Source organism: Nonomuraea sp. NPDC049758, assembly GCF_040674635.1.
Taxonomy (GTDB): domain Bacteria; phylum Actinomycetota; class Actinomycetes; order Streptosporangiales; family Streptosporangiaceae; genus Nonomuraea.
On record NZ_JBFAMZ010000002.1, the window covers coordinates 1 to 54,408 of the forward strand.

Here is a 54,408-nt window from a genome sequence, read left to right on the forward strand (position 1 = left end):
AGATCAGGAACTTCGAGGGGCTCCTGGATGCGCGCGAAAGAGACGCGACGGGGACCAGCGGGTACGGCGGAGGCGTTGCGCGAGGCTGCCAACAGATGTCCTTCCGAGGGCTCGCGGCGGACTGACTACACGCACGCCAGACAACCTCGCAACGTGAGCAAGCATCACGGGTCGTCAAAGGGCAGCGCAAAGGGGCAGTGTAGCCGAACGGCACACGCCTGTCCACTTCGCTCTCGCTGCATGCTCCACGTTGGTCGCAGCATCGCCCGTTCAGCCGCAAACGTCAAGCCCGCGAGCCCGACTTTTAGCCGCCTAGAGGCCCGGACGCTGGGTTTTCTCCCCAGTGTGATCGGGCGCCTACCGCCAGGCCCAAGACGATACCCGCGATCGTGGGCGGTTAACGCTCCGTCACCCCGGGGGTCGAACCCATGCCGACCGCCGGTGTAGCTGTGACTGGAGTACCCCTATCAAGGGCTTCACCAAACCTGATTTTTGGTAACAATTGAAGGTAGCGGCACGCCCGGCGGCTCAGGCCGTTCCCAGCAGCGTGGACAGCCCCTCGACCAGCCATCGCCCGCCTTGCCTGACCATGACGAACCGGGCTCGGTTCTGGGTCACCTGTTGCTGAGGCCTGTCCTGGTTCGGCACTACTTTTACCGTAACCATGTTCACGAACAACAGGACCTCGACCCTGTCGGGCGTGGCGCGCTCGACGCCGGCGTCCACCACGGCCGCGGTGCGCACGGTCTTCTCGGCCTTCGCCTTGGACACCAGCGACGTGGTGAGCTCCTTGTAATGCCTGGTCAGCTCGCCCGTGGTGTACGCCCCGGCCCTGGCCAGGTCGGCCTCCACCGAGCGGTAGTCGTAGGAGAACATGTCGGGGGCGACCTGGCGGGCCGTCGCCATCGCCTCGGCCCCGGCCCCTTCGGCCCCCCGCAGGTCACGCAGGTCGAACCACATCCTGGGCACCAGCACGCCCGCGACGATCACCAGCACGCCGAGCAGCACCACAGTGACGGTTCTCACACCACCTGCACCACCTTCGACACCAGCCACACGCCGCCGGCCTTGGTCACGTCCATCGTCCAGCGGTAGAAGCGCTCCTGGGGCGGGCTCTTGGAGCCGTCCCAGCGGATCTCGGCGTCGGCCACCACCAGCACCTTCGCGGTGCCGCCGGACATCGACACCAGGCCGGTCGCGCGCAGGACGCCGTGCTGGACCACCTTGTTGGCGACCGTGGTGCTCTTGAGCTTGCCCGCGATGGCCTGGTAGCCGGTTCTGGCCCCGCCCGTGCAGGTGTCGAGGATGCGCTGCACGTCGGCGTCGACGGTCCTGTAGTCGAGCGAGACCAGGTTCTTGGCGTGGGTGCCGGCCGCGAGCAGCGCGGCCTGCCGGTCGTCGGCCAGGGCCTGCGCGTCACGCGCCTGGAGGGAGATCCACACGCCGGCGGCGACGAGCGCCGCCAGCGTCACGCTGAGGGCGGCCACGAGGATGCGTGCCGGGCGCGCGGGAAGTGCTCCCACCTGTGCTCACCCCTTCCGGCCGGTCGCCGGATCATAACCCGCGAGCCAGTCCTGAAGCCCTGGAATCGACGGAGGCGGTTGGGGAGCGGGGGCGTTGCGGGCGCCGCGCACGCCGGTCGCGCTGCCGCGCGGCTCCCTGCAGAATGCCTCCGGGTCGGGCGGCCGGGTGCTGACGTCGTGGGGCTGCCGCCTGCGTACGCCCTCGTAGCCGCGGGTGCACGGCCTGGGGACGTTGAGGTCGAGGTCGAGGCCGAAGTGCAGGCCGTCCCGGTCGACCACGGAGAAGGCGCCCGCGACGGCGGCCGGGTAGCCGATCAGGAGCTGCCGGAGGGCGGTGACCCGGGCGGAGACCGTCCGGCCGCCGATCACCAGATGGGTCAGCAGCGGGCGCAGGTGAGGCGCGACGCCGTCGGTCAGGCGTTCGAGCTGCTCGGTCGCGCGCGGGGTGCGGCCGATCACGTGGGCGAGGTCGCCGCGACCGTCGCGGAGCGAATCGGTCAAGCTCGCCAGATTCCCGGCGAATGCCTTCAGATGGCTCCCAGAGGCCCGCTGAGCGTCGAGCACGGTCTCCCCGTCGTGAAGCACCGCGACCGTCTCGGGAAGGACGCTCTCGGCCTGTCCGAGCAGCTTCTCGCCCGCGTCGGCCAGCCGTCGCAGGGCCGGCCCGTTGCCGCCGAGCCCCTCGTCCAGCTCGGTCACGACCGTCTCCAGGTCGCGCGGGTCGATCGAGGCCAGCAGGCGGTCGGTGTCGCCGAGCAGCTTGGACGTGGGCACCGGCAGCCGCGTGTGCGCGCGGTCGATCACGTCCCCCTCCCGCAGGTACGGCCCCGCGCCCCCGGCGGGCCGCAGGTCCAGGTACTGCTCCCCCACCCCCGACCGGTTGGCCACCACCGCCAGCAGGCCGCGGGCCGGGACCGGGTCGCCGGACCCGAGCCTGACCACGGCCCGCGCGCCGTCGCCCGCCACCGCCAGCGACTCCACCCGCCCGATCGGCACCCCTCGGTAGGTCACCTCCGAGCCGTCGAACAGCCCGCCCGCGTCGGCCAGCTCGACCGTGACCCGGTAGGCGGGGTCGAACAGGTCGGCGCCCACCCGGGCGTACCTGACCAGCGTGTACGCCACCGCCACCACCCCGATCAGCGCGAACGCCAGCAGCCTGACGGTCATCGCGCACCGCCGAGCAGGTTGCGCAGCGTGGCGCCGGGCGAGGCGTCGACGGTCAGGTCGGTGTTGGCGTAGTCGCCGCGCAGCATGGACGAGGCCGACCCCGGGAACGGGAATGTGATCGCGGTCGCCAGCCCCGACGCGACGCTGTCGCGCGCCCGGTCGAGGTTGAGCAGGAGCTCGCGCAGGCGGCGGAGGTCGGCGAGGGCGTCGGCCTGGGAACGCTGGACGACGCGGGTGGCGGTGCGGCCGAGCCGGTCGAGGGCGGCGAGCATGGCGGTCAGGCCCGCGCGCTGGCCCTTGAGCAGGGTGACGGCCGGGCCGATCTCGGTGGCGGTGGCCCTGATCGTGGCGCGCTGGGCGGCCAGGGTGCCGGTGAGGCCGTCGAGGGCGTCGATCAGCCGGACGATCTGCTTCTTGGAGCCGTCGAGCCCTGCGGCGAACGCGCCGAGCCTGCGCAGCAGGTCCTTCAGCCGGGCCGAGCGGCCGTCGAGCACGTCGGCCAGCTCGCGGTTGACGGTCGCGATCTGGTCGAGGCCACCGCCGTCGACCAGCAGCGAGGCGGCCGACAACACCTCCTCGACCTCGGCCGTCGTGCTCGTCCGGGCCACCGGGATCGAGCCGCTCAGCCGCCCGCGCCCGGCGGGCAGCAGCTTGACGAACTTCTCCCCCAGCAGGCTCGTCTGCGAGATCGCCGCCGAGGTGCGGTCGGGCAGGGCGACGTCGCCACGCACCTGGCAGACCACGTCGGCCCGCCAGTCGTCGCCCAGCTCCACGCCGGTGACCTCGCCCACGGTGACGTCGTCGACCTTGCACGGCGAGCGCGGCACCAGATCGAGCGCATCGGTGAACCGGATGGTCACCGCGTACGGCCGCGCGCCCAGGTCGGCGCCGCCGGGCAGCGGCAGCGAGGCCACCCCCTCGAAGCCGCAGCCGGCCAGGGTCGCGAGCAGCAGCGCCAGGACGAGCGGGCCTCTCATCGCACGGGTCCTTCTGGCAGGGGGTCGGGCGGCCGGATCGAGGCGGGCAGCGGGACCAGGTTCTGGATGATCGTGTCGAACCAGCGGCCGTTGCCGGTGGCGTCGGCGAGCTGCCGGGTGAACGGCCCGAGCAGGGCCAGCGACCGGTCGAGGCTCTCCTCCTGGCGGCGCAGCACGGCGACGAACGAGCGCAGCCGTTCGAGCGCGGGTCGCAACGTGGTCCTGTTGTCGGCGACCAGCCCGTCGATCTGCCCGGCCAGCACCACCGTGTTGACCAGCAGCCCGTGGACGACGGCCCGCCGCGCGGAGACCTCGCGCAGCAGCAGGTCGCCGTCGGTGACCAGGCCGTGCAGGTCGGCGTTGCGGCGGGCCAGCAGGCCGGTGACGGTACGGGCGTGGCTGACCAGGTCGTGGAGGCGGGCGTCGCGGGCGGCGACGGTACGCGAGAGCCTGCCGAGCCCCCGGAGGGAGGCCCGGATCTCCGTCGAGGAGCCTTCCATGGTCTGCGACAACACGGTCATGGCCGCGGCCAGGGCCCGCTCGTCGACGCGTCCCGCGGCCGCGCCCAGGTCGGCGACGGCGGGCGCGACCTCGTAGGGGACGCTGGTGCGCGACAGCGGGATCTGCCCCTGGAGCCGGCCGCCGCCTTCGGGGACGAGCATGACGAAGTGGGCGCCGAGCAGGGTCTTGATCCGGATGTCCGCCCTGGTCAGCGAGCCGAGCCGGACGTCGTCGGCCACCCGCAGATCGACGCGGACGTGGTCGCCTTCGAGATCGACGCCGGCGACCTCCCCGACCTTGACCCCGGCGATCATCACGTCGTCGTGCTCGCGCAGGCCCGCCGAGTCGGCGAACGCGGCCGAGTACGTGCTGCCGCGCGGCAGGCCGCCGACCGCCAGGGCCGCCACGACCAGCGCGAGGGCCACGACGATGCCGCCGACGCCCAGCGGCACGGGATCGCGTCTCCTGAAGGGGGTCAGTGGCATCGCGGGCTCCCGTTGACGATCTTCGGAGTGCGCACGCCGCCGCTCCTGACCGTGAGCGAGCAGAGGTAGAAGTTGAACCAGGACCCGTAGGAGGAGGCCCGGACGAGCCGGCCGAGGCGGTCGGGGGCGCGGGCGAGGGTGTCCTCGACCAGGGCGCTCCTGGCGTTGAGCGCCTTGAGCAGCCCGTCCGCGTGCCGGACGCTCGCCCGCAGGTCGGGCCGGGCCCTGCGGACGAGGTCGCCGGTGACGTCAGTGAGACGGTCGAGGGTGGCCAGCGAGTCGCCGATGGCCTCGCGGTCGCCGGCCAGGCCGCCGATCAGGGCGCGCAGGTCGATCAGCAGGCGGTCGTAGTCGTGCTCCCGGCCGGCGATCTCGCCGAGCACCGTGCCGAGGTTGGTGATCACGCGGCCGATCACGGCGTCGCGGTCGGCGAGCGTGCCGGTGAGGGAGGCGATGTGGCCGAGCAGGGCCTCGACCGTGCCGCCCTCGCCCTGGAGCACCTGGACGATCTGCCAGCTCAGCTTGTTGACGTCCTGGGGGCGGATGGCGTTGAGCAGCGGCCTGAAGCCGTTGAACAGGGCCGTCACGTCGAGGGCCGGGCGGGTGCCGGCCACGCGGGCGCCCGGCGGCAGCAGGCCGGGGCCGCCGGCGCCGGTGGACAGCGTCAGGTAGCGGTCGCCGACGAGGTTGCGCCAGCGGACGGCGGCCACGACCGAGCGGGGCAGCGCGGTGGTGCGCCGTACCGAGAAGGCGACCTCGGCCTGGACGCCCGCCAGCGTGACGCTCTCGACCCGGCCGACCCGCACGCCGGCGATGCGCACCTCGTCGCCCTCGCGCAGCCCCGAGGCGTCGGTGAACAGGGCGTGGTAGACGACCGCGGCGGTGAAGCGGGCGCCCGAGATCGTGATCGCGAGGGTGGCCACGCACAGGGTGGTGACGAGGGCGAAGACGGCCAGCTTGAGCGCCGGCCAGAGCGTGCTCACCGCAGCATCAGCCTCGCCAGGTCGGCCGTGCCGTCGTCGAAGCGCACCCCCGGGAAGGGCACGGGCGCGTGGTCGGGCAGGCCGTAGCAGGCCGGGCCCCTGCGGTCGGCGTAACGCGGGGTGTCCTTGCCCGGTTCGTACGGGTGCGCCGGCCGGACGATCTCCAGCACCGCCTTCGCGCTGCCGTGGCCGAAGGCGTTGTCCAGCAGCGGCCGGAGGCGGTCCAGGCCGCGCAGCACGCACGGGATGACGGGCGCGTGGTGGGCGGCCACGTCGAGGGCCGGGCGGACGACGTGCGGCAGGCCGACGATGCCCGGTTCGTCCGTGGTCAGCAGACGGTCGGCGGCGGTGGCGGCCCGGGTGACGGCCGCGCTGGCCGGGCCGATGGGGGCGGCGGTGAGGGTGCGGCTGATCGCGGCGCTGTTGGCGAGGGTGCGCAGCAGGTCGGGGGCGGCCTGGCCGTACCGGGCGGTGACGTCGGCGAGCTTGGCGATGTCCCGTTTCAGCGCCGGCAGGTGGGGCTGGAGGCGGCGCAGGTAGGCGTCGGTTCTGTCCAGGGTCGTGCCGAGCCGGGCGCCGCGGCCGTCCAGGGCGGTGGCCAGGGCGTTCAGGACGGCGTTCAGGCGTTCGGGGTGGACGGCGCGCAGGTGGGCCAGCAGGCGGTCGAGGATCGCGGTGATCTCGACGGCGGCGGCCGATGACCTGATCACGTCGCCGTCGCGCAGCGGGCCGCGCGGCGAGCTGGGCGGGATCAGGGCGACGTACTTCTCGCCGAACAGGGTCTTGGCGCGCAGCTCGGCGGTGGAGGCGCGGTCGACGTCTTGGTCGAGGGCCAGGATGAGGCGGGCGCCGTGGTCGGCGGGCGCCAGGTCGGCCACCTCGCCGACCACGACCCCGTTGACCTTGACGTCGGCCCGGCGATCGAGCTGCAGCCCGGCGGCCGGCAGCAGCAGCGTGACGTGCCGGGCGGTGGAGAACGCCTTCGTGTAGACGGCCAGCGTCAGGGCCGTGAAGGCGGCGATGATGGCCAGGAGCGCGGCGCCGTGTCTCATCCGGCCAGCCTCACCGTCGTGGTCGTGCCCCAGATGGCCAGGCCGAGCAGGAGGTTGGCGACGTTGACCGTCACCAGCACCGCGCGCACGGCCCGCCCGACCGCCACCCCGACCCCGGCCGGACCGCCGGTGGCGTGGAAGCCGTGGTAGCAGTGGATGAGGATCACCAGGACGGCGAAGACCATCGCCTTGCCGAAGGACCACAACACGTCGTAGGGCGACAGGAACAGCTCGAAGTAGTGGTCGTAGGTGCCCGTGGACTGGTCGTGCAGCACGGTCACGATCAGGCGGGTGGCGACGTAGGAGGCGAGCAGGCCGAGCACGTACAGGGGCATGACGGCGGCGAAGCCGGCGATCAGCCGCGTGGTGACCAGGAACGGCACCGGCGGGACCGCCATGACCTCCAGCGCGTCGACCTCCTCGCCGACCCGCATCGCGCCGAGCTGGGCGGTGAATCCGCAGCCCACGGTGGCCGACAGGCCGATGGCGGACACCAACGGGGCGATCTCGCGGGTGTTGACGTAGCTGGACAGGAAGCCGGTGAAGGCCGAGCCCCCGATGCGGTCGAGGCCGGTGTAGCCCTGCAGGCCGACCTCGGTGCCGGTGAAGAAGGTCATGAAGGCGACGATCGTCATCGTGCCGCCGATCACCGCCAGGCCGCCGCTGCCCAGCCCGACCTCGGCCAGCAGCCTGAGCACCTCGCGCCGGTAGCGCGCGCCGACCGGGAGGGCCCTGATCGCCCTGGCGTAGAACTCGCCCTGCCGGTCGAGCGCCCTCATGACCGCACCAGCTCGTTGTAGACCGCGCTGATCAGGAAGTTCTCGGCGAACAGCAGCAAGGCGGCGAACACCACGGCCTGGTTGACCGCCTCCCCCACGCCCTTGGGCCCGCCCGCCGCGCCCAGCCCCTTGTACGCGGCGACGAGCCCCGTCGTGACCCCGAAGACCAGCGCCTTGCCCTCCGACACCCACAGGTCGGAGACCTCGGCCAGGGCGTTGAACGACTGCAGGTACGCGCCGGGCGAGCCACCCTGGACGACCACGTTGAACAGGTAGCCGGCGACCAGCCCGACCGTGACGACCAGGCCGTTGAGCAGCGGCGCGACCAGCGCGCACGCGGCGACCCTGGGCACGACGAGCCGGTGGAGCGGGTCCACCGCGAGCACCTCCATGGCGTCGATCTCGTCCCTGATCCGGCGGGCGCCGAGGTCGGCGCAGATCGCGCTGCCGGCCGCGCCCGCGATCATCAGCGCGGTCACCACCGGGCCCGCCTCGCGGACGATGCCGAGCACGGCGGTGGCCCCGGTGAAGGACTGGGCGCCGAACTGGCGGATCAGGTTGCCGGTCTGCATGGCGAGCACGGCCCCGAAGGGGATGGCGACCAGGGCGGTGGGCAGGGCGCTCACGCTGACGATGAACCACGCCTGCCGGACGAGCTCGCGCACCTGGAACGGCCGTCGCGCGGCGGCCCTGGCGGTGTCGAGCGACATGGCGACGAACCGCCCGACCTCCGCCGTCACCATGTGCGGCCGATCGAACGCGTGCAGTCACTGTCATAGGCCGCGAGGAGGTGCTTCTCGGTCGGATTCATGATCTAGGCGACGCCGTCGGCGTGGGCGTCGATCAGCCGGGGGTACTCCTCCAGCCAGTTGCGGCCGCGTTCGTCCACGAACGAGCCCTGCGGCGGGATCACGCCGTGGGCCGCCAGCCACCGGCCGGGCGGCTGCTGCGAACGGCGCAGCACGTTGCCGCTCGGCATGAGCTGCGGCGGGATCGGCGGCAGCCCGCCGGGGTCGTGGCCCATCCGGGCCTCGGCCTCCAGCTCGGAGACGTCCTTCTCCTCCGACATGCCGATCGGGCCGTGCCTGCGGGCGTTGAGGAACTGCCGCACCACCGGCTCGTCGCTGGACAGCAGCATCTCGCGCGGCCCGAACATGACCAGCTCGCGGCGGAACAGCAGCCCGATGTTGTCGGGGACCGTGCGGGCGGTGTTGATGTCGTGGGTGACGATCAGGAACGTGGCCTCGATGTCGGCGTTGATGTCGACGATCGTCTGGTTGAGGAAGGCGGTGCGGACCGGGTCGAGGCCGGAGTCGGGCTCGTCGAACAGGATGATCTCGGGGTCGAGCACCAGCGCCCTGGCCAGGCCGGCGCGTTTGCGCATGCCGCCGGAGATCTCGCCGGGCAGCTTGCCCTCGGCGCCGACCAGCCCGACCAGGTCGATCTTGTCCATCACGATCCGGCGGATCTCGGCCTCGGTCTTCCTGGTGTGCTCGCGCAGCGGGAAGGCGATGTTGTCGTAGAGGTTGAGCGAACCGAACAGGGCGCCGTCCTGGAACAACACGCCGAACAGCCGGCGCAGCTCGTAGAGCTTGCGTTCGGGGCAGCTCGCCAGGTCGTGGCCGTCGATCCAGATGTGGCCGCGGTCGGGACGCAGCAGGCCGACCAGCGTCTTGAGGAAGACGGACTTGCCGGTGCCCGACGGGCCGAGCAGCACCGAGATCTCACCCGCGGGCAGCGTGAGCGAGACATCCTCCCAGATGACCTGCCGACCGAACGACTTGGTCAACCCCTCGACCACGACCTCGACGCCCACTGGCCACCTTCCCGATCACAGGGAGCACACAGGGGATAACGTGCCGCACACTTTACTTCCAGGACGGACTCACGGTGGCGGCGTTCCGAGGAATTGGAGCCGGTTCCAACAACTTGTTACCTGCGCGTTATGAGACGTCGGGTCCAGTAAGGGCGCGCAGGCTCGGGCGCAGCAGCCCGGCGATGCGCTCCGGCGGGGCGTCGCGCAGCTCGGGCAGTTCGAGCAGCTGGTGGCCGACGGTCACGCCGAGCAGGATCGTGGTCATCAGGGCCGCGCGCAGGCGGGCGTCCTCGCCGGGGATCGACGCGGCGAGCCTGTCGACCTGCCGGGCGAGCGCCTCGCGGGCCGCCGTGCCCGCCTCGGGGTGGGTGAGCATCGAGCGCATCATCGCCAGCGAGCCCTGGGGCAGTTCGCCCATCTTCACGTCGAGGGTGCCGAGCAGGTGCTCGACCAGTTCCTCGGGGGTGGCGGCGGCCTCGGGGGCGGGCGTGGCGCGCACGGCGGCCCTGAAGAGCTCCTGCTTGTTGCCGAAGTACTGCATGACCAGGGCCGGGTCGACCTCGGCGGACTTCGCGACCGCCCTGATGGTGGCGCGCTCGTAGCCGACTTCGGCGAACAGCGCCCTGGCCGCGTCGAGGATCCTTCCCTCTGTTCTGCGCCGTCGTTCGGCACGGGGAAGCACTCGCTCGCTCACGGTCCGACTCTACCCGTGTTGACCGTTCGCCCGGATTCGCTCTACGCTCGTTGAGTCAACGGGTGTTGAGCGAGATGTGAGGGGTTGTGGCCATGACCGTCGAGGAGATCGTCGGCGCCTTCCACGGCGCGATGCTGCGCAAGTCGGCCGACGAACTGGCCGACCTGTACGCGGAGGACGGCAGGCACGAGTTCCCGTTCGGCGGGCTGCCGCCGTACGAGGGGCGGGAGGCGGTGCGGGCGGGGTACCGGGCGTCCTGGGGCGTCTCCCCCGCCGTGCCGCAGGAGGTGGAGCGGGTCGCGTTGCACCGTACGGACGATCCCGAGGTGGTGGTCGTCGAGCAGAACGCGCACGTCAAGGTGGGTGAGCGGGCGATCACCGTCCCGGGGCTGCTGGTGCTGCGGATCAGGGATGGCCGGATCGTCCACTGCAAGGACTTCATGGACGCGAGCGCCATCGCCAAGGTCCGCGAGGCCGCCCACGAAACCGGGATCGCTTCCGGCTGAGGTCGAGAACCGTGATGCCGCCGCCGGTTGGCCGGGCGACGAGACGCGGAGGAGAATGTCCCGTTACATGCGAAAAGAGGCGGTCACACCCGGCACCAGGGTGTGTCCGCCTCTTCCGAAGAGCTGTGTGAAGCGGGAAGTTACTTCACGGTCACGGTGGCGCCGGCGCCCTCGAGGGCAGCCTTGGCCTTCTCCGCCTGCTCCTTGTTGACCTTGCCGTCGAAGACCGGCTTGGGAGCGCCGTCCACCAGGTCCTTGGCCTCCTTGAGGCCCAGGGACGTGAGGGCGCGGATCTCCTTGATGACCTGGATCTTCTTGTCGCCGGCGGCCTCGAGGATGACGTCGAACTCGTCCTGCTCCTCAACGGCGGCGGCCTCGCCACCGCCACCGGCGGCGGGGGCGGCGGCGACCGCGACGGGGGCGGCGGCCTTGACGTCGAAGACCTCTTCGAAGTTCTTCACGAACTCGGACAGCTCGAGGAGGGTCATCTCCTTGAACGCGTCGAGCAGCTCGTCGTTGCTGAGCTTCGCCATGATGCTTTTCCTTACGTTTAGGACTTGCAGAAAACTAGGAACGGGACCGCGGAAGTTGCGGCAACCCCCGTGTTACTCGCCCGCTTCTTCGCGCTTGGCACGAAGGGCGTCGGCCAGCTGAGCCATCTGCGTGGGCAGCGCGGCGAAAACCGCGGCGGCAGCGCTCTGCTTCGCCTTGAGAGCACCGGCGAGCTTAGCGAGGAGGACCTCGCGGGACTCGAGGTCGGCGAGCTTGGTGATCTCGGTGGCGTCGAGCGTCTTACCGTCGAGCACACCACCCTTGATCACCAGAAGGGGATTGGCCTTGGCGAAGTCACGCAGACCCTTGGCCGCCTCGACAACGTCGCCGTTGACGAAGGCGATCGCGGTCGGGCCCGTGAGCAGGTCGTCGGGGAACGACAGACCGGCTTCGTTGGCCGCGATCTTGGTCAGGGTGTTCTTCGCCACGGCGAACTTCGCATTCTCACCAAGAGCAACGCGCAGCTGCTTGAGCTGAGCGACGGTGAGACCGCGGTACTCGGTCAGAACGGCGGCGCTGCTGCCTTCGAACTCGCTCTTGAGCTCGGCAACGGCTGTCGCCTTATCCGCCCTCGCCATGGGCCTCCTTCCAGGTGTGCCGCCGGCGAAGGCCCCTGGAAATGAGAACAGCCCCGGGCGCAGGGGCGCACGGGGCTCACATATGGAACTACACCATATGGGAAACTCGCATCACACCTGCGCGGGCCGTCCACAGAACGTGGATCCTTCGGTCGCCAGGACTGATGCACCTGACGACGACCGGCGGTCTTCGGCAACGACCAGAGTACGTGCTGGTCGCCGAGTTTCCAAATCGATTCTCAGTTGACGGTCGTCTTGGGCAGCTCACCGACCTGGTCCGCGGGCGGGGCCTCGACCTTCACGGGCTCGTTGAAGCCCTTGAACAGCAGGGTGGCGTCCAGTGTCGCGCCCTCCTTGGAGCCGTTCAGGGTGAGCTTGCGGGGCAGGCCGTCGCCGGCCACCCAGATGTCGAACTTGACGTCCTTGAGCTCGGCGAGGTTCGTCCTGGCCTGCTGCTGCTTGTCGGCGGGCAGCTGGCCGACGGCGGCGTCCACGGGGAACGTGCCGCTGTAGTGGGTGGTGTCCGCGCCGTTGACGCTCTCGGTGCCGACCTGCTTCACGTCCTTGGACACGGTGACCAGCTTGGTCACGTTGGCGAGGTCGAACTGCTGGATCTGGCTGAGGTACTGGTTGACCTGGTTCTGGTCGCCCACTTCGTTGAGCGCGACCTTGATCCACGGCTTGGTGGCGCCGACGAGCTGCTTGAGCGCCTCGACCTTCACATAGACGGTGTCACCCTGCAGGACGGCGCGCACGCCGCCCGGCAGGTTCCGGCCGCCCATGTCGACGGTGTCGAGGGTCAGGTCGACGGCGAGCTGGGGCTTGCTCTGGTAGAGCATGCGTCCCTGCACCTTGCCGTTGCCTTCTTGGGGGTGCGTCACGTTCGCGACGGCGTCCACCGTGTAGCTGGTGACCTCTGCGGTCTTCTGCGCGGCCTGCGCGAGCACCTCTGAGGCGGCCAGGTTGACCTGGATGGGCTGCACGTTCGTACCGCACCCGGCGACCGAGGCCGCGATGAGAGCAGCTCCGGCCACGGCGGTGGCGAGACTTATCCTGCGCTTCAGCATGTTTTGACCCTACGGTTGGCTTGTCCCATCGTGGCGACTTCCCCGCATAAATCGGGGAAAACCCAGGGTTCTCCCCCACAGGCTGTGCACGATTTCTGCACACGTCCGCTCACCTGGAGAGATCATCCACGCCGAAAAACCTGAACGAAACGGCTCCGACCCGGCGCCCGGCGGCACCCGGGCGAACCGGGACCCCGGTGCTCGACAGCACCCGGACAAGGCGAAAGGCCCCCGCCTGAGACAGGCGGGGGCCTTTCGAAGAACGTGCGGCCGTTACGCGTCGAGCTCGGCGGTCAGGCCACGGGTGAGGTTGGGGTCGACGGGGACGCCGGGGCCCATGGTGGTGGAGAAGGTGACCTTCTTCAGGTAACGCCCCTTGGCCGCCGACGGCTTGAGACGCAGCACCTCGTCAAGGGCGGCGGCGTAGTTCTCGATGAGCTGACGCTCGGGGAACGACGTCTTGCCGATGATGAAGTGCAGGTTGGCCTGCCGGTCGGTGCGGAACTCGATCTTGCCGCCCTTGATCTCCGTCACGGCCTTGGCGACGTCGGGCGTCACGGTGCCGGTCTTGGGGTTGGGCATGAGACCGCGCGGGCCGAGCACGCGGCCCAGACGGCCGACCTTGCCCATGAGGTCGGGGGTGGCGACCACGGCGTCGAACTCGTTGAGCCGGTTGCCCTTGGCGATCTCGTCGATCAGCTCGTCGGCGCCGACGATGTCGGCGCCCGCCTCGCGGGCTGCCTCGGCACGGTCACCGGTCGCGAAGACCAGGACCCGGGCGGTCTTACCGGTGCCGTGCGGGAGGTTGACCGTGCCGCGCACGATCTGGTCGGCCTTGCGAGGGTCGACACCCAGCCGCAGCGCCACTTCCACGGTGGCGTCGAACTTGGTGGTCGACGTCTCCTTGGCCAGCTTCGCGGCGTCGGCGGGCGTGTAGAGCTTGTCGCGGTCGACCTTGGCCGCCGCGTCCTTGTGCGCCTTGCTGCGCTTCATGTCTGTCTCCTTGTGGTACGCGGGCCGGGACCCGGCCCTCCCACGGATCTGGGAAAGGTCTTAGTCGGCGATCGTGATGCCCATCGACCGGGCGGTGCCGGCGATGATCTTCTCTGCAGCCTCGACGTCGTTGGCGTTGAGGTCGGGCATCTTGGTCTCGGCGATGCTGCGCAGCTGCTCGCGCGTCAGCCGGCCGACCTTGTCCTTGTGGGGGACGGCGCTGCCCTTGTCGAGACCCAGGGCCTTCTTGATCAGCTCAGGCGCCGGGGGCGTCTTCGTGATGAAGGTGAAGCTGCGGTCTTCGAAAATGGTGATCTCAACGGGGATGATGTTGCCCCGCTGGGACTCCGTGGCAGCGTTGTACTGCTTGACGAAGTCCATGATGTTGACGCCGTGGGGACCGAGGGCGGTACCGACCGGCGGAGCGGGCGTGGCCTGGCCAGCGGGGAGCTGGACCTTGACGAGCGCCGCGATCTTCTTCTTCGGAGGCATGAGTCCTTCTCCGGGTCCTGATCGTGATGCCGTCCGGACGCGGATGCGCCCGGACATGTCGGAAGGCCACCCTTCGCGAAAGGCGGCCGACCGAACGTCTAAGTGTAGGTGATCGTCTTAGATCTTCGAGACCTGGTTGAACGAGAGCTCGACCGGGGTCTCACGACCGAAGATCGAGACGAGCACCTTGAGCTTCTGCGACTCGGGGCTGATCTCGCTGACCGAGGCGGGCAGGGTGGCGAAGGGGCCGTCCATGACCGTGACGGACTCGCCGATCTCGAACTCGACCGTGGGGCCGCTGGCCGCCTTGGTGGTGGCCTTCTTGGCCTCCTCGGTCGGCTCGGGCGCCAGCAGCTTGGCGACCTCGTCGAGGCTGAGCGGGCTCGGCTTGTTGGACAGGCCGACGAAACCGGTCACGCCGGGCGTGTTGCGCACGGCGGCCCAGGACTCGTCGGTCAGCTCCATGCGCACCAGGACGTAGCCGGGCAGCACGCGCTCCTTGACCGGGACCTTCTTGCCGCTCTTGAACTCCTGGACGGTGTGCGTGGGCACCTCGACCTGGTAGATGTAGTCCTCCATGTTGAGCGACACGTTGCGGCTCTCGATGTTGGACTTCACGCGGTTCTCGTAGCCGGCGTAGGAGTGGATCACGTACCACTCGCCGGGGAGCCCGCGCAGGGAGCTCTTGAACTCCTCGACCGGGTCGACGTCGGGCAGGATCTCGGCCTCCGCGTCGGCGGGGGCCTCCTCCGACTCTTCGACCTCGTCGGTCTCGTCGGCCTCCTGGAGAGCCGCCTCGACGCCTTCGTCGCGAGCCTCACCCAGCTCGTCGCCCCATTCGTCGGTGGCCTCTCCCAGCTCGTCGTCGCCCCGCTCGTCGCGGGGTTCCTCGGCCGGAACAGAAGACTCGGACACGTGACCTTTCCTCATTTCCTCGAATCGAATGGTGTCGCCGTCAGCCGACACCACACGGTGTCGAGCTAGGCGGGATCACTCCCCGCCGAAGACGCGGAGGACGGCCCAGCCCAGAGCGGCGTCGAGCCCATAAACGATCGCCACCATGATCAGAACGAATACCAGAACGACCGTGGTGTAGGTGATGAGATCCTTGCGTGTCGGCCAGATGACCTTGCGGAGCTCGTTGACGACCTGCCGGTAGAAAAGGGCAGGTGAAGTGCGTGTCTTCTTCTCGCCACTGGGCTTGCCTGCGGTCTCGCCGCGCGTGTCGATCGCCACAGTCCTCACCTGAATCTGTCGTATCCAACGCAGTTTTGCGGCGCGCTTACACGCCATTATTGCGCGGACCGCACTCGCAGGGCACGAGGGACTCGAACCCCCAACCGCCGGTTTTGGAGACCGGTGCGCTACCAATTGCGCCAGTGCCCTATGTCGTCAACCACACTACCCTGATTGACTCACTGCCTGGACCGAACCGCTCGCCGACATGCGGCGGAAGGACCAGGCGAAAGCATACGGGGGATTGCCCGGTACGTCGAACCCAAACCTGATCGCCCAGGTCACGCCCGCGTGGGAGCATGGGAGGCATGTCCACGCGACCCCGTATCTCCGCAAGAATCTCCGCGATTTCCGAGTCCGCCACGCTCGCGGTGGACGCCAAGGCGAAGGCGATGAAGGCCGCCGGCCGCCCGGTCATCGGCTTCGGCGCCGGCGAGCCCGACTTCCCGACGCCCGGCTACATCGTCGAGGCAGCGGTCGAGGCGGCCCGCGACCCGCGCAACCACAAGTACACGCCGGCGGGCGGCCTTCCCGAGCTGAAGCAGGCCATCGCCGACAAGACGCGGCGCGACTCCGGCTACTCCGTCGAGCCGTCCCAGGTGCTCGTCACCAACGGCGGCAAGCAGGCCGTCTACGAGGCGTTCGCCACGCTGCTCGACCCGGGCGACGAGGTCATCGTGGTCGCCCCCTACTGGACGACCTACCCCGAGGCGATCAAGCTGGCCGGGGGCGTGCAGGTCGACGTGGTGACCGACGAGTCCACGGGCTACCTGGCCAGCGTCGAGCAGCTCGAAGCGGCCCGTACCGAGCGCACGAAGGTGCTGCTGTTCGTCTCGCCGTCCAACCCGACGGGCGCGGTCTACTCGCGCGAGGAGACGGTGGCGATCGGCCGGTGGGCGGCCGAGCACGGGCTGTGGGTGGTCACCGACGAGATCTACGAGCACCTGGTCTACGGCGGCGCCGAGTTCACCAGCATCGCCACGGCCGTGCCCGAGCTGGGCGACCGGGTCGTGATCCTCAACGGCGTGGCCAAGACGTACGCGATGACCGGCTGGCGGGTGGGCTGGCTGATCGGCCCGGCCGACGTGGTCAAGGCCGCCGCCAACCTGCAGTCGCACGCCACCTCCAACGTGGCCAACGTGTCGCAGAGGGCCGCGCTGGCCGCGGTCTCCGGCGACCTGTCGGCCGTGGCGGAGATGCGGTCGGCCTTCGACCGGCGGCGCCAGACCATGGTGCGGATGCTCAACGAGATCCCGGGCGTGTTCTGCCCGGAGCCGAAGGGGGCGTTCTACGCGTACCCGTCGGTCAAGGAGCTGCTGGGCAAGGAGCTGCGCGGCCGGCGGCCCGGGTCGTCGGCGGAGCTGGCCGAGCTGATCCTGGAGGAGGCCGAGGTGGCGGTCGTGCCGGGCGAGGCGTTCGGCACCCCCGGCTACTTCCGGCTGTCCTACGCCCTCGGTGACGACGATCTGGTCGAGGGCGTCAGCCGGATGGCCAAGCTGCTGTCCGAGGCTCACTGAGCGGCTCACGGGGCGCCCTGCCGGCTTCCGGGGCCGCGGCGGGGCGCCTACGCCGGCTCACGAAGCGGCTCACGAAGCGGCCCAGGCAGCGTCTCGGGAAGCGGTTCAGGAGGCGGCGGGTCTGACGGCGGCGGCGGTCTGGCGGAGCTGGGCGGTCATGCCGGGCGTGGCGGCGAGGTAGACGGCCGTGCCGGGGCTCTCCAGCCACATGAAGTTGCGCAGGCCGTCGCGGCTCGTCCAGCGCAGCGCGGGTTTGCCGCGGTAGGCGGTCAGGGTCGAGCGGGCCACCAGCGTGGCGAACTGCTCGGCCGTCCGCACGCCGCACACCACGCCCACCCGCAGTTGCTCGTCCTCGTCGTCGCGCCACGTCACGCCCCTGACCGTGAGCCGCCTGGCGAGCGCGCCCAGGCGGCCGAAGGTGCCGGCGCGGGCCAGGGGCGGGGGCGCGCCGGGGATCTCCAGCCTGGTCGATCCGCAGGCCAGCGTGACGGGTTTCCCGGTCGCCGGCTCGCTCGCCGACGGCGGCGGCGGGGTGGTGCTGGGCGGTCGCGGCGTGTCGCCGCCGCACCCGCCCGTGCCCGTGGCCAGCGCGAACGTGATGAACACCGCTGCCGGGCGCCGCATCGTCCCCCCATGACTCGTGGGATCAACCAGGGAAAAGGCTCCTAGTCTCCTACAGGAGCACGGGCCGAGGCGGCAATAGGCAGCAGCTCGGCGCCGAGTGAGTCGCTCACCCGGATCCAGACGCCCGTGCCGGGGCGTTCCAGCCAGGCGATCACCCTGCCGCCGCGCGGATGCGCGCCGACGACCGCGGGCCGGCCCCTGATCGTGGTCTCGCGGGGGTCCAGCACGCCGGCGTGCGCGCGGTAGGTGTCCCAGTCGGCGGCCACCGTGCCGTGCTCGACCTGGGCCTCCACGTAGCGCTTGGCGGTGCCGTACCTGGCCCGGACGCCGTCGGGGGCGATCGGGCCGCCGCCGCTGCGGCGCAGGCCGCGGGGCAGGTAGGTGAGCCAGAGGTCGTCGGAGACGACCGCGAGCGGCGGCTCGGCCCGCGCCGCCGCCGCGCCAGGGGCGGACGGCGCCTTCAGGGGCGGCGGGGGCACGTACGACGAACCCGCAGAAGGCGGGTGCGGACGGCCGAAACCCGAATGGAACAGGGCGTAGATGGCCAGAGCGGTCACCGCGAACGCCAGTCCGGCGAGCAGCGCGCGCCGGCCCTGCCCCGCGACGCCCGCACCCTCATGGATCACGGACGGTTGATCCCCCGATCCGGCCGATCTCTACCGTGCCGATGCCGGTCCCGCAGCCTTGGGCGACATGCGAATCCGCGCCTGGGGCCAGTGGCAAAATATGGAAATGCACCGGCCCCTGCACACGCTGCCCAAAGCCCATCTCCACCTGCACTTCACCGGCTCCATGCGGCACTCGACGCTGATCGAGCTGGCCAGGGAGCAGGGGCTGCACCTGCCCGACGCGCTGGAGCAGGACTGGCCGCCGCGGCTGCGGGCCACCGACGAGCGCGGCTGGTTCAGGTTCCAGCGGCTGTACGACATCGCCAGGTCCGTGCTGAGCCGTCCCGAGCACGTCTACCGGCTGCTGCGCGAGACGGCCGAGGACGAGGCGGCGGCCGGTTCCCGGTGGCTGGAGATCCAGGTGGACCCGTCCGGGTTCGCCGCGCGGTTCGGCGGGCTCACGGCCACGCTGGAGCTGATGCTCGACGCGGCGCGGCAGGCCGCCGAGCACGCCGGGGTGCACATGCCGGTGATCGTGGCGGCCAACAGGACCAGGCATCCGCTCGACGCGAACACCCTGGCCAGGCTCGCCACCCAGTACGCCGACCGGGGCGTGGTGGGCTTCGGCCTGTCCAACGACGAGCGGCGCGGCGCGGCGCGCGACTTCGAGCGGGCCTTCCGCATCGCCAAGCGCGGCGGGCTGCTGGCCGTGCCGCACGGCGGCGAGCTGCTCGGACCGCGCAGCGTGAGCCAGTGCATCGACGACCTGGGCGCCGACCGGGTCGGGCACGGCGTGCGGGCGGCCGAGGACCCGTGGCTGATGCAGCGGCTGGCCGACCGGCAGATCTGCTGCGAGGTGTGCCCGACGTCCAACGTGGGGCTGGGGGTGGCCGAGCGGGCGGCGGACGTGCCGCTGCGGCGGCTGTTCGACGCCGGGGTGCCGATCGCGCTGGGCGCCGACGACCCGCTGCTGTTCGGCACCCGGCTGCTGCGCCAGTACGAGCTGGCCAGGGAGGTCTACGAGTTCTCCGACGCCGAGATCGCCGAGCTGGCCCGGCAGTCGATCCGGTCCTCGACCGCGCCGGAGGCTGTGCGCAAGGAGCTGCTCAAGGGCGTGGACGACTGGCTGACCGGCTCACCGGAGTGACCCGGCGATCCGCACCGCCCGTTCCCTGGTGCCGGCGCCCTCCAGGCGGTAGGTGAGCGCGTCCCGCTGCCAGACGAGGGTGGGGGCGGCCTGGCGCAGGGGGATCTCGGTGCCGTCCTGGCGGCGGATGTAGCCGAGCGGATGCGCGCCGGGGATCCACCAGGCCGTGGTCCCGGCCATCTCGACGTAGTCGGGCCAGGGCGGGCCGAGCTTCTTGAAGAAGAACGGGTCCACGCCGCCCTGGAACTGGTCGAGCCGGACGCCGTCCGGCCAGAACATCGACACCAGCCGGCCCTGGTCGGCGACGGTGGCGCGGGCGGGGGGCCCGAGCTCGGCCGGGGTCCTGACCTGGAACCTCACCAGGCCCGGCAGGTCGTCCGGGGCCACCGGGTGCTCGCCGGGGAGGTTGGCGGTGGTCCGTACCGGGGTGGGCGGTGTGTCGCCGAGCTGCAGCTCGATGCCGGCCAGGCGGAGGACCCGGGCCACGGCGGCGCGGCCCTGGGGGGTGGCGGCCGTGACGGCTACGACGGCCAGCACGACGGCCACCACGATCCGCCACCGAGCCCGCCGTGTCCGTCGTGTCCGCCGCCTGCGCTTCTGAGGCTGGAGCTCCAGGCGGGCCCGGACGGCGGCGGCGACGTCGTCCGGCGGCGGGGACGGGGCGTCGAGGAGGGGGCCGAGCGCGGTCAGTTCGGCTTCCAGGTCGTCGAAGGGGTCATGCGAGTTCACCGCCCACCTCCTCCCTCAGCCGGGCCAGCCCCCGATGGGTGCTGGACTTGACGGTACCGACCGGCCAGCCGAGCACCTGGGCCGTCTCCGCCTCCGACAGTTGCAGGAAGTACCGGCACACGACCGCCTGGCGTTCCCGCTCGGGCAGGCCGCGCACGGCAGCCAGCAGCCGGGCCCGCCGGTCGGTGGCGACGGCCGCGCCCGCCGGGTCGTCGGGGGCCACCGGACCGGCGGGGTCGGCGGCGGTGAGCCGTACGGCGAGGTCGGAGCGGCGCCCGCGGGCCCGGGTCAGGTTGTGCGTCTCGTTGGCCACGATCCGCAGCAACCAGGGCCGGAAGGGCGCGTCCCGCCGGAACTTGGGCAGATGGCGGAAAGCCTTGACGAACGCCTCCTGCACGACGTCCTCGGCCTCGTCGCCCGCGCCGAGCATGGCGGCGGTGCGATGGGCGAGCGCGCTGTACCTGGCGACCAGGACCTCGTAGGCCCCCAGGTCACCGTCGAGCGAGCGGGCGATCGCCTCGTCGTCGTCCATGGCGTGTCAGATTCCATCGCATCCCCCCACGCGCGGGGAAGGGTGTTTCACGCATCAGGTCATCCTCAGGGGCATTAGACTCGTGCAATCCGTCTGCCCCTCAAAGGAACGGGACTATGTCTTCTGGGTATGACCGTGTAGTGCAGCCGGCGGCCGGTGACGAGGCCCTGGAGAACCACCTGGGTGGGGACGAGGCCAAGAACTATCGGCAGTACGAGTTCGACATGGTCGCCCCGCACGTCGGCCGTTCGATGCTGGAGATCGGCTCCGGGCTGGGCCACTTCGCCGAGCAGTTCCTGCCGCGGCTCGACCGCCTGGTCGTCAGCGACTTCGACCCCTACTGCGTCGAGCAGCTGGAGAAGCGCTTCGAGGGCCGCGACGACATCGACGTCCTGCAGTTCGGCCTGCCGACCGAGATCCCGCTGAAGGACAAGGTCGACACCGTCGTCATGATGAACGTGCTGGAGCACATCGAGGACGACGCCGAGGCGCTGCGCTCGCTGGCCCGCGTCACGCTGCCCGGTGGCCGGATCATCATCTGGGTGCCCGGCTACATGCAGCTCTACGGAGACTTCGACCGCAAGGTCGGCCACGTCCAGCGCTACACGCCGAAGACCCTGCGCGCCACGGTGGCCAAGGCGGGGCTCGACATCGACGTGCTCAAGCCGATCAACTTCCTGGGCGGCATCGCCTGGTGGGCGGCGGTCCGGCGGGGCGGCGTGGGCTACCCCGACCCGCGGCTGGTCAAGATCTACGACCGCACGGTGGTCCCGGCCACGCGGCTGATCGAGCGGTTCATCACCCCGCCGTTCGGCCAGACGGTGTTCTGCGTGGCCCGCGTCCCGCAGAAGTAGCCCGCAGAAGCAGAGCCCGGCCGCCACCCGGTGGGTTGGTGGCGGCCGGACGTTTTCTACTTGATCGAGCCGGCGGTCAGTCCGCCGACGACCTTCCGCTCGATCAGCGCGAACAGGATGATCACCGGGATGGTGGCGATCACCGAGCCCGCGAAGAGGTTCTGCCAGTCCACCTGGTACTGGCCGATGAACGAGTTCAGCGCGACCGTGAGCGGCTGGTTGGCCGGGGTCGTGGTCAGGGTCAGGGCGACCACGAACTCGTTCCACGCCGCGATGAACGTGAAGATCAGCGCGGTGATCACGCCCGGCATGGCCAGCGGCAGCGTGATCCGGAACAACGCGCCGAAGCGGCCGTTGCCGTCGATGAAGGCGGCCTCCTCCAGCTCACGCGGGATCGAGGCGAAGTAGGCGTTCAGGATCCACACCGCGAAGGCCAGGTTGAAGCCGCCGTTGACCAGGATCAGCGACCAGATCGAGTCCACCAGGCCGAACTGGTAGAACTCGCGGTAGATGCCGACGAGCATGGCCGTGGGCTGGAACATCTGGGTGATCAGCACCAGGATCAGGAACGCCGTGCGCCCCCGGAACTTGTGCCGGGCCGAGTAGTACGCGGCCGGCAGCGCCACGAGCAGCACCAGGATCGTCGAGCCGCCGGCGACCTTGAGCGTCACCCACAGGTTCCCGGCCAGGCCGCTGGTCCAGAAGTTGGCGAGGTTCGACCACACCCACTCGTCGGGCCAGAACGTCACCTCGCGCAGCGAGTCCTGCGACCGCAGCGAGGTCAGCAGCATGACGAGGTACGGGAACAGGAAGACGAACGCGACGATGTAGGCCGCGGCCGCCACGATCACGGTCTTGAGCCTCGGCATGCGGCGCTGCGCCCGTCCGCGGTGGCCGGGCTGGTGGCGGGTGCCGGCCTTGGACATGGTCTGCACGGCCATCACGCCACCTCCTTGTTCCAGCGCGACACCTTCAGGAAGATCGCGGTCAGCACGATCACCATGCCGAAGTTCACGACGGACATCGCGGCCGACTCACCGATGTTCGAGCCCTTGAGGATGAACATGAGGATGGTCGAGGTGGCCGTCGAGTAGCCCGGCTGGCCGTGGGTCATCGCCCAGATGATCGGGAAGCTGTTGAAGACGTTCATCACGTTGATCAGCGCGGCGACGGTGAGCGCGGGGCGCAGCAGCGGCAGCGTGATCGACCAGTACGTCCTGAGCTTGGTGGCGCCGTCCATCTTGGCCGCCTCGTAGACGTCGGCGGGGATGGTCGCGAGCCCGGCCAGCAGCGCGTACGTCGTGAACGGCACCGAGACGAAGACCGCCACGAACACCAGCCACGGCATCGCGCTGGAGGCGTCGCCGAGCTGGTCGGCGGAGGCGCCGCCCATCGCGTCGATGAACCCGAGCTTCACCCTGATCTGGTTGATCACGCCGACCTCGGGGTCGAGCATCCACTTGAAGATGATCGCCGTCATCAGCACCGAGGCCGCCCAGGGCGCGATGAGCGCCCAGCGGGCGATCTTGCGGCCGGGGAAGCGCTGGTTGAACAGCTGGGCGAGGGCGAGCGAGATCAGCACGGTGAGCGCGACGACCGCGACCACCCAGATCACGCTGCGGATCATGATGTCGGCGAAGTCCTTCTCGCCGAACAGCTTCGTGTAGTTGTCCGGGAAGTTGTTTCCCTGGACCACTCCGAACCGGCTGATCTTGAGGAACGACGACCGGATCATCTCGATCACGGGCCAGAGCACGACCAGCGCGATCAGCACCACGGCCGGCCCGATCCAGGCCAGGGGTTCGAAGGCGCGCAAGCTTCTCATGAGGAACCTTCCATGACGGTGGAGCCGGCGCGGGGACGCGACCCGCGCGCCGGCTCCACAGACACCCGCTGGATCAGCTGGCTTCGGCGGTCTTCTGCAGCTCGCCGAGGACCTTGGCCGGGTCGTCCTTGACGGCGCCGCCGATGGTCTGCTTGATCGCCGGGTTCACCTCGGCCCACTTCGGGTCCTGGAACGGGTAGAAGCTGGCGTTGGGCAGCGCGTCGAGGAACGGCTTGAGCTTCTCGTCACCCGACAGCTTCTGGATGCCGCCGTTGGTGACGGGCAGCAGCTTGTAGGTGTCGGAGATCTTCTGCGCGGCGTTGCCGGTGTAGAAGAAGTCGAAGAACTTCTTGATCTCGGCGGCGTGGCCGTTCTTGTTGAACGCCATGATCCAGTCCATGACGCCGAGGGTGGTGTCGAGCGGGCCGGACTTGCCGGGGATCGCCGTGACGCCGTAGTTCTTCAGGCCGGCCGCGTCGAAGATCGGGATGGACATGGGCCCGCCGTTGACCATGCCGACCTTGCCCGCGCCGAAGTCCTCCCAGACCGTCTTGCGGTCCTTGGTGCCCGGGTTCGGGCTGGTGAGACCGGCGTCGACCAGGCCCTTCATGTAGGTGAAGGTCTCGACGTTCTGCGGGGAGTTGATGGCCCACTTGCCGGAGGCGTCCTTGTAGCCGCCGCCGTTGCCCAGCATCCACAGGAACGACTCGCCCTGGGCCTCCTCCTGGCCCAGCGGGAGGCCGAACGGCTGGCTCACGCCGGCCTTCTTCAGCTTCTCGGCGGCGGCCTTGAGCTCGTCCCAGGTCTTGGGCGGCTCGGCGATGCCGGCCTTGGTGAACAGGTCCTTGTTGTAGAACAGCGCGCGGGCGGAGGAGACGAACGGGATGCCGTAGCCGGTGCCGTCCACCTTGCCGAAGTCGGCGAACTTCTGCAGCATGTCGCCGGAGACGTTCGGGGACAGGACCTCGTCGACCTTGTAGAGCAGGCCGTCCTTGACGAAACCGGAGTAGTCGCCGGTCTGCAGGATGTCGGGCACCTGGCCGTTCTGGACCATGGTGGCGACCTGCTTGTCGATGTCGTTCCAGTTGATGACCTGGACATCGACCTTGATGTTGGGGTTGGCCGCCTGGAACTCGTCCACGACGCCCTTCCAGAACGTCTCGCCCGAGTTCGGCTTGCCGGGGCCGTCGCCGTAGTCGGCGGCGACCATCTTGAGGGTGACCTGGCCGCCGCCCGAGGCCTGGGTGTCGTTCCCGCCGCCACCCGAACCGCCGTCGGAGCCGCAGCTGGACAGGACCAGCATCGTGGCAAGGCCGAGAGCGGCGCCGCCCACAAGCTTCATGTTCACTGGTGATACCGCCTTCTCGTCGGACGGGTCGCTGGTCCGTACCAGCCACCTGACCCCGTCCAAAGGGATGAGGGGTGCGAGAGCCACAGCTCAACGCGTTTGCGCCAGAGTAAGCCTGTGTTCAGCAGCCGGTCTATACCGGCTGGTATCGGTTTGAAAACACTCAGGGCAGAAAAAGCTCACAACCGGTCTAGACCGGGCGTCACAGGATCTTTCTCCGCACGTTCTCGCCGCCGTCCGGCGTGCCGATCCACGGGCCCTCGATGGACGGGTCGAGGATGCCCTCCTCCAGGAACTCGTAGCGGCCGTCGAGCACGTACCGGGCCAGGCGCGCGTCCTGCTCGTCGCTGTTGTCCCAGAGCTCGTCGAACAGCGTGCGGACGCGGCGCCGGGCCTGGCGGCAGAAGGTGTCGGCCAGCTCGTACGGCCTGCGCCCGAGGTCGTCGGCGTCCTCCTCGGCCTTCACGCAGACGGCCGTCATGGCGAACAGCTCGGCCCCGATGTCGACGATCCGGCCGAGGAAGGACTGCTTGTGCTCCAGCCTCCCCTGCCACCGGGACATGCCGTAGAAGGTGGACCGGGCCAGCTTCCTGCTGGTCCGCTCCACGAACCGCAGATGCTGGGCCAGCGGGCCGAAGGCGGTGTAGCCCGTGGGCAGGCTGCCCGAGCCGGCCACCAGGGTCGGCAGCCACCCGGCGTAGAAGCGGCTCGCCCGGCCGAGCGCGCGGGCACGTTCCTGGGGGGACGCCTCGGGGTTGATCAGCTCGCCGGCCGCGGTCAGGTGCGCGTCCACGGCCTCGCGGGTGATCATCAGGTGCATGATCTCGGAGGAGCCCTCGAAGATGCGGTTGATGCGGGCGTCGCGCAGCATCTGCTCGGCGGGCACGCCGCGCTCGCCGCGGGCGGCCAGCGACTCGGCGGTCTCGTAGCCGCGGCCGCCCCTGATCTGGACCAGTTCGTCCAGCGCCCGGTACGACAGCTCGGTGGCGTACAGCTTGGCGAGGGCGGCCTCGATCCTGATGTCGTTGCGCCGGTCGTCGGCCAGGCGGGCGGTGAGCTCGCTGACGGCCTCCAGCGCGTACGCCGTGGCCGCGATGAAGGCGATCTTGGTCGCCACGGCCTCGTGCCGGCCGACCTTGCGCCCCCACTGCTCGCGGGCGTTGCCCCACTCACGGGCGATCTTCACGGCCCACTTGACGCTGCCCGCACAGGTCGCCGGGAGGGACAGGCGGCCGGTGTTGAGGGTGGTGAGCGCGATCCGCAGCCCTTGGCCCTCCTTGCCGATCAGGTTCTTGGCAGGCACCCTGACCTGGGAGAACTCGGTGACGCCGTTCTCGATGCCGCGCAGGCCCATGAAGCTGTTGCGACGCCTGACCGTGATGCCAGGACTGTTCCCCTCGACCACGAACGCGCTGATCTTCCCGCCCGTCCTGGCCATGACCACCAGCAGGTCGGCGACGACGCCGTTCGTCGTCCAGAGCTTGACGCCGTTCAGCACGTAGTCGTCGCCGTCGCGCACGGCGGTCGTGGACAGGCGGGCGGGGTCGGAGCCCACGTCCGGCTCGGTGAGCAGGAAGGCGGAGATCTCGCCGGCCGCGCACCGGGGCAGGAACTCCCGCTTCTGCTCCTCGGTGCCGAACTGCTTGAGCGGCTGCGGCACGCCGATCGACTGGTGCGCCGACAGCAGCGTGGCCAGGGCGGGGCAGTAGGAGCCGACCAGCGTGAGGGTGCGGCAGTAGTACAGGTAGGGCAGGCCGAGGCCGCCGTACTCGGTGCCGATCGTGATGCCGAACGCCCCGAGGGCGGCCAGGCCCTTGACCACCTCGTCGGGCACCTGCGCGGTGCGCTCGATGAGGGCCGGGTCGACCTGGGTCTCCAGGAAGCGCCGCACCGCCCGGACGAACTCCTCGCCCCGCTCGGCGGCCTCGGCCGGCAGCCCGGGCGCCGGATGCACCAGGTCCAGCCGGAGATCGCCGAGGAACAGCTGCTTGGCGAAGCTGGGGAGCGTCCATTCGCGCTCCCTGGCCTGCTCGCCGACCTGCCTGCTCTCCGCGTACGTGGTCTGCTCAGTCATGGCACCCTCCCGACGGTGCGCCGTCATGTGCTGGGAGTACTGCCCGCCTGAGGGCTTTAAGCACGCCCAGCGCGACGACGGCCGGCGCCCCGAGGCTCCGGTACCACGACGCGGTGCCGGAGCGGCTGCCGTCCGCCACGGAGACCTGACTTTCGTCGGGGGTGGCACTAGACCGTCGGCAGATTCGGCGGTGGGGGCGTTCTCCGTACGTTTGCCTGCATGAGCTTGAAGATCGCCCTCGCCGGGCTGGCCGCGGCCCTGACCCTCACCCCCGCCGCGGCCCCGGCCCTCGCCTCGGCCCCCGCCGAGCCGACCCCCGCCGCCGTGGACTCCTACCTGCGCGAGGCGCTGGAGGCCACCGGCGTGCCGGGGCTGTCCGTCGTGGTGACCCGCGGCGACAAGGTCGTGCACGCCGCCGGCTACGGCGAGGACTCCGATGGGCGTCCGGTCACCGCGGCCACGCCGATGCGGGTGGCCTCGGTGAGCAAGTCGTTCACCGCGATGGCCGTGATGACCCTGGTGGAGCAAGGGAAGATCGCGCTGGACGAGCCGGTGGCCGGGCAGCTGCCCGGGTTCCGGATGGCCGACCCGCGCCACACCAGGATCACCGTGCGCCAGTTGCTGAACCAGACCTCCGGGCTGTCCGACAGCTCGCTGGACATCGGCGACCTGGAGTCCGCAAGCTCGCTGGCCGACTACACCGCCCGCCTGGCCGAGGGCCGCCTGGCCGCCGACCCGGGCAGCCGGTACGCCTACTGCAACGTCAACTACGACCTGGCCGCCCGCCTTGTCGAGACCGCGAGCGGCCACCCGTTCGACGCCTACATGAAGGACCGCGTCTTCGGCCCGCTCGGCATGACCGGCAGCGCCGTGAGCGCCCAGGCCGTCCGGCCGGCGGACGGTTTCGTCTCGGTCTACGGCATGTGGCTGCCCCGGCCGGAGGCGTCCGGGTTCCTCGACGGCAGCGGCTCGGGCGCGGTCATCACGACCGCCGCGGACATGGGCAAGTGGCTGATCGCCCAGAACGACGCCGGCCGCCCACTGGTCAAGAAGCAGAGCCTGGAGACCATGCACAAGCCCGGCCTCCACGGCTACGGCATGGGCTGGAGCCTGGAGGAGGAGTCCGGCCTGCTCGTGCACTCCGGCAACCTGTTCACCTACAACGCCGTCGAGGCCGTCTCGCCGAAGACCGGCTACGGCTTCGCCGTCATGACCAACGGCGCCTCGCTCTACGACCCGACCTACGACATCATGCGGGGCCTGGCCGCGATGAGCGAGGGCCGCGCGCCGGCGGCCCTGGGCGGCGACCGGCAGCTCTACGACCTGGTGCTGGGGCTGCTCGCCGTCGTGGCGGCCGGCCTCGGGGTCATGGGCGTGCTGCGGGCGCGGCGGTGGGCGTCCAGGCGGTCGGGGCGGCCGTGGTGGCAGATCGCCCTGCGGCTGGTGCCGGTGCTGCTGCCGGTCCTGCTGTTCGCGTTCTATCCGAACTGGGTCTCCGTGCTGCTCAACGGGCGGTACGTGACCTGGGAGCAGCTCACCTACTTCCCGGCGTCGTTGTCGGTCACCCTGCTCGCCGCGGCTCTCGCCGGGCTCTCGACCGCCGTGGTCCGAATTTGTGTACTGTGTAAGCTTATCAAGTAAGCAAATTCGAGGAGAACCCGATGATCGCGGTCGCCGTCACCGTCCCGCTCGTGTGGCTCGCCTGGCTCGTCCTCACCGACTGGGTGCCCATGTTCCCGCTCAACGACCTCAACGGCGCGAACGTCAGAGGCCGGGCCCTGGCCGCCGCGATCAACTACCCGTTCCCGCTGCTCATCGCGGCCGGCATCGGGCTGCACCGCACGTGGTCGCTCATCGCCGCGACCGTCCTGTGCGTCCTGGTCGTGGCCGGGCACGTGCGGAGCTGGTGGCTGCCCTACTTCGGCCCGGCCACGGCCGAGCAGCGCGAGCTCTACCGGCGCGAGTACAGCCGCACCTGGAAGGTCCTGCCCACCGCGGGCCACGACGTGGTCATCGACGTCCAGCACATGGTGGTGGGCCTGCTGTCCCTGCTCATGCTGGCGACCACGATCGTCGTTACGCTGACCGCATGACTCAGGCACCCAGGCGGGCGGGTCGTCCGGCCGTGCTCACCGTCGAGCGCATCGTGGCCGCGGCCGTCGGCATCCTCGACGCCGAGGGCCCCGACGCGCTGACCATGCGCCGCCTGGGCGCCGACCTCGGAGTGGCCGCCATGTCGCTCTACCGCCACGTCCCCAACCGGGACGCGCTCGTGTCCCTGGTCGTCGACCGGCTGTTCGCCGCGGCCATGGCCGGTTACACGCCGGTCCCCGACTGGCCGCGGGCGCTGACCGGGTTCGCCGTGGCCTACCGCCGCTTCCTGCTCGCCCACCCGCGCGCCGTCCCGCTGCTGGCCACCCACCCGGTGGACGTACGGCTCGGCACCGAACTGATCTCCGGCCTGCTGGCCCGCTTCGAGGCGGCGGGCGTGCCGTCCGGCGACACCGTCAACGCGGTGCAGTCAGTGGCCGTCTACGTGCTCGGCCACGTCCTGGCCCAGGTCGGCTCGACCGCCGAGACCCACGACCCGGACGCGCTGCGCTTCTACGACCAGTGGTTCGACGCGGGCCTGCGGGCCATGGTGTCGGGCTTCGAGCAGCAGCTCGCGGCGACCGATTAATTCGGTTGCCCGGCGTCACGGACAGACCGTAGCTTGTCGGTCATGCGCCTTTACCTGTGACAGCAGCCACCTCAGTCCATCGTCCGACAGACGCGGCCACGCTGTGCTCGTCGACGCCCGGCCCTCAACCGAGCCGCGTCCTGAGTTCGCGTAAAGGAGCTTCGCATGCGAGTTCGCTCAGCCAAGAAGAAGACCGCCACGCCCGTGCCGCCCCGGCAACTGCCCAAGATGCCGCAGCGCCCGGTCGTGCCGCCCCGGCGGATCATCCCGTCCAAGGGCCGCTAGACAACTACCGGGATGGTAGTTAGCGAGCGCCGCCTCCCCTCTTACGCCCGGGAGGCGGCGCTCACCCTTTTCCGGTCCGGTTCCGCTAGAGCCGCTCGATGATGGTGACGTTGGCCTGGCCGCCGCCCTCGCACATCGTCTGCAGGCCGTAACGGCCGCCCGTGCGCTCCAGCTCGTGCAGCAGCTTGGTCATCAGGATCGCTCCCGTGCCGCCCAGCGGGTGGCCGAGCGCGATGGCGCCGCCGTTGGGGTTGACCTTGGCGGGGTCGGCGTCCAGCTCCTTGATCCAGGCCAGCGGCACCGGGGCGAACGCCTCGTTGATCTCCACGACGTCGATCTCGTCGATCGACATGCCCGCCTTGCGCAGCGCCCGCTGCGTGGCCGGGATCGGCGCGGTCAGCATGTAGACCGGGTCGTCGCCCATGAGTGCGAGCTGGTGGATGCGGGCCCGCGGGGTCAGGTTGTGCTCGCGCACGGCCTGCTCGGAGGCGATCAGCACGGCGCCGGAGCCGTCGGAGATCTGCGAGGAGGTGGCGGCGGTGATCTGGCCGCCCTCCTTGAGGGTCTTGAGCCCGGCCATCTTCTCCAGCGTCGTGTCGGGCCGCGGGCCCTCGTCGTCCTCGACGCCGTTGACGGGGGCGATCTGGTCCTTGAAGTAGCCGTTCGCGACGGCCTTGGCGGCCCGCTGGTGGGACTCGTAGGCGAACTGCTCCAGCACGTCGCGCTGGAGTCCCCACTTCTCGCACATCAGCTCGGCGCCGCGGAACTGCGAGATCTCCTGCTTGCCGTAGCGCTCGACCCACTTGTCGCCGAACGGGAAGGGCATGCCCTTCTCCAGCGCGGCGGTGATCGACGCGCCCATCGGGACGATGCTCATCGACTCCACGCCCGCGGCCACCACCAGGTCCTGGGTGCCCGACAGGACGCCCTGGGCGGCGAAGTGGATCGACTGCTGGGACGACCCGCACTGCCGGTCGATCGTGACGCCGGCCGTCGTCTCGGGCAGACCCGCCGACAACCAGGCGTTCCGCGCGATGTCCATGCTCTGGGGGCCGAACTGCATGACGCACCCCATGATGACGTCCTCGACCGCCGCCGGATCGACGCCGGTGCGGTCGATGAGCGCCTTCAGCGTGTGGGCGGCCAGGTCGGTGGGATGGACGGTGGAAAGCCCGCCCTTCTTCTTGCCGACCGGAGTACGGACCGCTCCGACGATGTACGCCTCTGCCACAGTGCCTCCTGGAAACCGAGCATTATTCGGTTATTGAGGAGAGACTACAACAGAACGACGTTCTGTGGCTCGTCACTCCGGGGCCAGAAGGTCCTCCGCGGCGTCGACCCTGAACCGCCACCGGTCCACCACCAGGCCGTTCAGCGATTCTGCCAGCTCCAGCGCCAGGCTTCCGAGCTTGACGGGCTCCTCGCCGCGCAGCTCGATCGCGGTCAGCTCGGTGGCGAACGGCAGCAGCTCCCGAACCGCCGGCGGCTGCCCCTTCTGCGGCACGAGCGCGGCCCGGATGTCGCCCGATGTGTACGTGAACTCGTCCTCCCCCCGCTCCAGCAGCGGCGCCAGGTCGTCGGCGGACGGGCGTACGGGCAGGATGACGGCGGGACCGCCCTCCACGCCGTCGGCCGGATCGCTCACCTCGCCCCGGCACACCGCGAGCCCCTTGAGCCGGAAGGCCAGCCCCTCGGCCAGGTAACGGTCGAAGAAGTCGAACGGCAGCGGCCCCTCGGCGGTGACCCGGCAGGCCCACGCCTTCTCCAGCACCCCGCCGGTCAGCTCGGCGTCGGCCTCGACCGGCGCGCACACCCGCACGTCGGCCGCCACGATGTCGTCGCCCTCGCGCCGGGCGTCCGGGTCGGCCAGTTGGACGATCCGCAACAACTCGGCGGGGTCCGGTCTGGCGGGCAGGGCCGCCGTCGGGCCAGTACGCAGTTTCCGCTTCGCCAGCCAGCCCATGCCCGCCTCCGCCAATCAGCTTCGATAGGAGCTCGTCATCGTCGCGTAGACGATGATGTTGTCGTTGTAGTGACCGATGGTGCGATCGTAGGCACCACCGCAGGTGATGAGGTGGAGCTGGGCGTTGTCCCGGCTCCCGTAGACGCGCTCGGTCGGGAACGTCTTCTTGCTCGCCTGCTCCACGCCGCCGACCGTGAACACGGCGGTCGTCTTGTCCTGACGCCTGACCTCGATGGTGTCGCCGTGCTTGAGCTCACCGAGGCGGCTGAACACGGCGCTGCGCGTCCGGGTGTCCTTGTGGCCGAGCAGCACCGCCGGGCCCTCCTGGCCCGGCGTGGACATGTTCCGGTACCACCCGACCAGGTTGGGATTGTCGGACGGCGGCACCTCGATCGTCCCGTCCTTGGCCAGCCCCACCGACTTGATCGGCGCATTGATGCCGAGCCGCTTGATCACGATCCGGATCGGCGTCGAGGGCAGCATCGGCGGCGCCGGCGTGATCTCCGGCAGCGGCGGCGGCTGGTCCGGCGGGGCCTGGAACAACGCCTGCTGCGGCTGCCCGGCCGCCTGCGTCTGCACGGCCACGGGCAGGGCGTCCCTGTCCATGCCGTACTCCTCGGGCGACTGCAGCACCATCAGCATGCCCGCCACGACCGTGACGACCCCGGCGATGGCCGCGCCGATCAGCACGGTCCTGAGCGCGGTGCTCCCCCGGTCCCGCGGTGGCGGGCCGCCGTACGGATACTGCCCGGCCACGCCGCTCAGCCCCTGCCCGCGGTACGCCGGCGCAGCACCAGCCCACCGGCCGCCGCGGCCGCGATCAGAACGGTGCCGGTCAGCACGAACAACCGCCCGTCAGGCCCCGCCATACCCCCGGCCCCGGTGTCGGCCCCCGCCTTGGGCGTCTTGGACTTGTCGGGCGGGGTGACGGTCACGGTCGCGGTGCTGGTCTTGGTCGGCTTGGGGGTGGGGGTCGGCGTGGGAGTGGGGGTCGGCGTGGGCGTCGGGGTCGTCCCCGAGCCTGCGGCTACCTGGAAGGTGTGGTTCTTGAGGCCCGTCGTGGGAGCCACGCACTTGATCGCGCTGCCGGTGGTCGCCGTGGCCGAGGTGCCGAGGATCAGGTCGCCGGGGGTGAGCGTCACCGTGCCGGTCGTGGTGGGCTTCACCTTGAGGGTGACGCTGGGCAGCGTGGTGATGTCCTGCCCGACGACGACGTTGGTCAGCGCGCCCTCGGCCGCCGCGGGCTGGGTGACCCCCGCACCGGACGCCTTCACGTTGAGGAAGTACTTGCCGCCGCTCGCGGGGAAGCCGGTGGGGGCCTTCAGCGTGTCAAGGCTGCTGGCATCGATGGTGCTGGTCCACGAGATGCTGACTTCCTCGTTCGCCTTGGCGTTGGTGGGCAGGGTGCCGGGGGTGATCTTGATGTCCACGTCGGCCGGATAGGCCGGATCGTTGATCGTCGTGTCCACCAGGTCACACTTGTACTGGACCACATCGGTCCCGGTGCCGCCACCGCCGGTCTGAACCGGGATCGAGACGGTGGTGGGGGCGGACGACGCGGAGGCGCAGGTCGTCGTGTCCTGGCCGATCTTGATGCTCAGCAACGGCGTCGTCCCGGTCGCCGTCGTGGCCGGCGCGAGGATGAGGTTGCCCCCCGTCGTCGCGGTCACGCTGACCGACGCCGACATCTTGGGAGGCGTGTAGGTCTGGCCCATCGCGACCGCCGTGGTCGTGCCTGTCCCGGCGCCCTTGAGCTGGGCGGGAGTCCCTCCGGTCACCGCGAGGTCGCCGCCGCCGGTGGTGACGGTCTCACCGGCGGTCAGGGCCTTCGTCACCGGGATCGCCGGGAACGTCCAGTCGATCGTCGTCGACTTGGCCGGTTCCACCGACGCCGGGGGCGTGATCGTCACGATCACGGGACCAGCCTGCAGGGCGCCACCCGTGCAGTTGTAGGTGATCTTCAGGGGGTCCGCCATCGCCGCTTCGGCGGGGGAGGACAGGCCGACCAGTGAGCCGACGGAGACGGCGAGTGTGCCCATCAATCCCAAGGCGGAGGTCTTGTGGGCGAGGCGGCGCCACGCCTGGGACGTAAGCACGGGTCCATCTCCGTTTCAGCGCAGTGTCAACAGTCGTGCCAGAATTCCAGCCGATGGTCACGGTTCGGTTGAGATCCTACGAACTGTCCCTGTCAACTTCCCGTAAAACCCAAAATCCGCCCCAAAAACCCCATCAGCCCTTCTTCTTCGACAACGTCGCGTACACCACGATGTTGTCCGTGTAGCTGTGCGCCTCCTTGTTGAAGACGCCGCCACACGTGATCAGCCGGAGCTGCGAGTCCTTGGTGTTCCCGTACACCCGGGACGTCGGGAACGCCGACTTGCTGACCTGCTCGATCCCGCTCACCGTGAACCGGGTGACCTTCCCGTCCGACCGGTACACGTAGATCTGGTCGCCCTTGGCCAGCTCGCGCAGGCGGTCGAAGACGGCGGGGCCCTTGCGGGTGCTGACGTGGCCGTTGATGATCGCGGGCCCGAGCTCGCCAGGCACCGGCGAGAAGCGGTACCAGCCGGTCTGGTTCGGCCGCGTCAGCGGCGGAGTGCCCAGGTTGCCCTTGATGTCCACGGTGACACCGCCGATGGGGGCGTTCACCTTGATCTTGGGGATCTTGATCCGGCTGGGCTTCGCCTTGGCCTTGGCGGCCTTCGTCCTGGCCTTGGGGATCGGCGGCACGGTCGGGGCCGCGGCCAGCGGCGGCGGCGCGTCCGGCCGGGCCGGGGTCAGCGTCGCGCCCTTGCCACCCGGTCCCACGGTCGCGGGCAGCACGAACGCGCCCGCGTTCTCGATCTGCACGGCGGTCGGCCGGTCGGCGGCGGCCAGCGTGCCGGAGCCGTCGTCCACCTTGGGCGCCACGGAGAGCAGGCCCACCATGATCGCGCCGACGCCGGCCAGCGAACCGGCGATCAGCAGCCCGGGCATCGCCCGCTGCATCGGAGTCTTCTGCTCGGCCATCACTTCGTTCCTCCCGCGTGCGCGGCCCTGCGGCGGCGCAGGGCGAGCCCGCCGCCCGCGCTGCCCATGAGCAACATCGCCCCACTGGCCATCAGCCCGTACGGCCGGTCCGGCTCGTCGGGCGCCTCACCGGTGTCCACCCCGCCCTTGGGCACCTTGGCCACCTGCGCCCTGACGTACGTGGTCGCCGTCGGGCCGGTCGCGGTGGGCGTGGCCGTGCTCGTGCTCGTCCCCGTGACCGCCGGCACCACGACCACGTGCCCGAGCCCGTTGGTCGGGGTGGGCTGGGAGTGGCGGTGCGTGGGGGTGCTCGTGGCGGTGGACGTGCCGGTGCCGGTCGGGGTGAGCGTCGGCGTGGGGCTCGTGGTGGGGGTCTTCGACGGGTCCGGGGTGGGGGTCTCGCTGTTCGTCGGTCCCGACTTCTCCCGTACGGTCACCGTCACCGAGACCGGCCCGCCGACGAGCTTGCACTTCGCGCCGTGGTAGCCCGTCGGGATCTTGGCGGTGTTGGTGGACACCTTGAACGCGTCGAGCCAGGCAGGCTTGGTGGAGGCGTTCACGATCCTGATGGTGTGCTTGCCGTACTTCAGCTCCGGCGACTTCCAGATCGTGAAGCCGCCGTCGAGGTCGTCGTTGACCGGCAGGTCGTCGTCGGAGCGCGAGGGGTCCTCCGTGGCCACCTTGCTGCCGTCGATGTAGATGTCCACCGGGCCGGCGTCCTTGTCGTGCGGCCCGATGTACTCCACGCCGGTGCCGGTGAAGCTCAGCTCGGCCCAGGCGCCGAGGTCGTTGGTCTCGTGCAGGTCGTTGTGCACGTGGTTCTCGGAGCCAGGACGGTCGTCGATCGAGGTCCAGCCGGGGCCGTAGTTGACCTTCATGTCGGTCGGGTTGTCGCTCTCGTTGCCGTCGTTGGCGACGACCGTGCCGTCCGGCGGGGTGAAGTCGAGCTCGATGTCCTTCGGCGTGACTTTGATGTTCCCGACCTTGTCGATCAGGCCGGGGTCGTTCAGGGACTCGGGCAGCGACAGTTCGCCGTCGGGGCGCAGCTTGCCCTTCTGCTCGACCGAGCCCTTCGGCTGCAGGATGCCCTGCCAGCTGCTGGTCAGCTCGACGTTGCCGGTGGCGTGCACGTTGGCGCCCGGAGCAAAGTAGCCGGGCGACTGGAGCCGTCCGTGGTCGGCGTAGTCGAGCTTCCAGGTGAAGTTCAGCGGGTCGCCGACCACCAGGTCGGTGGCGAAGGTGAGATGGGTGTTCAGGCGTACCGGTGCGTGCCGCACGATGCTGTCGGCCCCGGAGGGAACGCATTCGTACTGCACGTCCAGGTCGGCCGGTGCGGCCGAGGCCGGGACGCCGGGCAACGCGACGACCCCGACGGCCGCCACCGATGCGATCGACGCGGCGAGCAACGACTTGCGCCACCGACTCACGGGACACTCCGATCATCACAAATAGACCGAGGGTAGATCTTAGAGTCGAAAACACCCGCAACGCAGGCGGTTTCCCCCAAGTTCCAGCACTTGTGATGAAGCCGTGTCCCCTGCCGTGTCCCCTGCCGTGTCCCCCGCCGCCTCCCCCGCCGCCTCCCCCGCCGCGAAAGCGGGTATACCTCCGGGTAACAGAATCGTATTCTGTCGTGCACGACACCTGCTTGGAGGCGAATCGATGCAGCGAGACCTCTTCGACGAGGAGCACCTGCTCTTCAGGGAAACCGTGCGCGAGTTCATGGCCCGCGAGGTCGTGCCGCACCACGGCCAGTGGGAGAAGGACGGCATCGTGCCCCGCGAGGTCTGGAAGAAGGCCGGCGAGATCGGCATGTTCGGCTTCGGCGTCCCCGAGGAGTACGGCGGATCCGGCATCACCGACTTCCGCTACAACGCGGTGATCGTCGAGGAGATCATCAGGACCGGCGCCTCCGGCCTGGGCTTCTCGCTGCACAACGACGTCATGGCCCCGTACGTCGTCGAGCTCACCGACGACGAGCAGAAGCAGCGCTGGCTGCCCGGCTTCGCCTCCGGCGAGCTCATCACCGCGATCGCGATGACCGAGCCGGGCGCCGGCAGCGACCTGCAGGGCATCAGGACCACCGCCGTCCGCGAGGGCGACCACTACGTGGTCAACGGCCAGAAGACGTTCATCACGAACGGCGTCAACGCCGACCTCGTGGTCGTGGTCGCCAAGACCGACCCCGAGGCGGGGGCCAGGGGAACGACGCTGATCGTGGTCGAGCGCGGCATGGACGGCTTCAACCGCGGCCGGAACCTGGACAAGGTCGGCATGAAGGCCCAGGACACCGCCGAGCTGTTCTTCGAGAACGTGCGCGTGCCTGTCGCCAACCGCCTCGGCCCGAACGAGGGCGAGGGCTTCTTCCACCTGATGAACAACCTGCCCCAGGAACGCCTGTCGATCGCCGTGGCGGCGGTCGCCGCGGCGGAGACGGTGCTGGAGCAGACGATCGAGTACTGCAAGACCCGCCAGGCGTTCGGCCGCAACATCGGTTCGTTCCAGAACACCCGCTTCGTCCTGGCCGAGCTGGCGACCGAGACGGAGATCGCCCGCCACTACGTGGACAAGTGCATCCTGGCGCTCAACGCCCGGCAGCTCACCGTCGTGGACGCCGCCAAGGCCAAATGGTGGACGACCGAGCTGCAGAACAAGGTCATCGACCGCTGCCTCCAGCTCCACGGCGGCTACGGCTACATGATGGAGTACCCAGTCGCCAAGGCGTGGCTGGACAGCCGCGTCCAGACCATCTACGGCGGCACCACCGAGATCATGAAGGAGATCATCGGCCGGTCCTTCGGATTCTGACGGCGGGCGCGCGCCCGGCCGGGCCGCGCCGCATACTGTCAGCATGGACGGCGGCCTGATCCTCCTCGTTTTCCTGGCGTTACTGTTCGCCTGGGGGCTCAACCGCGTGCGCAGGGCCTTCCGGCTCGGCCCCGTCGGCTACGCGGGCGTGATGATCGTGTTCATCATCGCCATGCTGCTCGTCTGGGGCCAGACGATGCGCTGAGGCCGGGAAGGCTCACCCCGGCATCCCCTGCACGAACCGGGTCAGCAGCCGGGCGAACTCGGCCCGCTCGGCCGCCGACCAGCCGGCGGTGGCCGACGCGAAGGCCGCCTGCCGGGCCTGCCGGGCCTGCGTGAGCGCGGCGGCGCCCGCGTCGGTCAGCACCAGCCACGCCCGCCGCCCGTCGGCCTGGTCGGCTTCCCGCCGTACCAGCCCCGCCGTCACGGCGGCCGTCACGATCCGGCTCGCCCGCGGCTGGTCGACGTTGAGCGCCTCGGCGACCGCCGACACGGTGAGCCGCCCGCCGGCGGCCTCGATCACGTCGAGCACCTCGAACTCGGGGCCCGCCGCGCCGTGCTGCCGGGCCAGCGCCCGCCTGCTCTGCCTGCGCCTGATCGCGACCATCGCCCGCTCGATCGCGGCAATTTCCTTGTCTTCATACATATAGTTGCTATCGTACATGCATGGACAGACCTATCGGATATTGGGTGAAGCACCTCGACAACCTGCTGGAGAACGCGATGGGCCAGGCCCTGGCCACCCACGGCGCCTCGCGCAGGGAGTGGCAGCTTCTGCACGCCACCGCCCAAGGCGAGAACGCCGCCGTGCTGGCGCCGTTCGAGGGAGTGGAGGAGGCCGTACAGAGCCTGACGTCGAGGGGATGGCTGGCGGACGGGCGGCTGACCGGCGAGGGCCGGGCCGTGCACACGGCCGTCTCCGAGCGGGTCACCCGCTTCCGGCAGCAGGTCACGCAGGGCGTGAGCCCGCAGGAGTACCGGACCGCCGTCGAGGTGCTGCGCCGCATGGCGGCCAACGCAGAACGTTAGGAGGCCGCCCGGTCGGCCTCCAGCACGACCCGGGCCACCAGCTCCGGATCGTCGCTCATCGGCACGTGCCCGCAGCCCTTGAGCAGCCTGACCCGCTGCCCCGACCAGCGCGCCGCGCGCACGGCCTGGCGGCGCGGCAGCAACCGGTCGCGCTCGCCCCAGGCGATCGTGATGGGCGACTTCGGCGGGGCGGGCGGCATCAGTCCGCCGAACGACTCCAGCGTCTCGTCGAAGCCCGCCGCCCCCGCCAGCGCCTGCGTGGCCGCGACCAGCCCGGCGGGGTCGAGCCGGCTCGGACGGACCACCAGCACCCCGCTGGACGCCGCCCGCATGAACGGGTTGCCGGCCGCCCTGACCGCCTGCTCCGGCGACATCGCACGCGCCGAGTTCCGCAGGGCCTTCAGCGTCGTCTGGCAGTAGAGCAGCTCGGAGCGCGACCAGAAGCCGGCCGGCGACAACGCGGTCGCCGCGCGCACGACGCCGCGCGAGGCCAGTTCGAGCGCGATGTAGCCGCCGAGCGAGTTGCCCACCACGTGCGGCTCCTGGATGCCGAGCAGCGCGCAGAACGACTCGACCGCGTCCGCCAGCGACTCCGCGGTGTACGGGATGCCCGCGGGCAGCCGCGGCGACACCCCGAAACCGGGCAGGTCGATCGCGATCACCGTGTGGTCGGCGGCCAGCCGGTCCATCACCGGCAACCATGCCTGCCAGTGGTGCCCGATGCCGTGGACGAGGATCAGCGGCTCGCCGCTGCCCCGGCGTTCGAAGGCCAGCTCCATGCGGCCCAGTGAACCACTCACCTGCTCCGGGTGGGAATCTCGAACCAGACCGCTTTGCCTTCCCTGGTGGGACGGGATCCCCAGCGCTTGGCCAGCTGGTCGACCAGGTAGAGGCCGCGGCCGCCCTCGTCGTTCTCCCCGGCGCTGCGGATGCGGGGCAGGCGGAGGTCCTGGTCGAAGACCTCGACCCAGACCGACTCCTCGCCCCTGCGCAGCCTCAGCGTGAACTCCTTGTCGCCGACCGGCTCCTCCTCGAAGCCCGGCATGTCCCAGGACTCCTCGAACGGCAGCGGCGGCCCCTCGACGACCAGCTCCCGGCGCGGGGAGTTGGCGGTGGAGGCGTGCAGCACCACGTTGGTGACGACCTCGGAGACCAGCAGGCAGGCCAGCTCCGCGCGTTCCTCGGGCACGTTCCAGCCGGAGAACGCCTCGGAGGCCATGCGGCGCGCCTCGCCGACCATGATCGGCTGGGCCGGGAAGGTGCGCTCCTCGACGTCGAGGTCGACGTCGCTGGAGCGGACGACCAGGATCGCCATGTCGTCGTCGATCTCGCCGGGCACCGCGATCGTGGCGGCGTCGGCGATGCGCTCGACGTCGGCGTCGGCCATCTTGGCGAGCTTCTCGCACAGCACGCCGAGCGTCTCCTCCTCGCTCGGCATCCTGCCGTCGCGGCCCGGACGCCGGTCGACCAGCCCGTCGGTGTAGAGCAGCAGCGCCGCGCCCGGCGGGAGGGTGCGGGTCTCCTCCTTGTAGACCAGGTCGGCGTGCAGGCCCTTGGCCCGGACGCCGAGCGGCTGGCCGACCTCCTCGATGTCCATCTCCAGGCACTGGCCGTCGACCACCAGCAGCGGCGGCGCGTGCCCGGCGTTGGCGAAGGAGAGCTGCCGGGACCAGGCGTCGTAGACGAGGTACTGGCAGGTGACGATGGGCGGGATGCTGACGTCGGCGCCGTTGTCGTCCTGCTCGGGGGTGGCGATGATGCGGGTCCACTCGTCGAGCCTGGCCAGGATGTCGGCGGGCGACTTGTCGTCCTGCGCGAAGGCCCGCAGCGCCGCCCTGAGCTGGCCCATGATGGCCGCGGCCTTGGCGCCCCTGCCCTCGACGTCGCCGATCACGATGCCGACCCGGCCGGCCGAGAGCGGGATCACGTCGTACCAGTCGCCGCCGACCTGGGTCTGGATGCCCTGGCCGTGGGAGGCGAGCGGGGCCGCCGGGTAGTAGCGCACCGCGATGTCGAGGCCGTCGAGCTGGGGCAGCGCCCTGGGCAGCAGGTGCTTCTGGAACGACTCGGCGGTGTGCCGCTCCTCCTCGAACAGCAGCGCGTTGTCGATCGCGAGGGCCACGCGGGTGGCGATGGCGCCCACGAAGTCGCGGTCGAAGGCGTCGTAGTGGGGGCTGCGCCGGTCGGTCAGGTTGGACAGGCCGAGGTACATCAGGCCCAGCGTCTCGCCGCGCACCAGCAGGGGGGCGACGATGGCCGAGGTCATGCCGATCTCACTGGCCAGGCGCGCGCTGCCCTCGTGCGGCGACGGGTAGCTGGTGGTGGAGAAGTCCTCGACGAGGATGGTCTCCTGGCGGCGCAGCGCGGTGTCGGCGTAGTGGCCGGAGGGGTAGCGGATCTCCGCGCCCACCGGCTTCCACGTGCCCGCGGGCGGGGTCCAGCCCTGGACGTGCTCCGAGACCCGGCGGACCAGCCGGTCGCCCTCCATGAGCTCGATGAAGCAGTGGTCGGCGAACTGCGGCACGAGCATCTCGGCCACCCGCTTGAGCGTCTCCTCGACGTAGAGGGAGCCGGCCAGCCGCTCGCCGATGCGTTCGAGGAGCCCGAAACGGTCTTTCTCGCGTTCGTTGCTGCGCAGGGCCTCGCGGGCCAGGATGACGATGCCGGTGACCGACCCGGACGGGTGACGCAGCGGCACGGCCTGGGCGCGGACGTAGACGATCGTGCCGTCGCCGCGCCTGACGTCGAACGTGCCCTCCCACACGCCGCCCTTGAGCACGTGTTTGGCCAGCTCGATCGCCAGCGGGTGGTCCTTCTCCATGATCCCGAGGGACAGGACGGACGCGTCACGCGCCGGCGCGTTGCCGGGGCGGCCGAACAGCTGCTCGGCGAAGGGATTCCAGTAGAGGAGATTGCTGAAGCGGTCTGTCACGACCACTGCCATTTCGGCATGGTCCAGAACGGACCCGGCACCAAGGTGATCAGCCGTTTCTTGTGACAGATCCCCCCATCGCTTCATCCGGAGACCACTCCTTGGGGTGGCTTGTGCGCACAGCGGACCACGGGTGCTCCTGCAACTGTCTTGGCCAGGGGAGAGTGGAGGGCCTCCCGAGAGGGATTCAACCAAGTGGCTGCGCGCGCGTCAGCGCTTGGAGACAAAAACGTGCGCGGCAACGTCACGCGGAAGCTCCGCGGGAGTGTCGTTCGCGTCACCGTCACCTGTCACCCGCACACCGTCGTCGCTCGCCGCGAGCGTCACCTCGCGTCCGGGTTGTATCCCAACTTGCTTGAGTTTAAGCATCACAGCAGGATCGCTTTGCACTTGTTCGCTGATCCGGCGCACCACGACCGGGATGTCACGCGGCCCGGCGGCCTCGGACATCGAGGTCAGCACGCTGGCCGCGCCGTCGGTCACCTCCTGCGCCCCCAGCTCGGCCAGCCCCGGGATGGGGTTTCCGTGCGGGCAGACCGTGGGGTTGTCGAGCAGCGTCACCAGCCGCGCCTCGACCGACTCGGACATGACGTGCTCCCACCGGCACGCCTCGATGTGCACCTCTTCCCAGGGAAGGCCGATGACCTGGGTGAGCAGGCATTCGGCCAGGCGGTGCTTGCGCATCACGCGGGTGGCCAGCGTGCGGCCCAGGTCGGTCATCGACAGGTGCCGGTCGCCCTCGACGCGGACGAGGCCGTCGCGCTCCATGCGGGCGACGGTCTGGCTCACGGTGGGGCCGCTCTGCTGGAGGCGCTCCGCGATGCGGGCGCGAAGGGGGACGATGCCCTCCTCTTCGAGCTCGTAAATCGTGCGGAGATACATCTCCGTCGTGTCGATCAGGCCGTGTGCGGTCAAGGCTCCTCCCAACTGAATGCTACGCCGGTCGTGGCGGGGACTGAGCCCGTCCGCTACGGGCACAGAAGTCATCAGGAACCCTATTGGGAGAACGACCGACGATGGTTAAGGACGGCAACAACGGAGCGGCCGAGTTCCTTCCCGCCCGGCGCGACCTCGGCTCCCTGCGGACGGCGGCCGCCCGCTGCGAGGGCTGCGACCTGTACGCGAAGGCCACCCAGACGGTGTTCGGCGAGGGCCCCGAGCAGGCCCGTTTCATGCTGGTGGGCGAGCAGCCGGGAGATCGCGAGGACCGCGAGGGGCATCCGTTCGTGGGGCCCTCCGGACGCGTACTGGATCGGGGTCTGGAGGAAGCGGGAATCGAACGGGACGCGGTTTATCTGACGAACGCTGTCAAACATTTCTCCTTCGCTCCCAGGGGGAAGAGAAGGATTCATCAGAAGCCGACGGTCGCCGAGATCGAGGCGTGCCGGCCGTGGCTCGGCGCGGAGCTGGAGCTGGTGCGTCCCGACGTGGTCGTGGTGCTCGGCGCGACGGCGGCCAGGTCGCTGCTGGGCAGGGCGTTCCGGCTGACCGAGCACAGAGGCGAGCCGGTGCCGCTCGGCGACGCGCTCGCGGTGGCCACGATCCACCCCTCGGCGGTGCTGCGCGCGCCCGACAGGGACGCGGCCTACGCGGGCTTCGTCTCCGACCTCAAGGCCGCGGCGCGGGCGTCGGAGCGGTAGTTGCGGAACCCGGCCACCGACAGGCCGACGACGAGCACGGTGACCGCGCACGCCAGTCCCCCGCCCACCCAGGCGCCGGTGAGCCCGAAGGCGGTCGCGGTCGCCCCGGCGCGCAGGTCGCCGAGGCGCGGGCCGCCCGCCACGACCACCATGAACACGCCCTGCATCCGCCCGCGCATCTCGTCGGGGGCGTAGAGCTGCAGGATCGACTGCCGCCACACCGACGAGATCACGTCGGCCACGCCGCCGACCGCCATGAACGCCACGACCAGCCACAGCTCGCGCACCAGCCCCGCGGCGGCGACGGCGAGCCCCCACATGGCGATGGCCAGCACGAGCGCGACGCCCTGCCGCGAGATCCGGCCCACCCAGCCGGAGAACAGCGCGCCGGCGACCGAGCCGATCGCCATGGCGGAGGTCACCCAGCCGAGCGCGGTCATCGAGCCGCCGAACCGATCGGCGGCCAGCTCGGGGTAGAGGGCGCGCGGCATGGCGAACACCATCGCGATGATGTCCACGACGAACGACATCAGCAGCACCGGGCTCCTGGCGATGAAGCTGAGGCCCTCCCAGACCGCCCGGGCTCCCGGACGTGTCACCTCGCCCAGCGGGGGCAGGGCGGGCAGCCTGAGGGCCGCGTAGAGGCCACCGCTGAACAGCAGGGCGTCCACCGCGTAGGCGGCGGCGTAGTTCGGGTGGTCGCCGCCGGTGGCCAGCAGCACGCCGCCGAGCATCGGGCCGACGACCGCGCCGAGGCTGTAGACCAGCGAGTTGAGCGCGTTGGCGGCCGGCACCAGCTCGGGGTCGAGGATGCGCGGGATCACCGATCCCCTGGTCGGGCCGGTGATCGCGAACCCGGTGGCGTTGACCGCCGTCGCCGCGAAGATCAGATAGACGTTGCCCAGCGCGAGGAGGGCCTGCGCCAGGATGACCAGGGTGGCCGCCCAGGTGATGAGCGAGCCGATGACGAGCAGCCTGCGCCGGTCGAAGGCGTCGGCGACGGCCCCGCCCCACAGCCCGAAGACCAGCAGCGGGACGAGGTTGGCCATGCCGAGCAGGCCCACCCAGAGCGAGGAGTGGGTCAGGTCGTAGACCTGCTGGCCGACCGCCACGACGGTGACGGCGACGCCCACGTTCGAGACGGCCTGGCCGGACCAGATCCGCCGGTACGCGGGCACGGCCAGCGGCCTTGTGTCCACAAGATGACGTTTGACCAGTTCCCCGAATGCCACCTAAGGCAATTTAAGGTGCAAGTCTCTCCAAAGCCCAACCGGGTCGGGTGCGCCGGTAGCGCAGCCTGTCGTGCATCCGGTCGAGCTGGCCCTGCCAGAACTCCACCTCGGTCGGCGTCACCCGGAAGCCGCCCCAGAAGTCGGGCACCGGCGGATCCTCCGGCCAGCGGGCGGACAGCTCCTCGTAGCGCTCGTCGAGCTCCTCGCGCGAGCGCACGACCGCCGACTGCCGCGAGGCCCAGGCCCCGATGCGGGAGCCGTACGGGCGGGAGTTGTAGTAGTCGGCCGACTCCTGGTGGGAGATGCGGGCGACGGTGCCCTCGATGCGGATCTGGCGGCGGATGGCGTGCCAGGGGAACAGCAGCGAGGCGCGTCCGTTCTCGGCCAGGTCGCGGCCTTTGCGGGACTCGTAGTTGGTGTAGAAGACGAAGCCGTTCTCGTCGTAGCCCTTGAGCAGGACCGTCCTGGCGCTCGGCCGGCCGCCCGCGGAGGCGGTGGCGAGGACCATGGCGTTGGGTTCGGGCAGGCCGGCGTCGAGCGCGTCCTGGAACCAGACGGTGAACTGCGCGACGGGGTCGGACGCGAGGTCGGTCTCGAGCAACGGCTCGCCCTCGTACGTTCGGCGTAGCGCCGCCAGCAGGGGCGGGCGCGGGGTGGCATCCACGAGACGGTATTCTTGCGCGCTCATGTGGCAGATCCCACGCTAGGGCGCGTTCGGCGGCCTGACGAAGGTCGCGGGACACGTGCCCACAGCAGGCTCCCTACCAGCGGGTTTGACGTTTCGGCGGGTCCCGAGACCGACCATGACCTGGGAGGGGGTTAAATTGACCCGCCGGTATCTCGACATCAAGGCATTGCCGTTACATGGCAAGAAAGGGAGGCGGCCGAGCATGTCCGACTTCAAACCCGGCCTCGAAGGCGTCGTAGCTTTCGAGACCGAGATCGCGGAACCGGACAAAGAAGGGGGCGCCCTTCGATACCGGGGCGTCGACATCGAGGAGCTGGTCGGCCGTGTCCCGTTCGGGCACGTTTGGGGCCTGCTGGTCGACAACAAGTTCCAGCCGGGCCTGCCCCCGGCGGAGCCGTACCCCATCCCTGTCCACTCCGGTGACATCCGCGTAGACGTGCAGAGTGCGCTGGCCATGCTGGCTCCGGCCTATGGCTTCAAGCCCCTGCTCGACATCAGTGACGAGGAGGCCCGCGACCAGCTCGCGCGCGCCTCCGTGATGGCGCTCTCCTTCGTCGCGCAGTCCGCGCGCGGCCTCGGCCTGCCGATGGTGCCGCAGAGCCGGGTCGACGAGGCGAAGACCATCGTCGAACGCTTCATGATCCGCTGGCGCGGTGAGCCTGATCCCAAGCACGTCAAGGCCATCGACGCCTACTGGACCTCGGCCGCCGAGCACGGCATGAACGCGTCCACGTTCACCGCCCGCGTCATCGCCTCCACCGGCGCCGACGTGGCCGCGGCGCTCTCCGGCGCCGTGGGCGCGATGTCGGGCCCGCTGCACGGCGGCGCCCCCGCCCGCGTGCTCCACATGATCGAAGGCGTGGAGCAGCTGGGCGACGCCAAGAAGTACGTCCAGAGCGAGCTCGACAAGGGCAACCGGCTCATGGGCTTCGGCCACCGCGTCTACCGCGCGGAGGACCCGCGCGCCCGCGTGCTGCGCCGCACCGCCAAGGAGCTCGACGCGCCCCGCTACGAGGTCGCGGCGGCGCTGGAGCAGGCCGCCCTGGAGGAGCTGCACGCCCGCAAGCCCGACCGGGTGCTCGCCACGAACGTCGAGTACTGGGCGGCCGTGGTGCTGGACTTCGCCGAGGTGCCCTCGCACATGTTCACCTCGATGTTCACCTGCGCCCGCACGGCCGGCTGGGCCGCGCACATCCTGGAGCAGAAGCGCACGGGCCGGCTGGTGCGTCCGAGCGCCAACTACATCGGCCCGGCCTCGCGCCCGCTGAGCGACGTCCCCGGCGCCTCCGAGGTTGCCGGCACGATCTGACACGTTTTCACCCGTGTCATGAACGGCCCGCCCGCTCAAGGGCGGGCCGTTCCGCGTCTCATTCGGCGGACCCGTGCGACGTCACCCGGACGGCCTCAGTACGCTTGGCACGTGGCTGACATCGTGATTCCCGCTGACATCAAGCCCGCCGACGGCCGCTTCGGCTGCGGGCCCTCGAAGGTTCGCACCGAGCAACTGGCCGCGCTCGCCGCCTCCGGCGCGAGCCTCATGGGCACCTCCCACCGCCAGAAGCCGGTCAAGAACCTGGTCGGCCGCGTGCGCTCCGGCCTCGCCGACCTGTTCTCGCTGCCCGAGGGCTACCAGGTCGTGCTGGGCAACGGCGGCACCACCGCGTTCTGGGACATCGCGGCCTTCGGGCTGATCAGGGAGAAGTCCCAGCACCTGTCGTTCGGCGAGTTCTCCTCGAAGTTCGCCGCCGTCGCCAAGAAGGCGCCGTGGCTGGCCGACCCGAGCGTGATCAAGTCCGACGTCGGCACCTACCCGACCGCGGCCGCCGAGGACGGCGTCGACGTCTACGCCCTCACCCACAACGAGACCTCGACCGGCGTCGCCATGCCGATCTCCCGCGTGGGCGGCGACGACTCGCTGGTGCTGGTCGACGCCACCTCCGGCGCGGGCGGCCTGCCGGTCGACATCGCCGAGACCGACGTCTACTACTTCGCCCCGCAGAAGAGCTTCGCCTCCGACGGCGGCCTGTGGATCGCGATCATGTCGCCGCGCGCCCTGGCCAGGGTCGAGGAGATCGCCGCCTCCGGCCGGTACGTGCCCGAGTTCTTCAGCCTGCCGATCGCGATCGACAACTCCGGCAAGGACCAGACCTACAACACGCCCGCCGTGGCCACGCTGTTCCTGCTGGCCGACCAGCTCGACTGGATGAACGGCAACGGCGGCCTGGCCTGGACCACCGCCCGCACCGCCGAGTCCAGCCAGCGCCTGTACACCTGGGCCGAGAAGTCGTCCTACGCCACGCCGTTCGCCGCCCCGCAGTTCCGCTCGCAGGTGGTCGGCACGATCGACTTCAACGACGACGTCGACGCCGCCGAGGTGGCCAAGGTGCTGCGCGCCAACGGCATCGTCGACACCGAGCCCTACCGCAAGCTGGGCCGCAACCAGCTCCGCATCGCGATGTTCCCGGCCATCGAGCCGTCCGACGTCGAGGCGCTGACGGTCTGCGTCGACCACGTGGTCGAGCGTCTCTAGCCCGTCGCCCGCCGGCCCGTCCGGCGGGTCAGCTCGTCCAGGAGCGCCAGGGCGTCCGCCTCCTCGACGCTCTGCGCGAACCTCGTCAGCACCGGCAGCCTGTCGGTGCTGACCGCGAGGGCCTCCAGCATCAGGCGGCTGACGTGCTCGGCCCTTGAGCAGGCGGCCGCGTAGCGGAAGGCGTTGCGCGCCGGCGTGCGCACCAGCAGGCCCTTGCGCACCAGCCGCTCGGCGACGGTCTGCACGGTCGTGTACGCCAGGTCGCGGTCCGCGTTGAGGCTGTCCAGGAGCTCCCGCACGCGCATGGCCCTGCCGGCATCCCACAGCACGTTCATGATCGCGCGTTCCAGGGATCCCAGGTTCGCCAACTCAACCAGTCCTCCGGCTCGATCAGTAGGAAACATTCTTGCCCGAACAGCCCCCGATCGGCCAGGGGCGAGCGCTGCCCCGCAGCCTCGGCTACCTCATGTTCGCCAGCCGCTGGCTGCAGGTCCCGCTCTACCTGGGCCTCATCGTGGCCCAGGCGGTGTACGTCTGGCAGTTCATGACCGAGCTGTGGCACCTGCTCAGCAGCGTCTTCCTGCACCCGGCGACCGGCGACGGCACGTCGGCCGAGGTCGTCGTCATGCTGACGGTCCTGGCGCTGATCGACGTCGTCATGATCTCCAACCTGCTGATCATGGTGATCATCGGCGGCTACGAGACGTTCGTCTCGCGCATCAACCTCAACGACCATCCCGACGAGCCCGAATGGCTCTCCCACGTCAACGCCAACGTGCTGAAGGTCAAGCTGGCCACGGCCATCGTGGGCATCTCGTCGGTGCACCTGCTGCAGACGTTCATCCGGGCCCGTGACGTGCCCAACGACAAGATCATGTGGCAGACGATCATCCACCTGGCGTTCGTGGCCTCGGCGATCGGCCTGGCGCTCATCGACCGCATGCTCGCCGGCTCACCGGCCGAGCGCACCAAGCCGCACCTGTAGAGCTCAGGAGCGGGCCGGCAGCTCTTTCCTGCGGCGCAGCACCCAGGCGGCCACCACGCCGCCCAGGAGCCCGAACAGGTGGCCCTGCCACGAGATGCCCTGCTGGTTGGGGAGCAGGCCCCACAGGATCGAGTAGTAGGCCACGCCCACGCCGATGCCGATCAGGATGTCCACCAGGCGGCGGTCGAACAGGCCCCGGGCCAGCACGAAGCCGAAGTAGCCGAAGACCAGGCCGCTCGCGCCGATCGTGATCACGCCGGGGCTGGACACCCACGTGCCGAGGCCGCCGATCAGCACGATCAGCAGCGTGGCCCAGAGGAACTTGCGGATGTCGCGCACCGCCGCCAGGAAGCCCAGCACCAGCAGCGGCAGCGAGTTGGCCATGAGATGGCCGAAGCCGCCGTGCAGAAACGGCGCGAACAGGATGCCCACCAGGCCGTCGGCGTCCCAGCCCGCGATGCCGTAGGAGTCGAGCGCGCCGCCCATCACGTAGTCGACGCCCTCCAGGACCCACATCACGGCGAGCATGGACCCGAGGATGACGATCGCCTTGATCGCGCTCGACAGGAAGGTGCCGGCGCCGCGCTTGGCCGACTCGAACCTGGAACCCGAATGGTCGCTCATGCGCTCTCCTGGTGGTCGTCTCCTCCCTTTACCGTACGCAGGAAAGCTCACGCACGCGCGTTGACGCGGCCCCTTCCGGACGTGCGGAAGGGGCCGGCGTACGGGTGAGGGTTACTCGCCCTTCCACTGGGGGGCGCGCTTCTCGGCGAAGGCCGCCGCGCCCTCCATGGCGTCCTTGGAGCCGAACACCGGATTGATGATCGCGCCCTGCCGCTTGAACATCTCCTCCAGGGGCCAGTCCTGGGACTCGATGATCACCTTCTTGGTCGCCGTGAGCGCCAGGGGTGCGTTGGCGGCGATCTTGCGGGCCAGCTCCAGCGCGCCCTCCAGGGCGGCCCCCGGCTCGGTGATCCGGTTGACCAGGCCCAGCTCGTACAGGCGGGAGGCGGGGTAGTGGTCGCCGGTCAGGGCGATCTCCATGGCCACGTGGTACGGGATCCGCCGCGGCAGCCGCATGATCCCGCCCGCGCCCGCCACCAGCCCGCGCTTCGGCTCGGGCAACCCGAACGTGGACTCCGACGATGCCACGATGACGTCACAGGACAGGGCCAGCTCGAAACCGCCCGCCAGCGCGTACCCCTCGACCGCGGCCACCAGCGGCTTCTTGGGCGGCGCCTCGGCGATGCCGCCGAAGCCGCGCCCCTCGACCACCGGGAAGTCCCCGGACAGGAACCCCTTGAGGTCCATGCCCGCGCAGAACGTGCCCCCGGCGCCGGTCAGCACGTACGCCGAGATCTCGGGGCGGGCGTCGAAGGTGTCCAGCGCCTCGGCGATCCCCCGGGCCACCGCGCCGTTGATCGCGTTACGCGCCTTCGGCCGGTTGATGGTGATGACCGCGACGTTGCCGGACTCCTCGACGAGCACTTCGTCAGACACGGGACCTCACTTGGGCTGGAAGCGGATGCCGCCGTCGAAGCGCACGACCTCGGCGTTCATGTAGTCGTTCTGGACGAGCGAGTGCACCAGGTGGGCGAACTCGTCGGCCCGGCCCATGCGCTTGGGGAAGACCACGGGGGCCACGAGCTTGGCCTTGAACTCCTCGGCGTTGCCGGAGAAGCCGTAGATGGGGGTGTCGATGATGCCGGGGCAGATCGTGTTCACGCGTACGCCGATGGCCGCCAGGTCGCGCGCGGCAGGGACCGTCATGCCCACGATGCCGCCCTTGGAGGCCGAGTAGGCGAGCTGGCCCGTCTGGCCCTCCAGGGCGGCGACGGAGGCCGTGTTGATGACCACGCCGCGCTGGCCGTCGGCGTCCACCGGCTCGGTGGCGGCGATGGCGGCCGCGGCGATGCGCATGAGGTTGAAGGTGCCGATCAGGTTGACCTCGATCACCTTGCGGTACGTGGCCGGGTTGTGCGGCTTGCCCTCGCGGTTGACCGTGCGCTCGGCCCAGCCGATGCCCGCGCTGTTGACCACGACGCGCAGCGGCTTGCCCGTGGCCACGGCCGCGTCGACGGCCGCCTGCACCTGATCGTCGTCCGACACGTCCGTCCTGACGAAGACGCCGCCGAGCTCGTCGGCGACGGCCTTGCCGCGCTCCTCGTTGAGGTCGGCGATGACCACGGTGGCGCCCGCGCGGGCGAGCTCGCGGGCCGTCGCCTCACCGAGGCCGCTGGCACCGCCGGAGATGATTGCTGCAGATCCGTTGACGTCCATATCCCGGACCTTAACGCGCCAACCGAATGAAGTTCTACTCGGGGCGGGTTAAATTCCGCCCACGGCGCTGTCGACGTCGGAGTACACCTTGATCCGCCGGTCGAGCCCCGTGGTCCGCAGGATGCGCGCCACGGGCGCCTGGGGCGCGGCGAGGGACACCCCGCCTCCCTCTCCCGTGGCCAGCCGCCAGGCCTCGATCAGCACCGAAAGACCGCTGGAGTCCATGAACGACAGCTGCTGCAGGTCGAGCACGAGCCTGGCGCTGTCCTGCTTGATGGCGTCGCGGACCTCGTCGCGGAGGAACGGTGCGGTGAACAGATCGAGCTCTCCCTCAACGGCCACCACCACGGCGTCACCCAGGGCGTGTCGCGCAAGCCGCAGCTTCATTTGGCCCCTCCTCGATGAGCCACTGTACTTCGACATCCCCGGATAGCGGGCATGCACAAACTACGAAGAGCCGGATACAGAAGGACTAGACCGGACTAATCACGCGCTGGACGCGGCGCTGAGGGTTCTTACCCAGCCGGCCGCCCGGCCCGCGACCTGGGGACCAGGTTGCCTCACCCGGCCGGGACGGCGAAGCCGTACGGGAGTTCCAGGCGGTGCCCGGCCAGCAGCTCGGCGTCGGCCAGCAGCTCGCGCGTGGGCCCGTCGGCGGCGATCACGCCTCCCGACAGGATCAGCGAGCGCTCGCACAACTCCAGCGCGTACGGCAGGTCGTGGGTGACCATGAGCACCGTCACGTCCAGCGAACGCAGGATCTCGGCCAGCTCCCTGCGCGCGGCCGGGTCGAGGTTGGAGGAGGGCTCGTCGAGCACCAGGATCTCCGGCCGCATCGCCAGCACCGTGGCCACCGCCACCCGGCGCCGCTGGCCGAACGACAGGTGGTGCGGCGGCCGGTCGGCGGCCTCCAGCATGCCGACCCGGTCGAGCGCGTCGCGGACCACCCGGTCGAGCTCGGCGCCCTTGAGGCCGGCGTTGGCCGGGCCGAAGGCGACGTCGTCCCGGACCGTGGGCATGAAGAGCTGGTCGTCGGGGTCCTGGAAGACCAGGCCGACGCGCTGCCTGATCTCCTTGAGCGTGTCCTTGCGCACCGGGACGCCGCCCACGGCCACGCTGCCGTGCCCGGCGGTGAGGATGCCGTTGAGGTGCATGACGAGGGTCGTCTTGCCGGCGCCGTTGGGGCCGAGCAGCGCCACCCGCTCACCGCGGCCGATCGCCAGGTTCACGCCGAACAGCGCCTGAGTGCCGTCGGGGTAGGCGTAGGCCAGGTCACTGACCTCCAGAGAGTTCACCATGAGAGCCCCAGAACCGCGAGTGCCACGACGGGCAGGGCGAGCGCCGCCGCCCACTGCCCGATGGATGCCGAAATATCTTGAATTATCGGCATCCGTCCAGCGTAGCCGCGACTCAGCATCGCCAGATGCACCCGCTCGCCCCGCTCGTACGAACGGATGAACAGCGCCCCGGCCGAACGTGCGATCACCGGGATCTGCCGGAAGTTGCGCGCCTCGAACCCGCGCGACTCGCGGGCCACCCGCATCCGCCGCATCTCCTCCAGGATCACGTCCATGTACCTGAGCATGAACATGGCGATCTGCACCAGCAGGCTCGGCAGCCGCAGCCGCTGCGCCCCGACGAGGATGACCCGCGGCTCGGTGGTGGCCGCGAGCAGGATCGAGGCGATCACCCCGAGCGTGGCCTTGACCAGGATGTTCCAGGCCGCCCACAACCCCGGCACGCTCAGCGAGACGCCGAGCACCGTCGTGCGCTCGCCCATCCCGATCACCGGGATCAGGAACGCGAACAACACGAACGGCAGCTCGATCACCATTCGCCGCAGCACGTGCCCGACCGGCACCCGCGCGGCCAGCGCGACGCCTCCGAGCAGCGCCGCGTAGACCGCGAACGCCCAGAAGCGCTCCCGCGGTGTGGCCACCACGACGACGGCGAAGGCGAAGACGGCGAGCAGCTTGCACTGCGGCGGCAGCCGGTGGACGAGGGAGTCACCCGGCAGGTAGAGATCGTGCCGATGCCCCGCGCCCACCGTCACTCACCGTCTCTCACAGATCAGACACTCACGTTCGTACGGCTGCGCGCGGCGAACGCCACGGCCCCGGCGATGAGCAGCACGAGCCCGACGCCGACGATCCCGGCCACGCCGACCGGGATGCCGCCCACCTCACCGTAGTCGGCCAGCGCCCACGACCCGAACGCGTGGTCGGCCGCCTGGCCGCCGAAGCCCTTGTTCTCGGCCACGGCCTCCAGCCCGTCCGGGTCGGAGGCGGCGAAGAAGGACACCACGCCGGCCAGCACCAGGGTCAGCCCGATCCCGCCCAGCAGGAACGGCTTGAGCGCGCCCGGCCGGGCCGCCGGCGCCGGCTCGTCCACGGTCGTGGTGGCGCCGTCGGCCCCCTTGAGCACCAGCGGCTTGGCCAGCCCGCGGGCGCCGTACACCAGGTCGGGCCGGACGGCCAGCACGGCGGCGACGGTGGTGGCGGTGATCAGCGCCTCGCCGATGCCGATCAGCACGTGCACGCCGCCCATGGCCGCGGCCACGGCCGACACCTCGATGGGCGCGGTGCCGCCGATCCAGAACAGCACGGAGAACACCAGCGCCGAGGCCGGCACCGAGATCAGCGCCCCGAGGAAGGCCCCGAGCGTCACCCCGCCCCGGCCCCTGGCCATCGCGGTGACCAGCCGGAAGACGCCCCACCCGACCAGCACGGTGACGATGCCCATGATGGTGATGTTGACGCCCAGCGCGGTCAGCCCGCCGTCGGCGAAGAACACGGCCTGCACCAGCAGCACCACGGCCATGCAGAGCACCCCTGTGTAGGGCCCCACGAGTATCGCCGCCAGCGCGCCGCCCAGCAGGTGGCCGCTGGTGCCCGCCGCGACGGGGAAGTTCAGCATCTGGACCGCGAAGATGAAGGCCGCCACGAGCCCCGCCATGGGCGCGGTCCGGTCGTCCAGCTCGCGACGGGCGCCCCGCAGGCAGACCGCTACCCCGGCGGCCGCCACCGCTCCGGCGGAGACGGATGTAGCTGCGTTGAAGAAGCCATCGGGTACGTGCACGGCAACGCCTCCAGAAGGACGAACAAATCCTCCTCACTTTAGAGCATCACCTTGCACCTGCACATAGGTGGCAATTACTGAAGGAGCTTCCTGAGGATCGTTCGCGGCGTCAGCCGGTGCACGACCGTGCTCAGCCGTCCCTTCCCCGAGGTCGCGTACGGCCGCACGCTGCGCAGCAACGCCGCCCCCCGCCACCTGCGCGGGCCGGCGACCGTGGCGGCGTCGGTCTCGATCCTGAACAGCGCGGGCGGCCCGCCGAGGTCGAGCTCCAGGTAGGCGTCCCAGGTGCCGGGCGGGAGCCGGCCCACCGCCGGCCGGGCCGCGAACCCGCCCCCGGGCAGCGCCGTCACGCGCTCGGCGCGCTCGCGGCCGGTACGCCGTTCGCGCCAGACGATCTGCCTGATCGCCGCGCACTCGGGCACCTGCCCGGCCACGCTGACCTCGCCGTGCACGACGAGCCGGTGGCCCAGCCCCCATCTGGTCCGCTCCAGCCGGACGGTGCCGGGCACGGCGACGACATGGCCGCCGACGTCGATGCTCAGGTTGCCGTTGTCCCTGGTGAAGTACGGCAGGGTCACCACGCCGCCGATCAGGCGGGGCTGCGGCCGGG

Annotated in this window: 61 protein-coding genes and 1 tRNA gene (1 of these 62 only partly in view); 14 read left to right on the forward strand and 48 right to left on the reverse strand. The window is 70.4% G+C overall.

What is annotated here, in order from left to right:
* Positions 1-528 precede the first annotated feature (528 nt).
* The 11 genes from AB0J46_RS04145 to AB0J46_RS04195 all read right to left on the reverse strand — a co-directional run bounded on the left by AB0J46_RS04145 (position 529) and on the right by AB0J46_RS04195 (position 9,977).
* Positions 529-1,026, reverse strand: a complete 498-nt coding sequence (locus AB0J46_RS04145; RefSeq protein WP_364326192.1) for a hypothetical protein — start codon at positions 1,024-1,026, stop codon at positions 529-531.
* Positions 1,023-1,523, reverse strand: a complete 501-nt coding sequence (locus AB0J46_RS04150) for a hypothetical protein (protein WP_358289098.1) — start codon at positions 1,521-1,523, stop codon at positions 1,023-1,025. Before AB0J46_RS04150 ends, AB0J46_RS04145 begins: the two co-directional genes overlap by 4 nt.
* Before the next feature lie 6 nt (positions 1,524-1,529).
* A complete protein-coding gene (locus AB0J46_RS04155; RefSeq protein WP_364326195.1) occupies positions 1,530-2,690 on the reverse strand; it encodes an MlaD family protein in 1,161 nt (386 codons plus the stop codon).
* Positions 2,687-3,667 (reverse strand): MCE family protein, encoded by a 981-nt coding sequence (locus AB0J46_RS04160; protein WP_364326197.1) that lies wholly within the window; start codon positions 3,665-3,667, stop codon positions 2,687-2,689. Before AB0J46_RS04160 ends, AB0J46_RS04155 begins: the two co-directional genes overlap by 4 nt.
* On the reverse strand, positions 3,664-4,653 hold the full coding sequence (locus AB0J46_RS04165; protein WP_364326200.1) for an MCE family protein: 990 nt from the start codon (positions 4,651-4,653) through the stop codon (positions 3,664-3,666). The genes AB0J46_RS04160 and AB0J46_RS04165 overlap by 4 nt, the downstream gene beginning before the upstream one ends.
* Entirely contained in the window at positions 4,644-5,636 is a 993-nt protein-coding gene (locus tag AB0J46_RS04170; protein ID WP_364326203.1) for an MCE family protein, read from the reverse strand. Before AB0J46_RS04170 ends, AB0J46_RS04165 begins: the two co-directional genes overlap by 10 nt.
* Positions 5,633-6,688 carry an MCE family protein gene (locus AB0J46_RS04175; protein WP_364326206.1) on the reverse strand — a complete coding sequence of 352 codons (1,056 nt, stop codon included), beginning with the start codon at positions 6,686-6,688 and terminating at the stop codon, positions 5,633-5,635. Before AB0J46_RS04175 ends, AB0J46_RS04170 begins: the two co-directional genes overlap by 4 nt.
* On the reverse strand, positions 6,685-7,467 hold the full coding sequence (locus tag AB0J46_RS04180; protein WP_364326209.1) for an ABC transporter permease: 783 nt from the start codon (positions 7,465-7,467) through the stop codon (positions 6,685-6,687). Before AB0J46_RS04180 ends, AB0J46_RS04175 begins: the two co-directional genes overlap by 4 nt.
* Positions 7,464-8,210: an ABC transporter permease gene (locus tag AB0J46_RS04185; RefSeq protein ID WP_352325424.1), complete on the reverse strand. Its 747-nt coding sequence runs from the start codon at positions 8,208-8,210 to the stop codon at positions 7,464-7,466. The genes AB0J46_RS04180 and AB0J46_RS04185 overlap by 4 nt, the downstream gene beginning before the upstream one ends.
* A gap of 71 nt (positions 8,211-8,281) precedes the next feature.
* Positions 8,282-9,283, reverse strand: coding sequence for an ABC transporter ATP-binding protein (locus AB0J46_RS04190; RefSeq protein WP_364326212.1), 1,002 nt, complete (start codon positions 9,281-9,283; stop codon positions 8,282-8,284).
* A gap of 127 nt (positions 9,284-9,410) precedes the next feature.
* A complete protein-coding gene (locus tag AB0J46_RS04195) occupies positions 9,411-9,977 on the reverse strand; it encodes a TetR family transcriptional regulator (protein ID WP_364326215.1) in 567 nt (188 codons plus the stop codon).
* A gap of 92 nt (positions 9,978-10,069) precedes the next feature.
* Here AB0J46_RS04195 and AB0J46_RS04200 point away from each other — a divergent pair, with 92 nt between their 5' ends.
* Positions 10,070-10,483 carry a nuclear transport factor 2 family protein gene (locus AB0J46_RS04200; protein WP_364326218.1) on the forward strand — a complete coding sequence of 138 codons (414 nt, stop codon included), beginning with the start codon at positions 10,070-10,072 and terminating at the stop codon, positions 10,481-10,483.
* Between the two features lie 140 nt (positions 10,484-10,623).
* Here the strand turns inward: AB0J46_RS04200 and rplL are convergent, their stop codons facing one another.
* The 8 genes from rplL to AB0J46_RS04240 all read right to left on the reverse strand — a co-directional run bounded on the left by rplL (position 10,624) and on the right by AB0J46_RS04240 (position 15,551).
* Entirely contained in the window at positions 10,624-11,016 is a 393-nt protein-coding gene (gene rplL, locus AB0J46_RS04205; protein WP_357967396.1) for a 50S ribosomal protein L7/L12, read from the reverse strand.
* A gap of 72 nt (positions 11,017-11,088) precedes the next feature.
* A complete protein-coding gene (gene rplJ, locus AB0J46_RS04210; protein ID WP_125642941.1) occupies positions 11,089-11,613 on the reverse strand; it encodes a 50S ribosomal protein L10 in 525 nt (174 codons plus the stop codon).
* Between the two features lie 239 nt (positions 11,614-11,852).
* Entirely contained in the window at positions 11,853-12,680 is an 828-nt protein-coding gene (locus tag AB0J46_RS04215) for a DUF1396 domain-containing protein (protein ID WP_352325430.1), read from the reverse strand.
* Positions 12,681-12,953: 273 nt separating this feature from the next.
* On the reverse strand, positions 12,954-13,673 hold the full coding sequence (rplA, locus tag AB0J46_RS04220; protein ID WP_352325431.1) for a 50S ribosomal protein L1: 720 nt from the start codon (positions 13,671-13,673) through the stop codon (positions 12,954-12,956).
* Between the two features lie 60 nt (positions 13,674-13,733).
* Entirely contained in the window at positions 13,734-14,165 is a 432-nt protein-coding gene (rplK, locus tag AB0J46_RS04225) for a 50S ribosomal protein L11 (protein WP_125642947.1), read from the reverse strand.
* A 117-nt stretch (positions 14,166-14,282) separates the two neighbouring features.
* Positions 14,283-15,080 (reverse strand): transcription termination/antitermination protein NusG, encoded by a 798-nt coding sequence (gene nusG, locus AB0J46_RS04230; RefSeq protein ID WP_358289131.1) that lies wholly within the window; start codon positions 15,078-15,080, stop codon positions 14,283-14,285.
* Between the two features lie 75 nt (positions 15,081-15,155).
* Positions 15,156-15,401 (reverse strand): preprotein translocase subunit SecE, encoded by a 246-nt coding sequence (secE, locus tag AB0J46_RS04235; RefSeq protein ID WP_125642950.1) that lies wholly within the window; start codon positions 15,399-15,401, stop codon positions 15,156-15,158.
* Between the two features lie 77 nt (positions 15,402-15,478).
* Positions 15,479-15,551, reverse strand: a tRNA-Trp gene (locus AB0J46_RS04240).
* Positions 15,552-15,709: 158 nt separating this feature from the next.
* On the opposite strand from AB0J46_RS04240, the gene AB0J46_RS04245 reads away from it, so the two are divergent.
* Entirely contained in the window at positions 15,710-16,918 is a 1,209-nt protein-coding gene (locus AB0J46_RS04245; protein ID WP_364326224.1) for a pyridoxal phosphate-dependent aminotransferase, read from the forward strand.
* A gap of 105 nt (positions 16,919-17,023) precedes the next feature.
* Here the strand turns inward: AB0J46_RS04245 and AB0J46_RS04250 are convergent, their stop codons facing one another.
* Both AB0J46_RS04250 and AB0J46_RS04255 read right to left on the reverse strand, forming a co-directional pair.
* Positions 17,024-17,542 carry a hypothetical protein gene (locus AB0J46_RS04250; RefSeq protein WP_364326227.1) on the reverse strand — a complete coding sequence of 173 codons (519 nt, stop codon included), beginning with the start codon at positions 17,540-17,542 and terminating at the stop codon, positions 17,024-17,026.
* Positions 17,543-17,583: 41 nt separating this feature from the next.
* Positions 17,584-18,168, reverse strand: coding sequence for a hypothetical protein (locus AB0J46_RS04255; RefSeq protein WP_364326230.1), 585 nt, complete (start codon positions 18,166-18,168; stop codon positions 17,584-17,586).
* A 106-nt stretch (positions 18,169-18,274) separates the two neighbouring features.
* Here AB0J46_RS04255 and AB0J46_RS04260 point away from each other — a divergent pair, with 106 nt between their 5' ends.
* Entirely contained in the window at positions 18,275-19,297 is a 1,023-nt protein-coding gene (locus tag AB0J46_RS04260) for an adenosine deaminase (protein ID WP_358289143.1), read from the forward strand.
* Here AB0J46_RS04260 and AB0J46_RS04265 read toward each other — a convergent pair.
* Both AB0J46_RS04265 and AB0J46_RS04270 read right to left on the reverse strand, forming a co-directional pair.
* Entirely contained in the window at positions 19,286-20,026 is a 741-nt protein-coding gene (locus AB0J46_RS04265) for a hypothetical protein (RefSeq protein ID WP_364326233.1), read from the reverse strand. The genes AB0J46_RS04260 and AB0J46_RS04265 overlap by 12 nt on opposite strands.
* Positions 20,013-20,558: an RNA polymerase sigma factor gene (locus AB0J46_RS04270; RefSeq protein ID WP_358289149.1), complete on the reverse strand. Its 546-nt coding sequence runs from the start codon at positions 20,556-20,558 to the stop codon at positions 20,013-20,015. The genes AB0J46_RS04265 and AB0J46_RS04270 overlap by 14 nt, the downstream gene beginning before the upstream one ends.
* Positions 20,559-20,674: 116 nt before the next feature.
* Here AB0J46_RS04270 and AB0J46_RS04275 point away from each other — a divergent pair, with 116 nt between their 5' ends.
* A complete protein-coding gene (locus tag AB0J46_RS04275; protein WP_352355331.1) occupies positions 20,675-21,412 on the forward strand; it encodes a methyltransferase domain-containing protein in 738 nt (245 codons plus the stop codon).
* 56 nt (positions 21,413-21,468) lie between these two features.
* On the opposite strand, the gene AB0J46_RS04280 is transcribed toward AB0J46_RS04275, so the two are convergent.
* The 4 genes from AB0J46_RS04280 to AB0J46_RS04295 form a co-directional block, all read right to left on the reverse strand.
* On the reverse strand, positions 21,469-22,353 hold the full coding sequence (locus AB0J46_RS04280; protein WP_358008693.1) for a carbohydrate ABC transporter permease: 885 nt from the start codon (positions 22,351-22,353) through the stop codon (positions 21,469-21,471).
* Positions 22,353-23,237 carry a sugar ABC transporter permease gene (locus AB0J46_RS04285; RefSeq protein WP_364326238.1) on the reverse strand — a complete coding sequence of 295 codons (885 nt, stop codon included), beginning with the start codon at positions 23,235-23,237 and terminating at the stop codon, positions 22,353-22,355. Before AB0J46_RS04285 ends, AB0J46_RS04280 begins: the two co-directional genes overlap by 1 nt.
* Before the next feature lie 73 nt (positions 23,238-23,310).
* On the reverse strand, positions 23,311-24,579 hold the full coding sequence (locus tag AB0J46_RS04290; protein WP_364326241.1) for an extracellular solute-binding protein: 1,269 nt from the start codon (positions 24,577-24,579) through the stop codon (positions 23,311-23,313).
* 208 nt (positions 24,580-24,787) lie between these two features.
* A complete protein-coding gene (locus AB0J46_RS04295; protein WP_364326244.1) occupies positions 24,788-26,659 on the reverse strand; it encodes an acyl-CoA dehydrogenase family protein in 1,872 nt (623 codons plus the stop codon).
* 219 nt (positions 26,660-26,878) lie between these two features.
* Here AB0J46_RS04295 and AB0J46_RS04300 point away from each other — a divergent pair, with 219 nt between their 5' ends.
* The 3 genes from AB0J46_RS04300 to AB0J46_RS04310 are packed head-to-tail and all read left to right on the forward strand — an operon-like array spanning position 26,879 to position 29,339.
* Positions 26,879-28,300: a serine hydrolase domain-containing protein gene (locus AB0J46_RS04300; protein WP_364326247.1), complete on the forward strand. Its 1,422-nt coding sequence runs from the start codon at positions 26,879-26,881 to the stop codon at positions 28,298-28,300.
* 20 nt (positions 28,301-28,320) lie between these two features.
* The gene (locus tag AB0J46_RS04305) at positions 28,321-28,752 is read left to right on the forward strand and encodes a hypothetical protein (RefSeq protein WP_364326250.1); all 432 of its coding nucleotides are present in this window, start codon (positions 28,321-28,323) and stop codon (positions 28,750-28,752) included.
* Entirely contained in the window at positions 28,749-29,339 is a 591-nt protein-coding gene (locus AB0J46_RS04310) for a TetR/AcrR family transcriptional regulator C-terminal domain-containing protein (protein ID WP_364326253.1), read from the forward strand. Before AB0J46_RS04305 ends, AB0J46_RS04310 begins: the two co-directional genes overlap by 4 nt.
* A 370-nt stretch (positions 29,340-29,709) precedes the next feature.
* Here AB0J46_RS04310 and AB0J46_RS04315 read toward each other — a convergent pair whose 3' ends face one another.
* The 6 genes from AB0J46_RS04315 to AB0J46_RS04340 all read right to left on the reverse strand — a co-directional run bounded on the left by AB0J46_RS04315 (position 29,710) and on the right by AB0J46_RS04340 (position 36,023).
* Complete coding sequence (locus AB0J46_RS04315; protein ID WP_352355351.1) at positions 29,710-30,855, reverse strand: acetyl-CoA C-acetyltransferase; 1,146 nt, start codon at positions 30,853-30,855, stop codon at positions 29,710-29,712.
* A gap of 72 nt (positions 30,856-30,927) precedes the next feature.
* Positions 30,928-31,587: a hypothetical protein gene (locus AB0J46_RS04320; RefSeq protein WP_364326256.1), complete on the reverse strand. Its 660-nt coding sequence runs from the start codon at positions 31,585-31,587 to the stop codon at positions 30,928-30,930.
* A 15-nt stretch (positions 31,588-31,602) separates the two neighbouring features.
* Positions 31,603-32,343, reverse strand: a complete 741-nt coding sequence (locus tag AB0J46_RS04325) for a class F sortase (protein ID WP_364326259.1) — start codon at positions 32,341-32,343, stop codon at positions 31,603-31,605.
* 5 nt (positions 32,344-32,348) lie between these two features.
* Positions 32,349-33,683: a hypothetical protein gene (locus AB0J46_RS04330; RefSeq protein WP_364326262.1), complete on the reverse strand. Its 1,335-nt coding sequence runs from the start codon at positions 33,681-33,683 to the stop codon at positions 32,349-32,351.
* Positions 33,684-33,816: 133 nt separating this feature from the next.
* On the reverse strand, positions 33,817-34,596 hold the full coding sequence (locus AB0J46_RS04335) for a class F sortase (RefSeq protein WP_352322264.1): 780 nt from the start codon (positions 34,594-34,596) through the stop codon (positions 33,817-33,819).
* Positions 34,596-36,023, reverse strand: coding sequence for a hypothetical protein (locus tag AB0J46_RS04340; protein WP_364326264.1), 1,428 nt, complete (start codon positions 36,021-36,023; stop codon positions 34,596-34,598). The genes AB0J46_RS04335 and AB0J46_RS04340 overlap by 1 nt, the downstream gene beginning before the upstream one ends.
* Positions 36,024-36,258: 235 nt before the next feature.
* Here AB0J46_RS04340 and AB0J46_RS04345 point away from each other — a divergent pair, with 235 nt between their 5' ends.
* Together AB0J46_RS04345 and AB0J46_RS04350 are read left to right on the forward strand one after the other, a co-directional pair.
* A complete protein-coding gene (locus AB0J46_RS04345; protein ID WP_364326266.1) occupies positions 36,259-37,404 on the forward strand; it encodes an acyl-CoA dehydrogenase family protein in 1,146 nt (381 codons plus the stop codon).
* A 43-nt stretch (positions 37,405-37,447) separates the two neighbouring features.
* On the forward strand, positions 37,448-37,609 hold the full coding sequence (locus tag AB0J46_RS04350; protein WP_352322270.1) for a hypothetical protein: 162 nt from the start codon (positions 37,448-37,450) through the stop codon (positions 37,607-37,609).
* A gap of 12 nt (positions 37,610-37,621) precedes the next feature.
* Here the strand turns inward: AB0J46_RS04350 and AB0J46_RS04355 are convergent, their stop codons facing one another.
* The gene (locus AB0J46_RS04355) at positions 37,622-38,050 is read right to left on the reverse strand and encodes a MarR family winged helix-turn-helix transcriptional regulator (protein WP_364326268.1); all 429 of its coding nucleotides are present in this window, start codon (positions 38,048-38,050) and stop codon (positions 37,622-37,624) included.
* 20 nt (positions 38,051-38,070) lie between these two features.
* Between AB0J46_RS04355 and AB0J46_RS04360 the strand changes: the two genes are divergently transcribed.
* Positions 38,071-38,433 (forward strand): MarR family transcriptional regulator, encoded by a 363-nt coding sequence (locus AB0J46_RS04360; RefSeq protein ID WP_364326270.1) that lies wholly within the window; start codon positions 38,071-38,073, stop codon positions 38,431-38,433.
* On the opposite strand, the gene AB0J46_RS04365 is transcribed toward AB0J46_RS04360, so the two are convergent.
* The 3 genes from AB0J46_RS04365 to AB0J46_RS04375 all read right to left on the reverse strand — a co-directional run bounded on the left by AB0J46_RS04365 (position 38,430) and on the right by AB0J46_RS04375 (position 42,280).
* Complete coding sequence (locus tag AB0J46_RS04365) at positions 38,430-39,233, reverse strand: alpha/beta fold hydrolase (protein WP_364326272.1); 804 nt, start codon at positions 39,231-39,233, stop codon at positions 38,430-38,432. The two genes, AB0J46_RS04360 and AB0J46_RS04365, sit on opposite strands and share 4 nt — an antisense overlap.
* Positions 39,230-41,452, reverse strand: coding sequence for a SpoIIE family protein phosphatase (locus AB0J46_RS04370; protein WP_364326275.1), 2,223 nt, complete (start codon positions 41,450-41,452; stop codon positions 39,230-39,232). The genes AB0J46_RS04365 and AB0J46_RS04370 overlap by 4 nt, the downstream gene beginning before the upstream one ends.
* A 123-nt stretch (positions 41,453-41,575) precedes the next feature.
* A complete protein-coding gene (locus tag AB0J46_RS04375; protein WP_364326278.1) occupies positions 41,576-42,280 on the reverse strand; it encodes a metal-dependent transcriptional regulator in 705 nt (234 codons plus the stop codon).
* 101 nt (positions 42,281-42,381) lie between these two features.
* Here AB0J46_RS04375 and AB0J46_RS04380 point away from each other — a divergent pair, with 101 nt between their 5' ends.
* Entirely contained in the window at positions 42,382-43,005 is a 624-nt protein-coding gene (locus AB0J46_RS04380; RefSeq protein WP_364326281.1) for a UdgX family uracil-DNA binding protein, read from the forward strand.
* Here AB0J46_RS04380 and AB0J46_RS04385 read toward each other — a convergent pair.
* Positions 42,951-44,237 (reverse strand): MFS transporter, encoded by a 1,287-nt coding sequence (locus tag AB0J46_RS04385; protein ID WP_364326284.1) that lies wholly within the window; start codon positions 44,235-44,237, stop codon positions 42,951-42,953. The two genes, AB0J46_RS04380 and AB0J46_RS04385, sit on opposite strands and share 55 nt — an antisense overlap.
* Positions 44,238-44,247: 10 nt before the next feature.
* Complete coding sequence (gene pdxH / locus AB0J46_RS04390; protein WP_358289213.1) at positions 44,248-44,925, reverse strand: pyridoxamine 5'-phosphate oxidase; 678 nt, start codon at positions 44,923-44,925, stop codon at positions 44,248-44,250.
* Positions 44,926-45,127: 202 nt separating this feature from the next.
* Here pdxH and AB0J46_RS04395 point away from each other — a divergent pair, with 202 nt between their 5' ends.
* The gene (locus AB0J46_RS04395; RefSeq protein WP_364326289.1) at positions 45,128-46,234 is read left to right on the forward strand and encodes a citrate synthase 2; all 1,107 of its coding nucleotides are present in this window, start codon (positions 45,128-45,130) and stop codon (positions 46,232-46,234) included.
* A gap of 111 nt (positions 46,235-46,345) precedes the next feature.
* Complete coding sequence (gene serC / locus AB0J46_RS04400; RefSeq protein ID WP_358008735.1) at positions 46,346-47,455, forward strand: phosphoserine transaminase; 1,110 nt, start codon at positions 46,346-46,348, stop codon at positions 47,453-47,455.
* Here serC and AB0J46_RS04405 read toward each other — a convergent pair.
* Complete coding sequence (locus tag AB0J46_RS04405) at positions 47,452-47,823, reverse strand: BlaI/MecI/CopY family transcriptional regulator (protein WP_364326293.1); 372 nt, start codon at positions 47,821-47,823, stop codon at positions 47,452-47,454. The genes serC and AB0J46_RS04405 overlap by 4 nt on opposite strands.
* A 38-nt stretch (positions 47,824-47,861) precedes the next feature.
* Between AB0J46_RS04405 and AB0J46_RS04410 the strand changes: the two genes are divergently transcribed.
* Positions 47,862-48,440 carry a TIGR00645 family protein gene (locus AB0J46_RS04410; protein WP_358289220.1) on the forward strand — a complete coding sequence of 193 codons (579 nt, stop codon included), beginning with the start codon at positions 47,862-47,864 and terminating at the stop codon, positions 48,438-48,440.
* Between the two features lie 3 nt (positions 48,441-48,443).
* On the opposite strand, the gene AB0J46_RS04415 is transcribed toward AB0J46_RS04410, so the two are convergent.
* The 8 genes from AB0J46_RS04415 to AB0J46_RS04450 all read right to left on the reverse strand — a co-directional run.
* Complete coding sequence (locus AB0J46_RS04415) at positions 48,444-49,064, reverse strand: rhomboid family intramembrane serine protease (protein WP_364326296.1); 621 nt, start codon at positions 49,062-49,064, stop codon at positions 48,444-48,446.
* Between the two features lie 111 nt (positions 49,065-49,175).
* Positions 49,176-49,940, reverse strand: a complete 765-nt coding sequence (locus AB0J46_RS04420; protein WP_364326299.1) for a crotonase/enoyl-CoA hydratase family protein — start codon at positions 49,938-49,940, stop codon at positions 49,176-49,178.
* A 6-nt stretch (positions 49,941-49,946) separates the two neighbouring features.
* Positions 49,947-50,720, reverse strand: coding sequence for an SDR family NAD(P)-dependent oxidoreductase (locus AB0J46_RS04425; RefSeq protein ID WP_352322296.1), 774 nt, complete (start codon positions 50,718-50,720; stop codon positions 49,947-49,949).
* A gap of 48 nt (positions 50,721-50,768) precedes the next feature.
* Positions 50,769-51,107 carry an STAS domain-containing protein gene (locus AB0J46_RS04430; RefSeq protein WP_138689510.1) on the reverse strand — a complete coding sequence of 113 codons (339 nt, stop codon included), beginning with the start codon at positions 51,105-51,107 and terminating at the stop codon, positions 50,769-50,771.
* Between the two features lie 173 nt (positions 51,108-51,280).
* A complete protein-coding gene (locus tag AB0J46_RS04435; RefSeq protein WP_358289230.1) occupies positions 51,281-52,018 on the reverse strand; it encodes an ABC transporter ATP-binding protein in 738 nt (245 codons plus the stop codon).
* A complete protein-coding gene (cbiQ, locus tag AB0J46_RS04440) occupies positions 52,012-52,767 on the reverse strand; it encodes a cobalt ECF transporter T component CbiQ (RefSeq protein ID WP_364326304.1) in 756 nt (251 codons plus the stop codon). Before cbiQ ends, AB0J46_RS04435 begins: the two co-directional genes overlap by 7 nt.
* Positions 52,768-52,790: 23 nt before the next feature.
* Positions 52,791-53,798, reverse strand: a complete 1,008-nt coding sequence (locus AB0J46_RS04445; protein ID WP_364326307.1) for an energy-coupling factor ABC transporter permease — start codon at positions 53,796-53,798, stop codon at positions 52,791-52,793.
* 74 nt (positions 53,799-53,872) lie between these two features.
* Positions 53,873-54,408 carry the end of a glycosyltransferase family 2 protein gene (locus AB0J46_RS04450; protein WP_364326310.1) on the reverse strand. 1,321 nt of this gene lie beyond the right edge of the window, so only the last 536 of its 1,857 coding nucleotides appear in the window; the start codon falls outside the window, past its right edge; it ends in the stop codon at positions 53,873-53,875.

What these genes read in the sequence shown, in the direction of transcription:
- AB0J46_RS04155 (WP_364326195.1), bottom strand. Translation starts at nt 2,690, where the DNA reads ATGACCGTCAGGCTGCTGGCGTTCGCGCTGATCGGGGTGGTGGCGGTG.
- AB0J46_RS04160 (WP_364326197.1), bottom strand. Translation starts at nt 3,667, where the DNA reads ATGAGAGGCCCGCTCGTCCTGGCGCTGCTGCTCGCGACCCTGGCCGGC.
- AB0J46_RS04165 (WP_364326200.1), bottom strand. Translation starts at nt 4,653, where the DNA reads ATGCCACTGACCCCCTTCAGGAGACGCGATCCCGTGCCGCTGGGCGTC.
- AB0J46_RS04175 (WP_364326206.1), bottom strand. Translation starts at nt 6,688, where the DNA reads ATGAGACACGGCGCCGCGCTCCTGGCCATCATCGCCGCCTTCACGGCC.
- AB0J46_RS04180 (WP_364326209.1), bottom strand. Translation starts at nt 7,467, where the DNA reads ATGAGGGCGCTCGACCGGCAGGGCGAGTTCTACGCCAGGGCGATCAGG.
- AB0J46_RS04185 (WP_352325424.1), bottom strand. Translation starts at nt 8,210, where the DNA reads ATGGTGACGGCGGAGGTCGGGCGGTTCGTCGCCATGTCGCTCGACACC.
- AB0J46_RS04200 (WP_364326218.1), top strand. Translation starts at nt 10,070, where the DNA reads ATGACCGTCGAGGAGATCGTCGGCGCCTTCCACGGCGCGATGCTGCGC.
- rplL (WP_357967396.1), bottom strand. Translation starts at nt 11,016, where the DNA reads ATGGCGAAGCTCAGCAACGACGAGCTGCTCGACGCGTTCAAGGAGATG.
- rplJ (WP_125642941.1), bottom strand. Translation starts at nt 11,613, where the DNA reads ATGGCGAGGGCGGATAAGGCGACAGCCGTTGCCGAGCTCAAGAGCGAG.
- AB0J46_RS04215 (WP_352325430.1), bottom strand. Translation starts at nt 12,680, where the DNA reads ATGCTGAAGCGCAGGATAAGTCTCGCCACCGCCGTGGCCGGAGCTGCT.
- rplA (WP_352325431.1), bottom strand. Translation starts at nt 13,673, where the DNA reads ATGAAGCGCAGCAAGGCGCACAAGGACGCGGCGGCCAAGGTCGACCGC.
- rplK (WP_125642947.1), bottom strand. Translation starts at nt 14,165, where the DNA reads ATGCCTCCGAAGAAGAAGATCGCGGCGCTCGTCAAGGTCCAGCTCCCC.
- AB0J46_RS04245 (WP_364326224.1), top strand. Translation starts at nt 15,710, where the DNA reads ATGTCCACGCGACCCCGTATCTCCGCAAGAATCTCCGCGATTTCCGAG.
- AB0J46_RS04250 (WP_364326227.1), bottom strand. Translation starts at nt 17,542, where the DNA reads ATGCGGCGCCCGGCAGCGGTGTTCATCACGTTCGCGCTGGCCACGGGC.
- AB0J46_RS04260 (WP_358289143.1), top strand. Translation starts at nt 18,275, where the DNA reads ATGCACCGGCCCCTGCACACGCTGCCCAAAGCCCATCTCCACCTGCAC.
- AB0J46_RS04270 (WP_358289149.1), bottom strand. Translation starts at nt 20,558, where the DNA reads ATGGACGACGACGAGGCGATCGCCCGCTCGCTCGACGGTGACCTGGGG.
- AB0J46_RS04275 (WP_352355331.1), top strand. Translation starts at nt 20,675, where the DNA reads ATGTCTTCTGGGTATGACCGTGTAGTGCAGCCGGCGGCCGGTGACGAG.
- AB0J46_RS04280 (WP_358008693.1), bottom strand. Translation starts at nt 22,353, where the DNA reads ATGGCCGTGCAGACCATGTCCAAGGCCGGCACCCGCCACCAGCCCGGC.
- AB0J46_RS04285 (WP_364326238.1), bottom strand. Translation starts at nt 23,237, where the DNA reads ATGAGAAGCTTGCGCGCCTTCGAACCCCTGGCCTGGATCGGGCCGGCC.
- AB0J46_RS04290 (WP_364326241.1), bottom strand. Translation starts at nt 24,579, where the DNA reads ATGAAGCTTGTGGGCGGCGCCGCTCTCGGCCTTGCCACGATGCTGGTC.
- AB0J46_RS04295 (WP_364326244.1), bottom strand. Translation starts at nt 26,659, where the DNA reads ATGACTGAGCAGACCACGTACGCGGAGAGCAGGCAGGTCGGCGAGCAG.
- AB0J46_RS04300 (WP_364326247.1), top strand. Translation starts at nt 26,879, where the DNA reads ATGAGCTTGAAGATCGCCCTCGCCGGGCTGGCCGCGGCCCTGACCCTC.
- AB0J46_RS04305 (WP_364326250.1), top strand. Translation starts at nt 28,321, where the DNA reads ATGATCGCGGTCGCCGTCACCGTCCCGCTCGTGTGGCTCGCCTGGCTC.
- AB0J46_RS04310 (WP_364326253.1), top strand. Translation starts at nt 28,749, where the DNA reads ATGACTCAGGCACCCAGGCGGGCGGGTCGTCCGGCCGTGCTCACCGTC.
- AB0J46_RS04320 (WP_364326256.1), bottom strand. Translation starts at nt 31,587, where the DNA reads ATGGGCTGGCTGGCGAAGCGGAAACTGCGTACTGGCCCGACGGCGGCC.
- AB0J46_RS04335 (WP_352322264.1), bottom strand. Translation starts at nt 34,596, where the DNA reads ATGGCCGAGCAGAAGACTCCGATGCAGCGGGCGATGCCCGGGCTGCTG.
- AB0J46_RS04345 (WP_364326266.1), top strand. Translation starts at nt 36,259, where the DNA reads ATGCAGCGAGACCTCTTCGACGAGGAGCACCTGCTCTTCAGGGAAACC.
- AB0J46_RS04350 (WP_352322270.1), top strand. Translation starts at nt 37,448, where the DNA reads ATGGACGGCGGCCTGATCCTCCTCGTTTTCCTGGCGTTACTGTTCGCC.
- AB0J46_RS04355 (WP_364326268.1), bottom strand. Translation starts at nt 38,050, where the DNA reads ATGTATGAAGACAAGGAAATTGCCGCGATCGAGCGGGCGATGGTCGCG.
- AB0J46_RS04360 (WP_364326270.1), top strand. Translation starts at nt 38,071, where the DNA reads ATGGACAGACCTATCGGATATTGGGTGAAGCACCTCGACAACCTGCTG.
- AB0J46_RS04370 (WP_364326275.1), bottom strand. Translation starts at nt 41,452, where the DNA reads ATGAAGCGATGGGGGGATCTGTCACAAGAAACGGCTGATCACCTTGGT.
- AB0J46_RS04380 (WP_364326281.1), top strand. Translation starts at nt 42,382, where the DNA reads ATGGTTAAGGACGGCAACAACGGAGCGGCCGAGTTCCTTCCCGCCCGG.
- pdxH (WP_358289213.1), bottom strand. Translation starts at nt 44,925, where the DNA reads ATGAGCGCGCAAGAATACCGTCTCGTGGATGCCACCCCGCGCCCGCCC.
- AB0J46_RS04395 (WP_364326289.1), top strand. Translation starts at nt 45,128, where the DNA reads ATGTCCGACTTCAAACCCGGCCTCGAAGGCGTCGTAGCTTTCGAGACC.
- AB0J46_RS04415 (WP_364326296.1), bottom strand. Translation starts at nt 49,064, where the DNA reads ATGAGCGACCATTCGGGTTCCAGGTTCGAGTCGGCCAAGCGCGGCGCC.
- AB0J46_RS04425 (WP_352322296.1), bottom strand. Translation starts at nt 50,720, where the DNA reads ATGGACGTCAACGGATCTGCAGCAATCATCTCCGGCGGTGCCAGCGGC.
- AB0J46_RS04430 (WP_138689510.1), bottom strand. Translation starts at nt 51,107, where the DNA reads ATGAAGCTGCGGCTTGCGCGACACGCCCTGGGTGACGCCGTGGTGGTG.
- AB0J46_RS04435 (WP_358289230.1), bottom strand. Translation starts at nt 52,018, where the DNA reads ATGGTGAACTCTCTGGAGGTCAGTGACCTGGCCTACGCCTACCCCGAC.